51 protein-coding genes and 2 pseudogenes (2 of these 53 only partly in view) are annotated in these 56,328 nt (G+C 70.5%); 22 read left to right on the forward strand and 31 right to left on the reverse strand.

Annotated features, from left to right (window positions below):
- Positions 1 to 190: the 5' portion of a helix-turn-helix domain-containing protein gene (locus ABZ642_RS03165; RefSeq protein WP_360476232.1), read on the reverse strand. Its footprint begins 95 nt before the window's first position; the window shows 190 of its 285 coding nt (coding positions 1-190); it begins with the start codon at positions 188 to 190; the stop codon falls past the left edge of the window.
- A 57-nt stretch (positions 191 to 247) separates the two neighbouring features.
- On the opposite strand from ABZ642_RS03165, the pseudogene ABZ642_RS03170 reads away from it, so the two are divergent.
- Positions 248 to 358: pseudogene (locus ABZ642_RS03170) on the forward strand (NADP oxidoreductase); the annotation flags it as partial.
- 137 nt (positions 359 to 495) lie between these two features.
- Here ABZ642_RS03170 and ABZ642_RS03175 read toward each other — a convergent pair.
- Entirely contained in the window at positions 496 to 1,122 is a 627-nt protein-coding gene (locus ABZ642_RS03175; protein WP_360477642.1) for a hypothetical protein, read from the reverse strand.
- Positions 1,123 to 1,178: 56 nt separating this feature from the next.
- Positions 1,179 to 1,811, reverse strand: coding sequence for a hypothetical protein (locus ABZ642_RS03180; RefSeq protein ID WP_360476235.1), 633 nt, complete (start codon positions 1,809 to 1,811; stop codon positions 1,179 to 1,181).
- Positions 1,812 to 2,311: 500 nt separating this feature from the next.
- On the opposite strand from ABZ642_RS03180, the gene ABZ642_RS03185 reads away from it, so the two are divergent.
- On the forward strand, positions 2,312 to 2,791 hold the full coding sequence (locus ABZ642_RS03185; protein ID WP_360476238.1) for a hypothetical protein: 480 nt from the start codon (positions 2,312 to 2,314) through the stop codon (positions 2,789 to 2,791).
- Positions 2,792 to 2,957: 166 nt separating this feature from the next.
- Here the strand turns inward: ABZ642_RS03185 and ABZ642_RS03190 are convergent, their stop codons facing one another.
- From ABZ642_RS03190 to ABZ642_RS03210, 5 genes are all read right to left on the reverse strand, one after another.
- Entirely contained in the window at positions 2,958 to 3,548 is a 591-nt protein-coding gene (locus ABZ642_RS03190) for a hypothetical protein (RefSeq protein ID WP_360476240.1), read from the reverse strand.
- Positions 3,549 to 3,650: 102 nt separating this feature from the next.
- Positions 3,651 to 4,244 (reverse strand): DUF4291 domain-containing protein, encoded by a 594-nt coding sequence (locus tag ABZ642_RS03195; RefSeq protein ID WP_360476243.1) that lies wholly within the window; start codon positions 4,242 to 4,244, stop codon positions 3,651 to 3,653.
- A 183-nt stretch (positions 4,245 to 4,427) separates the two neighbouring features.
- Positions 4,428 to 5,705, reverse strand: coding sequence for a GNAT family N-acetyltransferase (locus ABZ642_RS03200; protein ID WP_360476246.1), 1,278 nt, complete (start codon positions 5,703 to 5,705; stop codon positions 4,428 to 4,430).
- A gap of 167 nt (positions 5,706 to 5,872) precedes the next feature.
- Positions 5,873 to 7,507, reverse strand: a complete 1,635-nt coding sequence (locus tag ABZ642_RS03205) for a M48 family metallopeptidase (RefSeq protein WP_360476249.1) — start codon at positions 7,505 to 7,507, stop codon at positions 5,873 to 5,875.
- A gap of 220 nt (positions 7,508 to 7,727) precedes the next feature.
- Positions 7,728 to 8,846 (reverse strand): hypothetical protein, encoded by a 1,119-nt coding sequence (locus tag ABZ642_RS03210; protein WP_360476252.1) that lies wholly within the window; start codon positions 8,844 to 8,846, stop codon positions 7,728 to 7,730.
- 190 nt (positions 8,847 to 9,036) lie between these two features.
- Here ABZ642_RS03210 and ABZ642_RS03215 point away from each other — a divergent pair, with 190 nt between their 5' ends.
- On the forward strand, positions 9,037 to 10,191 hold the full coding sequence (locus tag ABZ642_RS03215) for a cystathionine gamma-synthase (RefSeq protein ID WP_360476255.1): 1,155 nt from the start codon (positions 9,037 to 9,039) through the stop codon (positions 10,189 to 10,191).
- Between the two features lie 7 nt (positions 10,192 to 10,198).
- Here ABZ642_RS03215 and ABZ642_RS03220 read toward each other — a convergent pair whose 3' ends face one another.
- From ABZ642_RS03220 to ABZ642_RS03230, 3 genes are all read right to left on the reverse strand, one after another.
- The gene (locus tag ABZ642_RS03220; protein WP_360476257.1) at positions 10,199 to 10,447 is read right to left on the reverse strand and encodes a hypothetical protein; all 249 of its coding nucleotides are present in this window, start codon (positions 10,445 to 10,447) and stop codon (positions 10,199 to 10,201) included.
- Positions 10,444 to 10,950 carry a sigma factor-like helix-turn-helix DNA-binding protein gene (locus ABZ642_RS03225; protein ID WP_360476260.1) on the reverse strand — a complete coding sequence of 169 codons (507 nt, stop codon included), beginning with the start codon at positions 10,948 to 10,950 and terminating at the stop codon, positions 10,444 to 10,446. The genes ABZ642_RS03220 and ABZ642_RS03225 overlap by 4 nt, the downstream gene beginning before the upstream one ends.
- Positions 10,951 to 11,172: 222 nt before the next feature.
- Positions 11,173 to 11,667 (reverse strand): MarR family transcriptional regulator, encoded by a 495-nt coding sequence (locus tag ABZ642_RS03230; protein ID WP_360477566.1) that lies wholly within the window; start codon positions 11,665 to 11,667, stop codon positions 11,173 to 11,175.
- A gap of 167 nt (positions 11,668 to 11,834) precedes the next feature.
- On the opposite strand from ABZ642_RS03230, the gene ilvA reads away from it, so the two are divergent.
- The 3 genes from ilvA to ABZ642_RS03245 all read left to right on the forward strand — a co-directional run bounded on the left by ilvA (position 11,835) and on the right by ABZ642_RS03245 (position 15,138).
- The gene (gene ilvA / locus ABZ642_RS03235; protein WP_360476263.1) at positions 11,835 to 13,064 is read left to right on the forward strand and encodes a threonine ammonia-lyase; all 1,230 of its coding nucleotides are present in this window, start codon (positions 11,835 to 11,837) and stop codon (positions 13,062 to 13,064) included.
- Between the two features lie 212 nt (positions 13,065 to 13,276).
- A complete protein-coding gene (locus ABZ642_RS03240) occupies positions 13,277 to 14,290 on the forward strand; it encodes an ATP-binding cassette domain-containing protein (protein ID WP_360476266.1) in 1,014 nt (337 codons plus the stop codon).
- Entirely contained in the window at positions 14,287 to 15,138 is an 852-nt protein-coding gene (locus ABZ642_RS03245; protein WP_360476269.1) for an ABC transporter permease, read from the forward strand. Before ABZ642_RS03240 ends, ABZ642_RS03245 begins: the two co-directional genes overlap by 4 nt.
- Positions 15,139 to 15,225: 87 nt before the next feature.
- Here ABZ642_RS03245 and ABZ642_RS03250 read toward each other — a convergent pair whose 3' ends face one another.
- The 3 genes from ABZ642_RS03250 to ABZ642_RS03260 form a co-directional block, all read right to left on the reverse strand.
- Complete coding sequence (locus tag ABZ642_RS03250; protein ID WP_360476272.1) at positions 15,226 to 16,356, reverse strand: catalase family protein; 1,131 nt, start codon at positions 16,354 to 16,356, stop codon at positions 15,226 to 15,228.
- 69 nt (positions 16,357 to 16,425) lie between these two features.
- Entirely contained in the window at positions 16,426 to 17,745 is a 1,320-nt protein-coding gene (locus ABZ642_RS03255; protein WP_360476275.1) for a Dyp-type peroxidase, read from the reverse strand.
- 207 nt (positions 17,746 to 17,952) lie between these two features.
- Positions 17,953 to 18,546 (reverse strand): hypothetical protein, encoded by a 594-nt coding sequence (locus tag ABZ642_RS03260; RefSeq protein WP_360476278.1) that lies wholly within the window; start codon positions 18,544 to 18,546, stop codon positions 17,953 to 17,955.
- Between the two features lie 614 nt (positions 18,547 to 19,160).
- Between ABZ642_RS03260 and ABZ642_RS03265 the strand changes: the two genes are divergently transcribed.
- Entirely contained in the window at positions 19,161 to 19,838 is a 678-nt protein-coding gene (locus ABZ642_RS03265) for a GAP family protein (protein WP_360476281.1), read from the forward strand.
- A gap of 157 nt (positions 19,839 to 19,995) precedes the next feature.
- On the opposite strand, the gene ABZ642_RS03270 is transcribed toward ABZ642_RS03265, so the two are convergent.
- Positions 19,996 to 21,360: a glutamate decarboxylase gene (locus ABZ642_RS03270; protein WP_360476284.1), complete on the reverse strand. Its 1,365-nt coding sequence runs from the start codon at positions 21,358 to 21,360 to the stop codon at positions 19,996 to 19,998.
- A gap of 174 nt (positions 21,361 to 21,534) precedes the next feature.
- Here ABZ642_RS03270 and ABZ642_RS03275 point away from each other — a divergent pair.
- A pseudogene (locus ABZ642_RS03275) lies at positions 21,535 to 21,699 on the forward strand (ABC transporter permease); the annotation flags it as partial.
- Between the two features lie 78 nt (positions 21,700 to 21,777).
- Here ABZ642_RS03275 and greA read toward each other — a convergent pair.
- Both greA and ABZ642_RS03285 read right to left on the reverse strand, forming a co-directional pair.
- On the reverse strand, positions 21,778 to 22,278 hold the full coding sequence (greA, locus tag ABZ642_RS03280) for a transcription elongation factor GreA (RefSeq protein ID WP_360476287.1): 501 nt from the start codon (positions 22,276 to 22,278) through the stop codon (positions 21,778 to 21,780).
- 171 nt (positions 22,279 to 22,449) lie between these two features.
- A complete protein-coding gene (locus tag ABZ642_RS03285; protein WP_360476290.1) occupies positions 22,450 to 22,848 on the reverse strand; it encodes a DUF4307 domain-containing protein in 399 nt (132 codons plus the stop codon).
- Between the two features lie 137 nt (positions 22,849 to 22,985).
- On the opposite strand from ABZ642_RS03285, the gene mca reads away from it, so the two are divergent.
- A complete protein-coding gene (gene mca, locus ABZ642_RS03290; RefSeq protein ID WP_360476293.1) occupies positions 22,986 to 23,867 on the forward strand; it encodes a mycothiol conjugate amidase Mca in 882 nt (293 codons plus the stop codon).
- Positions 23,860 to 24,099: a hypothetical protein gene (locus ABZ642_RS03295; RefSeq protein ID WP_360476295.1), complete on the forward strand. Its 240-nt coding sequence runs from the start codon at positions 23,860 to 23,862 to the stop codon at positions 24,097 to 24,099. Before mca ends, ABZ642_RS03295 begins: the two co-directional genes overlap by 8 nt.
- Before the next feature lie 6 nt (positions 24,100 to 24,105).
- Here ABZ642_RS03295 and ABZ642_RS03300 read toward each other — a convergent pair whose 3' ends face one another.
- On the reverse strand, positions 24,106 to 27,306 hold the full coding sequence (locus tag ABZ642_RS03300) for a tetratricopeptide repeat protein (RefSeq protein ID WP_360476298.1): 3,201 nt from the start codon (positions 27,304 to 27,306) through the stop codon (positions 24,106 to 24,108).
- Between the two features lie 93 nt (positions 27,307 to 27,399).
- The gene (locus ABZ642_RS03305; RefSeq protein ID WP_360476300.1) at positions 27,400 to 27,798 is read right to left on the reverse strand and encodes a hypothetical protein; all 399 of its coding nucleotides are present in this window, start codon (positions 27,796 to 27,798) and stop codon (positions 27,400 to 27,402) included.
- A 199-nt stretch (positions 27,799 to 27,997) separates the two neighbouring features.
- Between ABZ642_RS03305 and ABZ642_RS03310 the strand changes: the two genes are divergently transcribed.
- From ABZ642_RS03310 to ABZ642_RS03335, 6 genes are all read left to right on the forward strand, one after another.
- Positions 27,998 to 28,624: a helix-turn-helix domain-containing protein gene (locus ABZ642_RS03310; protein WP_360476303.1), complete on the forward strand. Its 627-nt coding sequence runs from the start codon at positions 27,998 to 28,000 to the stop codon at positions 28,622 to 28,624.
- Positions 28,605 to 30,638 (forward strand): thioredoxin domain-containing protein, encoded by a 2,034-nt coding sequence (locus ABZ642_RS03315; RefSeq protein ID WP_360476306.1) that lies wholly within the window; start codon positions 28,605 to 28,607, stop codon positions 30,636 to 30,638. The genes ABZ642_RS03310 and ABZ642_RS03315 overlap by 20 nt, the downstream gene beginning before the upstream one ends.
- Positions 30,639 to 31,097: 459 nt before the next feature.
- Positions 31,098 to 32,384, forward strand: a complete 1,287-nt coding sequence (locus ABZ642_RS03320) for a glycosyltransferase family 2 protein (protein WP_360476309.1) — start codon at positions 31,098 to 31,100, stop codon at positions 32,382 to 32,384.
- A 4-nt stretch (positions 32,385 to 32,388) separates the two neighbouring features.
- Positions 32,389 to 34,326 (forward strand): right-handed parallel beta-helix repeat-containing protein, encoded by a 1,938-nt coding sequence (locus ABZ642_RS03325; RefSeq protein ID WP_360476312.1) that lies wholly within the window; start codon positions 32,389 to 32,391, stop codon positions 34,324 to 34,326.
- Positions 34,323 to 35,606, forward strand: coding sequence for a right-handed parallel beta-helix repeat-containing protein (locus ABZ642_RS03330; protein WP_360476316.1), 1,284 nt, complete (start codon positions 34,323 to 34,325; stop codon positions 35,604 to 35,606). Before ABZ642_RS03325 ends, ABZ642_RS03330 begins: the two co-directional genes overlap by 4 nt.
- 118 nt (positions 35,607 to 35,724) lie before the next feature.
- Positions 35,725 to 37,068, forward strand: a complete 1,344-nt coding sequence (locus ABZ642_RS03335; RefSeq protein WP_360476319.1) for a UDP-glucose/GDP-mannose dehydrogenase family protein — start codon at positions 35,725 to 35,727, stop codon at positions 37,066 to 37,068.
- 18 nt (positions 37,069 to 37,086) lie between these two features.
- On the opposite strand, the gene ABZ642_RS03340 is transcribed toward ABZ642_RS03335, so the two are convergent.
- The 4 genes from ABZ642_RS03340 to ABZ642_RS03355 form a co-directional block, all read right to left on the reverse strand.
- Positions 37,087 to 37,809 carry a Mut7-C RNAse domain-containing protein gene (locus tag ABZ642_RS03340; RefSeq protein WP_360476322.1) on the reverse strand — a complete coding sequence of 241 codons (723 nt, stop codon included), beginning with the start codon at positions 37,807 to 37,809 and terminating at the stop codon, positions 37,087 to 37,089.
- A 33-nt stretch (positions 37,810 to 37,842) separates the two neighbouring features.
- Positions 37,843 to 38,484 (reverse strand): TetR family transcriptional regulator, encoded by a 642-nt coding sequence (locus tag ABZ642_RS03345; protein ID WP_360476325.1) that lies wholly within the window; start codon positions 38,482 to 38,484, stop codon positions 37,843 to 37,845.
- Positions 38,481 to 40,055, reverse strand: coding sequence for a DHA2 family efflux MFS transporter permease subunit (locus tag ABZ642_RS03350; RefSeq protein ID WP_360476328.1), 1,575 nt, complete (start codon positions 40,053 to 40,055; stop codon positions 38,481 to 38,483). The genes ABZ642_RS03345 and ABZ642_RS03350 overlap by 4 nt, the downstream gene beginning before the upstream one ends.
- A gap of 113 nt (positions 40,056 to 40,168) precedes the next feature.
- A complete protein-coding gene (locus tag ABZ642_RS03355) occupies positions 40,169 to 40,885 on the reverse strand; it encodes a hemolysin III family protein (RefSeq protein ID WP_360476331.1) in 717 nt (238 codons plus the stop codon).
- 377 nt (positions 40,886 to 41,262) lie between these two features.
- Here ABZ642_RS03355 and ABZ642_RS03360 point away from each other — a divergent pair, with 377 nt between their 5' ends.
- Positions 41,263 to 43,086, forward strand: coding sequence for a phosphoenolpyruvate carboxykinase (GTP) (locus ABZ642_RS03360; RefSeq protein ID WP_360476334.1), 1,824 nt, complete (start codon positions 41,263 to 41,265; stop codon positions 43,084 to 43,086).
- A gap of 356 nt (positions 43,087 to 43,442) precedes the next feature.
- Positions 43,443 to 45,410: a calcium-binding protein gene (locus tag ABZ642_RS03365; protein WP_360476336.1), complete on the forward strand. Its 1,968-nt coding sequence runs from the start codon at positions 43,443 to 43,445 to the stop codon at positions 45,408 to 45,410.
- Between the two features lie 73 nt (positions 45,411 to 45,483).
- Here the strand turns inward: ABZ642_RS03365 and ABZ642_RS03370 are convergent, their stop codons facing one another.
- From ABZ642_RS03370 to ABZ642_RS03395, 6 genes are all read right to left on the reverse strand, one after another.
- The gene (locus ABZ642_RS03370; protein ID WP_360476339.1) at positions 45,484 to 46,086 is read right to left on the reverse strand and encodes a hypothetical protein; all 603 of its coding nucleotides are present in this window, start codon (positions 46,084 to 46,086) and stop codon (positions 45,484 to 45,486) included.
- Positions 46,073 to 47,611: a VWA domain-containing protein gene (locus ABZ642_RS03375; protein WP_360476342.1), complete on the reverse strand. Its 1,539-nt coding sequence runs from the start codon at positions 47,609 to 47,611 to the stop codon at positions 46,073 to 46,075. The genes ABZ642_RS03370 and ABZ642_RS03375 overlap by 14 nt, the downstream gene beginning before the upstream one ends.
- A complete protein-coding gene (locus tag ABZ642_RS03380) occupies positions 47,608 to 48,807 on the reverse strand; it encodes a toxic anion resistance protein (protein ID WP_360477569.1) in 1,200 nt (399 codons plus the stop codon). Before ABZ642_RS03380 ends, ABZ642_RS03375 begins: the two co-directional genes overlap by 4 nt.
- A 30-nt stretch (positions 48,808 to 48,837) precedes the next feature.
- A complete protein-coding gene (locus tag ABZ642_RS03385) occupies positions 48,838 to 49,914 on the reverse strand; it encodes a substrate-binding domain-containing protein (RefSeq protein ID WP_360476345.1) in 1,077 nt (358 codons plus the stop codon).
- Positions 49,915 to 50,156: 242 nt separating this feature from the next.
- Positions 50,157 to 50,561: a hypothetical protein gene (locus tag ABZ642_RS03390; RefSeq protein ID WP_360476348.1), complete on the reverse strand. Its 405-nt coding sequence runs from the start codon at positions 50,559 to 50,561 to the stop codon at positions 50,157 to 50,159.
- Between the two features lie 114 nt (positions 50,562 to 50,675).
- Positions 50,676 to 51,887 carry a pyridoxal phosphate-dependent aminotransferase gene (locus ABZ642_RS03395; protein WP_360476351.1) on the reverse strand — a complete coding sequence of 404 codons (1,212 nt, stop codon included), beginning with the start codon at positions 51,885 to 51,887 and terminating at the stop codon, positions 50,676 to 50,678.
- A 135-nt stretch (positions 51,888 to 52,022) separates the two neighbouring features.
- Here ABZ642_RS03395 and ABZ642_RS03400 point away from each other — a divergent pair, with 135 nt between their 5' ends.
- From ABZ642_RS03400 to ABZ642_RS03415, 4 genes are all read left to right on the forward strand, one after another.
- Positions 52,023 to 52,715 carry a hypothetical protein gene (locus ABZ642_RS03400; RefSeq protein WP_360476354.1) on the forward strand — a complete coding sequence of 231 codons (693 nt, stop codon included), beginning with the start codon at positions 52,023 to 52,025 and terminating at the stop codon, positions 52,713 to 52,715.
- 91 nt (positions 52,716 to 52,806) lie between these two features.
- Positions 52,807 to 53,133, forward strand: a complete 327-nt coding sequence (locus ABZ642_RS03405; protein ID WP_360476357.1) for a P-loop NTPase fold protein — start codon at positions 52,807 to 52,809, stop codon at positions 53,131 to 53,133.
- Positions 53,134 to 53,144: 11 nt separating this feature from the next.
- Positions 53,145 to 53,432, forward strand: coding sequence for a hypothetical protein (locus ABZ642_RS03410; protein ID WP_360476360.1), 288 nt, complete (start codon positions 53,145 to 53,147; stop codon positions 53,430 to 53,432).
- A 105-nt stretch (positions 53,433 to 53,537) separates the two neighbouring features.
- The gene (locus ABZ642_RS03415; protein ID WP_360476363.1) at positions 53,538 to 54,389 is read left to right on the forward strand and encodes a serine protease; all 852 of its coding nucleotides are present in this window, start codon (positions 53,538 to 53,540) and stop codon (positions 54,387 to 54,389) included.
- 16 nt (positions 54,390 to 54,405) lie between these two features.
- On the opposite strand, the gene ABZ642_RS03420 is transcribed toward ABZ642_RS03415, so the two are convergent.
- Together ABZ642_RS03420 and ABZ642_RS03425 are read right to left on the reverse strand one after the other, a co-directional pair.
- Positions 54,406 to 56,013: a D-aminoacylase gene (locus ABZ642_RS03420; protein WP_360476366.1), complete on the reverse strand. Its 1,608-nt coding sequence runs from the start codon at positions 56,011 to 56,013 to the stop codon at positions 54,406 to 54,408.
- Between the two features lie 8 nt (positions 56,014 to 56,021).
- Positions 56,022 to 56,328, reverse strand: the final stretch of a protein-coding gene (locus tag ABZ642_RS03425) for an amino acid deaminase (RefSeq protein ID WP_360476369.1). The gene runs 974 nt beyond the window's last position; 307 of the gene's 1,281 nt are visible here — the last part of the coding sequence; its start codon lies off the right edge, out of view — the gene reads right to left on this strand; its stop codon occupies positions 56,022 to 56,024.

Genomic DNA, 56,328 nt, shown 5'->3' on the forward strand with positions numbered 1-56,328 from the left:
TCAGGCTCTGCCCCGAACCGGTCAGGGCGTAGTCGACGCGCGGCGGTGCCCCGGCATGTGCGTGGCGCTCGATCAGTCCGCTCGCGAGCAGACGGTGCAGGCAGTCGGTCAGCACCTTGTCGCTGATGCCGCCGATTGCAGCGCGCAGCCGGCGGCGTCGGCGCGGTCCCACGCGAAGCGCCGCCAGCACAACGGGATCCTGGGAACAGGCACACTGGCGGCGGCCCTGGGCGACGGCTGGGCACGTGTGGGGCATGAGGTGGCGATCGGCGGACGGTCGCAGGTCAAGGCGGAGAGGCTCGCTGAGCGACTGGGCCACACAGTGCTCGCTGTCACGCCGCGTGAAGCGGTCACGGGGCGCGATGCGGCGCTCCTCGCCGTGCCCTGGGACGGCGTCGCGGACATGCTGAGATCGGTGGGTGCCTTTGACGGGGCGTGGTGTTCGGCCAAGTCCGGCGGGCACACGGCGGCCAGGTACACGGGTGTTCGGCCACGTCAGTACCAGCGGACTTGGCCGGCCGCCCCCTGTCCGGTCCGGGCGGCATGGCGGAGAACGCGCAGCGGGCCGTCGAATAGCTCGCCTGCGTCGTGGTCAGGATCGTCACCCAGGCCGGTCATCCACGCATGGATCCGCTCGACCGCGTCACGGCGTGGGTTTCCGGTGAGGACGAGGGTCTCCTCGACCGCGGGCAGCTGGGCGCGGACTTGCTCGGCATCGAGAAGGAAGTCCCCGAACCGGCCCGGCAGTCGTAGCGTCGCGTCGGGACCCAGTGCGTAGGCCAAGGCGGAGAACGGGCCGGCCTTGCGGGCCGTGGCCACGAACAAGCCCTCCTCGACATCGGGGGGAAACCGATCCATGACCGTGTCACGCAACTCCTCCGCGTGGTCGGAGTCGTCGTGGCAGGCGTCGAAGAACGCGCTCAGCCGGAAGGCGTCCTCGTCGGCGCTCCAATCGCCGGGAGAGCGCGTCGACGGAGTGAATATGGACGCTTGCGCCTTGCTCCGCCACCACGCCAGCTCCGCAGGCACGTCACAGTGCACCGGCGCCTGCGCCGAGTTCCGAACCGAAGCGCTCAGCAAATTCCGTACCTCCTGGTCAGGCACCGCGCCGACGATCCACACACCTGTGACGCTCAACTCCGCCTCCTTCTGGTCTTCCACCCCGACTCGGGCAAGTCTCAGCCGCCGGTATGACGGTCGTCCGTAACGCGGGTCCACAGGGAGAGGTCGCTGCTCGTCGCCACGGCGACCGTTCGGCCGGAGGGGGAGAAGCCGGCTGCACGGAACGTGGAGTAGTTCGAGTGGAAGATGTGCCACCACTCCTCTCCGTGCGGACCCGCGTGGGGGAGCCCGCCGTCGCGGGACAGCAGGACCCGTTCGTTCGGCCAGGCCGGGGTGACGACTTCCAGGGTCCAGCCGTCTTCGGTGGTGGTGTGCAGCCCGCCGCCGAAGAGCCCGGCGATGCGTACGCGGTTTCCGGTGATCGGTCCCAGCCCGGGGCAGGACAGGTCGGCAACGGCGTCGGGGGTGCTGTCCTCGGGAGCGGGATCGCGGTCCCTGGCGATCTTCTCGCCGGTCACGGCGTCGAAGAGACCGTGGCCGTCGTTGGAGACGACCATCACCAGATCGTGGCCGGTGGCAGGATCCGTCGCGAAGCCGATCCCGAGCAGTCCGCCGACGGGGACGCCGTACTCGTACGCGAAGACGGGCCGCCAGGGTTCGGGCGCGGGCATCACAGGGGCCGCTAGAAGCCGGTTCCGCATCACCCGCTGGTGGGCCGAGAGTTCGGGCTCGTGATCGGAATGCTTCATCGGGGGCGTCTCCTTCGTCCACTTCATTGCGGGACCATGATCCTCATCTCGAAGGGCCGGCCCAAAGGTGACCTGGTCCACAGTGCGGTCGCAGCCCGCATCCTCTTCAACTCCTCCGTCGAGCGCCACGGAGTGGTAGGAGCCGTCTTCGCGATGGTCTCCGCTCTCTTCACAGCCATGCTCGTCCTTGTCGCATCAGCGGCACTGGGACGAGAGGTACGCGACGAGCTCGGCCGGATCGGTCGGGGCCACCGCCCGTCGGATCACGAGCGCCGGTTGTCCCCTCAGCACCCCCCCCGGGCCGGACGGGCACATGACCACGTCTGCCCGCTCACCACGCGACCACGGTCAGTGGTGCACGATCGTGGTCTTGAGCCGCCGTCTGCCCTGCTCCGACGCCCTTCGGCAGCACTCGAGACGATCCGTTTCCGGGAGGCGGGCGCCCGCGTTCGCAGCGAGACCACTGGTGGCGGCGCGCCGTTTCGGAAAAGCTGCGGCACATGGACTGGATGCCCCTGCTCTCCACACTGGCCGGTGCCGCCATCGGTATCGCAGCCACTCTGATCGCCGATCGCAACCGGTGGCGACGGGAGGAAGCCAGACACGCGCTGGAAATACGGCGCGAGGTGTATACCGTGTTCGTCTCCGCTCTCAAAGCCGCAGGTGAAGATATACGGGCCGTCGCCTTGGGCGATCACATGTCCGCGTCGGCACGTGACGCGGCAGTGCGGGAGGCCGTCCGCGGCACTGGCATCCATACAGCCAGTGAACGCCTTTGGCTCGTGGGGCCGCCGCAGGTCGTGACGGCGGGGAACGAAGCGTTCCACGGGCTGCGCGCCCTGCGCGACGCCTACGCCCGAGGGGTGGCCGTCGGCTCCGCCGAGGAAGCGCCCCTGATAGCGCAGCGGCGCGCGGCCATGGCGCGGATGCGTCACACCATGCGTGAGGACCTGGGTATCGGACCGCTGGGTGTCGAGTGACCGCCACCGCGCCCTGCTTCAGCACGACACGACCCTCTTCGCGGCTCGGCACAGACACCAACGTCACCGAGCCGGCCAGGACAGCGACCCGGATGCCGGCGTTGAGTCAGGTATCCGTCGGAGCGGGCATGGGCCCCGTCGGACACCGGCCGCTCCCACTGTTGTCTCAAAGGCCCTCCGGGTTGCGAGGCAGCCAGTCATGGTGGCTGTCCCGCAGTTGGTTCCGTTCTTCGGAGCTCGCTGCGATGACGTCTGCGCCGCCGTCGTAGGGATGGTGGACGCGGGTGAGTCCGCTGTCCGTGATGATCACTCCGCTGAGCACGTCATCCGTGACCTCGCGGAGGATGTCGTCGACCGTGCCTGGTCGCCAGGGGCGGCGGTCGGCGTAAAGGTGCGTGTAAGTGTGGAGGTCGGGATCGTCCTCGTGGGCCAACGTCGTCCATAGGGTGCCTTCGGGGTGCGCCTCGTGCCGCTCCGGCGGGAGTTCTGGTCCGCCCGGTTCCCAGGACCAGGCCACGGTGACGACGTAGATGTCGGTGCCTGCGAAGAGTTCGTCCAGGATCGTGTTGTACCGGTGGAGGACGATGGCGTACTCGTCCTCGGTCTCCGGGTAGCGCTTCGAGCCAGGCAGGCTGTGGAAGCGAATCCAACGGTCGTTGTAGGCAGTGCGCAGTTCATGGGCGATGGGAGGCCCCTTCGGATACCGGCGCTGCCACAGTGTGGACAGCCGGTCCCGGTCGAGGTCGCTGCTCGTCATTCGGCCGGCGCCACACCGATCGGGCAGGACACTCCGGTCCCGGCGGGCCTGTGCTGCCATGTGACCCACGGGCCGGAGCCGGCTGTCGGGCGGAGCAGCGCGTTATCCGCGGAGGTGGGCAAGTCCCGCGTCTCCAAGGGGATAGGAGGATTCCTGCGGCAGCAGCCGGGCGGCGGAGTCCAGGTCCCCGCTGCTGACGAGGGCGTGGATCTCGTGGGCGAGCGGGGTCATGTCGCGGATGGTGACCGTCCACTCGTCCGCGTAACGTCGTGCGGCCTCACCGGACAGGCCGAGTTGCAGGGACCGGTACGGCAGGGGCTGCAGGCGCAGGTCCCGTTCCGGGTCCCACTGCACCCGGGTGGGCGCGCGCTTCACCTGCCGCTGCCACGTGGCGCGGTCGGGGTGGACCCCGGGGGCGTAGCTCGACAGACAGGCGTGACGCAGCGCCCAATCGAAGCCGTCCCGGGTGATCTCGACAGCGAGAACGGTCTCCTGGCCCGCCTTGGTACCCCAGCCGCAGCGGTACATCATCCACAGGAACGACGGTTTGATCCACGTCATCCGGTCCCGCTTCCACGCGCCGGGGAAACGGCCGTCGCGGACGGCGGGCAGGCCGATCTCCGGGGAGTATGCCTGGTAGACGGTGATCGTGGATTCCGAGTGGGCCGCACGGATCCTGCGTTGCGGTTCTTCCATGACGTACAGCGTGCGGTCGGCCGGTTCAGGCGGCCACTGAATTTCGAAGTGTCGTAGCCGCAGCGACACGTGACGTGGCCGCCGTACGAGCCGTCCGGTCGGCGTGCGGTCCGTCGGGCACATGGAGGACGGGCCGGAGTGGAAGGCCACCGCTGTTGACGCCGGCCGGGCGTGGGCTCCGGGTCAGAGTCGGCGGTACTTGTCGATGTCCTCCGCGAACTCCTGGATGGCCTGTGCGGTGAGTGTCGGTCGAGTGTCGGCGATGGCGGTCATGTAGTCCTCGGTCGTGGCCGGTCGGCCTTGACGATGGGTGACTTCGCGCTCGAATGCCGCCTGTGCGCCCTTGCGGGCGGCGAATTCGATGTCGGCCGGGGTGAACAGCTCGCTCGCGCGGACGAGTTGGGCGATGTCCACCGACTCGGCGGAGGCTCTGAGATAACGGCTCCAGATCGCCGCGCGGGCGGTCGCGTCCGGCGGGCCGATGGGGATGACGTAGTCGAACCGGCCCGGCCGCAGGAACGCCGCGTCGAGAGAGCGAACCGAGTTGGTGGCACAGGCCAGCAGTCGCGCGTCGTGCTCGCGGAAGATGGGGATGAGCTTGAGCAGCTCGTTGGTCACGCCGTGCCCGGGATCGACCGCCTTGCCGGAGCGCGCACCGGCGATCTCCTCGACCTCGTCGATGAAGAGGAGGACCGAGTCCAGTTCCGCCAGGTCGGCGAAGGCCTCCCGCAGTGCCACGGCCAGGCCCTCGCTCGTGTCGGCCGCGAGCCGTGAGGGGAAGAGTTCCACGAACGGCCAGCCGAGCCGTGAGGCGACCGCTTTGGCGAAACTGGTCTTTCCGGTACCTGGCGGGCCGAACAGGATGATCGCCTTGGGCGGGACGACGCCGTAACGGTCTGCCAGAGCCGGTTCGGTCAGCGGGAGCACGACACGGCGTTCGACGACCTGCTTCTCCTGCTCCATGCCGGCCATGGCGTCCCAGAGACCCCCGGGCAGCATGCGGCCGCCCAGCGCCGCGAGGACCTCCGAGTTGGCGGTCTCGGGAGGTTCGAGTTTCTCGTAGTAGGTGAGCCCGTCGCGGAACCGGTAGCCGGAGTTCTCCAGCGCCTTCGTCCCCGCCGCGCCGGCGGGCAACAGCGCGCTGATGTGGCGCACGCCCAGTGCCCGAAGGCGCCGTTCGAGTTCGGAGAGCAGGGCGCTGCCGATCCCGCGCTCGCGCCAGCGGGAGGCGAGCGCCACCAGGAGGATCCAACCCCGCTTTCCGTACGCCTGTGCCACGGCCATGCCGACCAGTTCATCGCCGACCACCGCGACGACCGAGGTCTGTCCGGCCTTGGCCGCCGTCATGACCTCGGAAACCGCGAACACCTGGTCCTCGTCGGCCCGGCGGCTCTGATCCCAGATGTCGATGGCCTGGTCAAGATCGTCTTCGTGATAGTCACGCAGGTGCCAAGCAGGCATCGCCACCACCTCACACGGCGTGGGGCTCCCATTCTTCCCCTCCGCGGCGCCGCGTGCCGAACCCAGGCGGTCGGGGACCTCGAACGCGCGCGCCGGCCGGCCCCCTGAGCGCCCGCCCGGCAGTGGGCAGCTGCGGCGTGCGGTCGAACAACATGGGATCTCCCTGGTCAGGCCGGCTGTGGGGCCGGGGGCAGGAGCGCGCGCAGTGGGGCGGTGTCGGGGTGGTCGGCCAGCGCGGCGTTCACCGCGGCGGCCAGCGCGGCCTCCGTGCCCGCCTCCCCGTCCAGGTCGGACGCCGAACCGGGCAGCCGCACCGACGCCGGACGCGACCAGGAGAACTCCCAGTGCAGCAGCGACCGCGCGCTGAACTCCGCCAGCACCATGCTCTGCAGCGAGTCCCGCAGCACCGGCCGTACGGACTCCCGGAACGCCCGGCCCTGCGCGGCCGCCGCCTGCTCGGACAGGGGCAGCCGCTGGGCAAGCTGCCACAGCTGACCGTCGTCGATCACCGTGAGCAGTGCGGGCAGCGTCGGCCGGTCCCTGGTGTGGGAGGCGAGCGCCCGATGCAGCGGGGTGTCGAGCGAGGCCAGCCCCGCGGCCATCGAGGAGCCCAGCAGCTGCTCCCACTCCCCGGCGCGCTCGAACTGCCGTACCTCGTCGGTCAGCACCGCGTCCTCCAGCGCGGCCAGGGTCCGGGCCGGGTCGGCGAGCAGCGCGAGCGCCGGGCCGCCGTCCTGGTCGCCGTGCCCGTCGGGGGGCAGCGCCTCGATCCGCAGCACCCGGTCGGCGATCGGCGGATGCGAGTCGTACGGCGATACCGGCTCCGTCGGCAGCTTCTCCCGCATCCTCGCCAGCTCCGCCCCGCGCGCTGTCAGCATCCGGCCGAAGCCGCCGAAGAACTGGCCGCGCGGCGGGAGCCGGCGGGCCGTGACACCGAGCGTGGCGTACGACTCCAGGTAGAAGTCGTGCGCCGTGGCCAGCACCGGGATCTCGCGCAGCGCCGAGGCGGTCGCGTCCCGGCCGGCGATCCGCGCGGCGGCCAGGTCGGCGGCGTACTCCTGCGCGCGGGCCGTCGACAGCGTGGCCCGCATGTAGAGCTTCGCGTAGGCCGTGTAGATCGCCGCCATCAGCCGGTAGGTGATCCCGGCGCCGGCGGTGTCGATCTCCTTGGCCTTCTTGCCCTTCGCGGTCCGTCTGGCGGCGGCCTGCTGCTGCCGGGCGCGCTCGGCGGCCTCCTTGCTGTCGGCCTTCGCGTGGAAGTGCCCGACGGTCCGCCCGATCTGCACCCGGCCGCGTACGGCAAGGGCCGACAGCCGGGTGTCGCCTCCGGTGAAGTGCCCGTACTCATGGGCGAGGACGGCCGTGAACTGGGCCTCGGTCAGCCCGGTCAGCAGCGGTACGCCCAGGTGGAGGCGGCGCGGTCCGGGGCGCAGGCCGAGCAGCCGGGGCTCCTCGTCGACCGCCGCGTTGACGTCACCGGTGAGCACGACGGTGTCCGGCGCCCGGGTGCCCGTCGCCGCCGCGAGCTCCCTCACCAGCGCCCACAGGCGGGGCTCGTCGGCCTCCGTGACGGAGAGGCCGACCGGGCCGTCGTCCTTGGGCGTGCGGAGCATGAACATGCCTCGGACCACCGGGATCGCCAGCACCACCGAGACCAGCACGATCTTCCCGGCGACGGCCCCGTGCCCCCAGGCGACCGCGGCCACGTCGAACGCGGCCAGCGCCGCCAGCAGAACGAGGCTCAGCAGATAGAAACCGCAGAGCAGGACAAGGGCGCGCAGCGCCCGCAGAGTTGCGCCCATCGGGCAGATCCCCCCACAGGACCCCGGAACGGGGAACCGACAACGACACGGAGAACGAACGGGAACGCACGGAAGCGGACGCCCACGCTCGGTACGGATGGGGCTGGTGTTACGCGTCCCGTAAGGGGCGCGGGGAACTGCGCGGCCGGCCCCCACCCGCCCGCGGCCGACACACGACCCTTCTCTTTCCCGGAACCCTCAGCGCGCCCTCAGCGCGCCCTCAGGTGTGCAGCGTCGCCGGGCTTCCGCCGTTCGCCTCGTAGCCCGCCACCGCCAGCGCGCGGTAGAGGGTGAACTCGGCGGCCGGGTTCGCGGACAGCGTCCACGGCAGGGCCCCCACGTGCCCGTCGACGTGTATCAGCTCGCCCATGGCCTCCGCCCAGCGCTCGGAGCGGACCAGGAAGAAGACCAGCAGATGCCGGACATGGGCGAGCATCGGGTCGTCCTGGCGGGCCGAGTGCACCGCGTGCAGGGCGCCGTGGACCGCCTTGGTGACGACCTCGCTCTGGTAGAAGCTCGCCACCAGGTTCACCTCGGGGAGGTGCTCGAAGACCGCGAACAGCGGCATCGCGGCCAGCAGCGAACCCCGCGGGGCGCGCGCGGCGGCGGCCTCGGCGAAGGAGTACGCCGCCGCACGCGAGCCGTGCCACTTCTCGCACCAGTAGTGCAGGGCCGCGAGGTGCGCCCCCATGTGCGTCGGCGCGCGGTCCAGGATCTTCAGCCACAGCTTCTCGAACTCGGCCTGCGAGTAGTTCAGCCCGCGTGCCACCGAGAGCTCGACGATGTACGGCACCGGGTCCCCGGGGGACAGCAGGGCCGCCTGTCCGCAGGCGTCCCTGGCCTCCTCCATGATGATCCGGAAGTCGTCCGTGCCCGGCGTCGACGTCCGCCACGCCTGCTGGACCAGGAACTCCGCGTGCACGGCGGCGCCGCCCGCGTCCTTGGGCTGCTCGGCGCGCCACACCCGAAGCCACTGCCCGCCCGGCGTCTCGCTGACCCCGCCCGGCCGCTGCTGGAGCTCCAGCGCCGCCGCGCCGGCGAAGGCCTGCACCCGCTGCCAGCGCAGCTCGCCGGTGATCTCCGTGCCCGCGAGCAGCTGCGCCGCCGCGTGGTAGTCGTGGGTGCGCTGCACCAGGTCCAGGACGTCGAGCAGGTCCTGGTCGGGTCCCGGCATCCGGATGTCCAGGTCCTCCTCGCGCACGAAGCCGTAGTCCGCCGGGTCGGCGGCGTCCGGGTGGCTCGGGTGGACCTGCTCGATCATGCCGCGCCGCCGCCGCAGGACGGGGAGCAGCACGAAGCTCAGCAGGAGCAGCGCCATCAGGGCCCAGAGAATCGCCATGCGTCAAGCGAACCAGACGGCGCGGACAATTGGCCAACCGGTGGTCACGACCTGTGGACAACGCGGGGCCGGGGGCGCGGCCGCGGGCCGTGGGAGCCTGGCGTACCCACGCGGCGGAGCCGCACATCGATACGGCCCCGCGCCCCTTCAGGGCGCGTGAGCAGGCAGGTGAGCACTAGGCTCATGACCCATGAGCGACAGGCACATCAGTCAGCACTTCGAGACGCTCGCCATCCACGCGGGCAACACGGCGGACCCCCTCACCGGCGCGGTCGTACCGCCGATCTACCAGGTCTCGACCTACAAGCAGGACGGCGTGGGCGGTCTGCGCGGCGGCTACGAGTACAGCCGTAGCGCCAATCCCACCAGGACCGCCCTGGAAGAGAACCTCGCCGCGCTGGAGGGCGGCCGCCGCGGGCTCGCGTTCGCGTCCGGGCTGGCGGCCGAGGACACCCTGCTGCGCACCCTGCTCAGCCCCGGCGACCACGTGGTCATCCCGAACGACGCCTACGGCGGCACGTTCCGGCTGTTCGCGAAGGTCGTCTCGCGGTGGGGCGTGGAGTGGTCCGTCGCCGACACCAGCGACCCGACGGCCGTGCGTGCCGCGATCACCCCGAAGACCAAGGCGGTCTGGGTGGAGACCCCGTCCAACCCGCTGCTCGGCATCACCGACATCGCCGCGGTCGCGCAGGTCGCCCACGACGCGGGCGCCCGGCTCGTCGTCGACAACACCTTCGCCACGCCGTACCTCCAGCAGCCGCTCTCGCTCGGCGCGGACGTCGTCGTGCACTCGCTGACGAAGTACATGGGCGGCCACTCGGACGTGGTCGGCGGCGCGCTGATCGTGTCGGACCAGGCGCTGGGCGAGGAGCTCGTGTACCACCAGAACGCGATGGGCGCGGTCGCCGGACCGTTCGACTCGTGGCTGGTGCTGCGCGGCACCAAGACGCTCGCGGTGCGCATGGACCGGCACAGCGAGAACGCCACCAGGATCGCCGACATGCTGAGCCGGCACGCGCGCGTGACGCGCGTCCTCTACCCGGGCCTGCCCGAGCACCCCGGTCACGAGACCGCCGCCAAGCAGATGAAGGCCTTCGGCGGCATGATCTCCTTCCAGGTCACGGGCGGCGAAGAAGCGGCCGTCGAGGTCTGCAACCGCGCCAAGGTGTTCACCCTCGGTGAGTCCCTGGGCGGTGTCGAGTCGCTGATCGAGCACCCGGGCCGGATGACCCACGCCTCGGCGGCCGGTTCCGCGCTGGAGGTGCCCGCCGACCTGGTGCGTCTGTCCGTGGGCATCGAGAACGTCGACGACCTGCTGGAGGACCTGCAGCAGGCGCTGGGCTAGGTCCGGCTCACCAGCCGACGATGGGCGGAGTCGTCGTGGACGGCGGCTGCGCCCACGGCCGGACCAGTGCCGCCCAGACGGTGAATGCCAGCGCCGCCGCGCACAGCAGCAGCCACAGCAGGCGGCGGGCCGAGCGTCTGCGGCGCAGCAGGCGGCCGCCTCGGCGCACCACCTCGCCGTAGAGGTCGGGCGGCACCCGTGGCGGTCTCTGGTCCATGATCCGCCGGGCGGCGGCCTCGCGTTCGGCGCGGTTCACGACGGTGCCACCTTCGCTCCCATCACCGTGGGTGCCGCCTTCCTGGGCGGGTGCAGCAGGGTGGCGGTGGCCCGGTCGCAGATGGCGTGCACGCGGTCGGTGGGCAGGCCGAGCAGCGCCGCCGTCTGCTCCTCGGCGACCCCCTCGTACAGCCGGAGCACCAGGATCAGGCGTTCCTGGGGCGTCAGGACGGCGAGGGCGCTGTGCGGGTGCGGGCGGGTGCGGCTCAGCGGGCCGCCGTGCTGGTGCCAGACGGAGTTCGCGAAGCGCAGGGCCAGGTGCTGGCGGGCCCGGTCGTACGGGTCCTCGCCGCGCAGCCGGTCCCAGCTCGCGTACGTGTGCGCGAGAGCGTGGGTCAGCAGGCGCCGCGCGCGCGGGTTGGCGTCCGGGGCCTCCGCGGTGAGCAGGGTCGCGGCATGCAGCAGCCGTCCTGCCGCGCCCGCGACGAACGCCTCGAACTCCCGGGCCCGGCGGGCGTCCTGGAACGCCTGCCGATCACGCACCACGCCTCCCCGTCTGTGGGGCCCCACCGGGTCCGGGACCCGGACACGGATTCGGATACGACGGAGGCCCGGTCTCATATGAGGCCAGGGGTGCCCCCACGGTCAAGAGCCGGGCGGCACGCACGCGCGCCGGATGTTCCGCGGGCCGGTGCCGGTCGGGGCTCAGGACGCGGGCCGGGTGCCGGCCGGGGCTCAGGACGCCGGTCGGGTGCCGGCCGGGGTTCAGGACGCCGGCGGTGTGTCCGTGCCGGGCTGGACGGTCATGCGCGCGGACAGGGCGCTGTTGAAGCGCGTGAGGAGCGCGCAGAACGTCTCGCGCTCCTCCGGCTCCCAGTCCTGGGTCAGCTCCGCCATCAACTGCCGCCGCGAGGAACGCACTTCGTCCAGTCGCGACAGCCCGCGCGGGGACAGCTGGAGCACCACGGCCCGCCCGTCCTCGGGGTGCGAGGTGCGCTTGACGAGGCCGGTGTCGACCAGCGGGGCCACCTGCCGGGTGACCGTGGAGGAGTCGATCCCCATGCTCGCGGCGAGCGCCTTGACCCCCATGGGGCCTTCCTTGTCGAGCCGGTTGAGCAGCAGATACGCGGCGCGGTCCATGGAGTTGCGCACCTGCCCCACGCCGCCGAGCCGGGTCTGTTCGGCACGGCGGGCGAACACCGCCACCTCGTGCTGCAGCGTGTCGAGGAGACCGGTGTCACCGACGGTCGTCATGTCCATCGACATTTCAGGTGTTGTGGGCATGGCCGGAGGCTCACTTCATGAAGAGTGCTGGTGTGGGGGACAGAGTACGCGGACAGGGGGCGAGCCGTACCGGCGCTGCGCAAACCGGTCTCGGAGCTTGGTCACACCCGAGGCTTTGGCCTGTGAACTGCGAGACTTGAGTCATGAGCTACAGCACGGCTGACTCCTTGCGCCCCGTCACCCTCGACGACGTACGCGGCGCGCAGAAGATGCTCGCGGGCGTGGCACGGGTGACCGCGATGGAGGGCAGCAGGCATCTGTCCCAGCTGGTCGGCTCGCCGGTGCACCTCAAGTGCGAGAACCTCCAGCGGACCGGTTCGTTCAAACTGCGCGGCGCCTATGTGCGGATCGCCGGGCTGCTGCCCGAGGAGCGCGCCGCCGGGGTCGTGGCGGCCAGCGCCGGGAACCACGCGCAGGGCGTGGCCCTGGCCTCCGCGCTGCTGGGCGTGCACGCCACGGTGTTCATGCCCGTCGGCGCCCCACTGCCCAAGATCAGCGCCACCCGCGAATACGGTGCGGAGGTACGGCTGCACGGTCAGGTGGTCGACGAGACGCTGGCCGCCGCCCAGGAGTACGCGGCCGAGACCGGCGCGGTGTTCATCCACCCCTTCGACCACCCCGACGTCATCGCCGGTCAGGGCACGGTCGGCCTGGAGATCCTGGACCAGTGCCCGGAGGTCCGCACGATCGTCGTCGGGATCGGCGGCGGCGGGCTCGCGGCCGGGATCGCGGTCGCGGTGAAGGCGGTCAGGCCGGACGTGCGGATCGTCGGCGTCCAGGCGGAGGGCGCGGCCGCGTATCCGCCCTCGCTGGCGGCCGGGCGCCCGGTCTCGGTGCAGAACCCGGTGACGATGGCCGACGGCATCAAGGTCGGACGGCCCGGCGATGTGCCGTTCGCGCTGATCGAGGAGCTGGTCGACGAGGTCCGCACGGTCGGCGAGGACCAGCTCTCCGCCGCCCTGCTGCTCTGCCTGGAGCGGGCCAAGCTGGTCGTGGAACCGGCCGGCGCCGCTCCGGTGGCCGCCCTGCTCGCCGATCCCGGCGCCTTCGCCGGACCGGTCGTCGCGGTGCTCTCCGGCGGCAACGTCGATCCGGTGCTGATGCAGCGGGTGCTGCGGCACGGCATGTCGGCGCAGGGCCGCTACCTGGCCGTACGGCTGCGGCTGACCGACCGGCCGGGCGCCCTCGCCACACTGCTCGGGGTACTGTCGGCGGCCGACGCCAACGTCCTGGACGTGAGTCACGTGCGGACCGACCCGCGGCTCGGGCTCTCGGAGGCGGAGGTCGAACTGCATCTGGAGACGAAGGGGCCGGTGCACTGCACCGAGCTCGAGCATGCGTTGCGCGAGGCCGGTTACACGGTCATCGACTGAGAGGGGCGGCCGTTCCCGCGGGAAACGGCCAGGTCGGGACCTGTTCATCCACTCGTTCGAGGAAATCTGTCGACGGACGCGATACATCGCGTTATGGTGTGTCGCGTGGCCACGGCCGCGCCCGGCTGCCGTCGCGCCGCGAAAACCATAGGCGGCCCGAAGCGCGCATACCTAGCCTTTCTCGAAGAATCCTCAACGACGTGGAGACCCATATGCCAGGCGCCATCTATGCCGAAGGCCTGGTGAAGACCTTCGGTGACGTAAGGGCTTTGGACGGCGTCGACCTCGATGTCCCCGAAGGCACCGTCCTCGGACTGCTCGGGCCGAACGGCGCCGGCAAGACGACGACCGTCCGCTGCCTGACGACCCTGCTCCGCCCCGACAGCGGCAAGGCGGTCGTCGCGGGCCTGGACGTGGTCAGGCAACCGGACGCGGTACGCCGCTCCATCGGCCTGTCCGGACAGTTCGCGGCGGTCGACGAATACCTGACCGGCCGCGAGAACCTGCAGATGGTCGGCCGTCTCTACCAGATGGGCGCGAAGCAGGCCAAGGCCCGCGCGGTCGAGCTGCTGGACCAGTTCCACCTCACGGACGCCGCCGACCGCCCCACCAAGACCTACTCCGGAGGCATGCGCCGCCGCCTCGACCTCGCGGCCGCCCTGGTCGTCTCGCCGCCCGTGATGTTCATGGACGAACCGACGACCGGCCTCGACCCCCGCAACCGCCAGCAGCTGTGGGAGGTCATCAAACAACTGGTCTCCGGCGGTACGACGCTGCTGCTCACCACCCAGTACCTCGAGGAGGCCGACCACCTCGCCCACGACATCGCGGTCGTCGACCACGGCCGGGTCATCGCGCAGGGCACCTCCGACCAGCTCAAGGCCCGCACCGGCGGCGAGCGCGTCGAGGTCGTGGTGCACGAGCGCGACCACATCCCGACCGCCGCCGAGGTGCTGCACGGCTTCGGCAAGGGCGAGACCACGGTCGAGGAGCACACCCGCAAGCTCACCGTCCCCGTCACCGGCGGCGCCAAGCTGCTCGCCGAGGTCATACGCGAGCTGGACTCCCGGGGCATCGAGATCGACGACATCGCACTGCGCCGCCCCACCCTCGACGACGTCTTCCTGTCCCTGACCGGACACACGGCCGAGGAGAAGACCGAGGACAACGGCGAACAGGGCCCGAAGGACACCCGCAAGGACACCCGCAAGGAGACCGTGAAGTGAGTGCCGTCAGCGACGCCGTGCGGGTAGCCGCCCCGGGCAACGCCCTCAGCCAGTCCTTCCGCGACTCGATGGTGGTCGCCAAACGCAACCTGATCCGGATGTCCCGGATCCCCGAGATGCTGATCTTCGGGCTCATCCAGCCGATCATGTTCGTGGTGCTGTTCACCTATGTGTTCGGCGGTTCGATCCAGGTCGGCTCGTCCACCTCCACCCAGGCCTACCGCGAGTTCCTGATGGCCGGCATCTTCGCGCAGACGGTGACCTTCGCCACCGCGGGCGCGGGCGCCGGCATCGCCGACGACATGCACAAGGGCCTCATCGACCGCTTCCGGTCGTTGCCCATGGCGCGCGGTGCGGTGCTGACCGGCCGGACCATCGCCGACCTGGTGCAGACCGCGCTCACCCTCGTCGTGCTGGCGGTCGTCGCCCTGATCGTCGGCTGGCGCACGCACGAGAACCTCGGCAAGGTGCTCGCCGGCTTCGGTCTGCTCCTGCTGCTCGGGTACGCGTTCTCGTGGATCGGCGCGCTGATCGGCCTGTCCGTACGTACCCCTGAGGCGGCGACGTCGGGCGGTCTGATCTGGCTGTTCCCGCTGACGTTCATCTCGAACGCGTTCGTGGACGCGAGCCACCTGCCGACGTTCCTGCGGCACATCGCGGAGTGGAACCCGTTCAGCGCCACCGTGCAGGCCAGCCGTGAGCTGTTCGGCAACCTGCCGCCGGGCTTCAACGCGTCCGACGCCTGGCCCATGCAGCACCCGGTCCTGGCCTCGCTGCTCTGGTCGGTCGCGATCATCCTGGCCTTCCGTACGCTCGCGGTCCGCAAGTACCGCCGGGCGGCCGGCTGAGCACGGCACTCTCAGGGCGTTGTCGAGCGCACCGAACTGCACTGCGGCCGGGATGCCGGACTTCTGGCTCTTCCAGTCGTGTTGGTGTCACTGGGCCGGGCCGAGTACCTCGTCGGCGCTGCGGGGTTCTGTGCGCGGCTGCTGGTTGAGGTTGTGGCGCTCGATGGAGGAGTTCCGGTAGACCTCCTTGCGGGCCCGCATGATGTTGCCCAGGGGCGCGTGCTCGGCGGTGACCCGCCAGGGCGTGAAGGACAGTGCGTCCATCTTCTCCAGGTTCTCCGGGCCGGAGATGTCCTGCTGGGGCAGCCGCAGCTTGGCCACGGTGAAGGAGGGCGAGAGCTGCTCCGGCCACTCGACGGTGGTGTCCTCCACCGGCATGCGCGCCAGGTCGGTGCAGAGCTGGACCTGGATGTCGAAGGCGTAGGGCCGCTCCTGCAACTCTGCTTGCAGGGCCGGCCTGAAGACCTCCGCCGCCGAGGCCGGGTCGAAGGTGCGCCGGACCACCGCGGCGGCGGCGGACGGGTCGGGGGTGATGCGCACCTTGGCGATGTAGTCCCCGTGCCGGACCGCGCCCATCGTCCAGTAGCTGGACAGCAGCACGTTTGCCGGAGGGGTCTTCGCCACGCGCAGGAAGGCCAGGAACTCGTCCCACGCCCAGTTGTCCTGGTCCAGCGTTCCCTTTCCGGTCACGAACTCGGTGTAGAAGCGATGGGCGCCGGGCCGGCCCTGGGAGAAGTAGGCCGGCGCGTTCAGGAACAGCTCCTGGATGAACAGGTAGTGCTCGACCGTGTTGCAGAAGAAGACCGGCCCGTTGATGTTGGCGTAGTCGAACGTGCCTGTGTCCGGTTCGTCGTCCAGCAGGGTCGGGCCGGGGATGCCGAACATCTTCAGTGCCAGTCCGGTGGCGGCGCCCAGTCGCGCGTCGGCTCCGGTGTGAGGCGAGCCGTTGGAGAAGCGGATCAGCGCGTCGTGGGTCCCCGGGGTCGCGTAGATGCCCTGGGCGTACTCGGGGGGCAGCCCGTCCAGGATCTCCACTTCGCCCCGAACCAGCCCGTAGCCCTTGGCGTGGGCGTCACGGAGGGCCCGGCCGGTACCACCGGCCTCGACCGACTCCGCGATGTATTTCCCGGTCCTCTCGATCACCGTCTGCACGTTCTGGTCGAAGTGCGGATCGTCGTCTTCGACATCCGGCGTGTAGCGGACGAACTGTGCTGCCATGACGTCGACCTCTCCTCGGAGGGCGTGATCGGACCTCTGGGGGGTGGGGCCTCAGGGGGTAGGTTGCCGTCAGTCCTCCAGCTCGGCGAGCCAGCGCAGGGCACGCAGACCCGGCACGAAGCAGTACTCGCCGCCGCGGGTGACCACGAAGCTGGGCAGGTTCTGCAGGCGGCGCCGGACCGGCTTCTCCGGGATGGTGACGCTGCCGGTCCCGCCGTGATGGCCGGCCACCGGGTCCTGCTCGCCGGGGTAGCCGATGAAGTTGCCGTCGTTCACCCACTGGGCCTTGATGAACTCGAACTGCCGTTCAAGATGGGCCCCGAGGAAAACCCCGACCAGGCCCCGGTCGGCGCCGTCGTCCTCCAGCACGCCCTCGGGCAGCGGCGGGCCGTAGGTGGTGCCGCGACGGATGAGCCGGTGCATCCGGGCGTCGCCGATGATGGTGGCGTCGCGGGGGTTGGTACGCCGGATGTGCGCACCGGCGGGGCACCGGTACCCCCGGTCGTCGTTCTCCCGGTACTGGAAGTTGTTGACGCGGTGCGGATCGGCCGCCAGCTCCGGATCATCGTGCTCCGGTGTCAGCGTCAGCGGCGCCCCGCTGGGCCAGCGCCCGATCATCTTCGCCGCCAGCAGCGCCTCCTCCTCGGCGCCGGAGCTGTTCGCGCGTAGGAACCTGCGCCAGGCCGCCACGTCGGTGTGGACCTTGCGCACGGCAGCGTAGGTTCCGTTGCGCCCGAGCACGTCGGGGCTGGGCATGGGTGGCAGATTGCCGGTCTCGTCGGGGTAGCCGAGGATGAATTCGCCGGCCTTGATGGGGGTTTCCTGCGGGTTGGAGCCGGGCAGTCCGACGCCTTCGATGTTCGGATGGCTGATGCCGTCCCGGAAGCCGAAGGTGGTTCGCCCGGTCGGGAGTTGGTGGACGTCCTGCTGCCAGACCACCTGGACACCGGGCGTGTCCTCGTAGGCGACACGGGCCCGCTCCAGCTCCTGGTCCAGCTGCGCGGTATCGGAGGAGAGGGCGCTCAGCGCGATGTGGACGTCTCCGGTTCCGAACGGTGCCTCCCAGTGGGCCGGGGCGCTCTCGCCCACGTCTCCGATCAGCTCCGCCCGAGCGGCCATGCCCTCACGGAACGCCTGCGGAAAGCTGTCCAGCGACTCCTGAGGCACCCCCAGCGCTTTCAGCCCCTGGTAGGTGAGCGCCACGGCGACCCAGGCATCCTGCTGTCGGTCCGCGCCCGGCAGACCACCCGAGACCACCGGGAGCAGCCGCCGCAGCAGGGCCCGCCCGGCACGGGGGTCATCGACGCGCAGGAGGATGTACTTCCCCTCGTAGGGGACGGGCCTCGGCCGCAGTGCCCCGCTCTGGACGTCGTCGATCTCGATGCTCACGCTGGCTCCGCTCGTGTCTACCGGCGCGTTCATGATCGCTTGTGCCTCCACATCGATCTTTACCTGGACAACTGCGGCGGTCGGCTCGCGCCCGCCGGCGTGATCCATGACGTGCCGATTCACCGCCGCGGCATCGTGCACGTCGGCAGGTGCCCGCCTCATCCCGATGCGGCGTCGGGTCGCCTGGGGGTTGGTCGTGTCCGGGTTCTAGGCAGAGGCTTCTTCCAGCAGCTTCTGGAAGGCCGGCGTCTCCCGCAACTCGGCGTTCGCCGGGTTGTCCAGCATCGCCCGGAACTCGGCGGTGTCCAGCACCTCCTGGAATGCTTCGTCCACGCGTTGGTCCTTGTAGATCTGCTGAACGGTCAGATCGGGATAGGCGCTGACGAAGATCCCCGCAGGCTCCTGGTGGGCGATGAACCAGTCCTTCACCCCCGGATCGGTGACGCCAGGAAAGCCTTCCGTATGCGAGAAGGCTTCATTGAAGAGCTTCCCGACCACCGTCTTGGCGAAGTCGTCGATGTAGTTGTCCCAGGTGCCGTCGAAAACGCTGGCGAACATGTACCGGGTGTCGTTGTCGAATATCACATGGCGTGCATCGTGCAGGATGCCGAGCTCGCGCACCGCCTCAACGTTTCCCGCCGTGTCAGCCGACCCGCTGGTGGTCTTGGCGAGAAGCTCACGCAGAGCATCCGCATGGCCCGGCTTGATCTTGGCGAAGACGGTGAACTCCGTGCATACCCCAGCCTTCATGCCCTTGCGCTCGAGGTGAGCCGACGGGGTCGCTCCTGAAGTTGCGGCCATGGTGATCCCTCCTGCGGACCGGTCCGAGGGTCACCAAGCGCTCGGAGATGAGGCGCCGTCGCCCTCACCTCTTCATCCTGACCGCGTGCCAACCGCCTCGCATCCCCGGCCCGGGGTGATGCGGCTACCCGGGTCCCCGACACCGGACGGCTACCGTCCGCACTCGACAGGTCGCGAGGTGTGCCCTGTTCGTCACAGTGCCGAGAAAGACAACATTCTCGGATACCGACTTGCCGCCGAGCGCGGTGCGGGCACCACCAGGGGCAACGAGCAGGCCAAGGCCCTCAGAGCTCCGAGAAGCTCCCTAGGACAGATTCGTGAGAACGCAGGATCATGGAATATGGGCTTGCCGGGTTCGTCGTCGTCACGTTCTCGGGGCAACCGCAGTTCGGAAACATCCGACCGCGCTGCCGGACGGCGCCGACCGCTGAGGATCGCCGTCCAGATGGGCCGCTTCCGGAGAGGCTGCGGACCCGTTTCCGGGGCCCTTTTCTCACACGTCCCGGACGCGTCCACGACAGTCCCACGACTCCGCGTTCAGGCGGTCGAGTCACGCACCCCCGTAAAGCGTCGCTCAACTCGATAGCCGCTCTGACCCCCACCTGGAGGCAGTCATGGGCAAAGTTCTCGGTGACATACTGGGCTTCGCGGCCGCCGTCGCGATCAGCCCGCTCCCGATCATCGCCATCATCCTCATCCTCGCCACGCCTCGGGGACGCCTCAACGGACCCCTCTTCACCATCGGCTGGATCCTGGGACTCTCGGCGCTGGGCGCGGTCATGCTGGCGATCGCTTCCCCCGCAGGTGCCTCCACACACAGTCACCCGGCCACCTGGGTAGGAGCCCTCAAGCTCGCCCTGGGCGTGCTCCTCGTCGTCTTCGGCACCCGGCAATGGCACCGGCGTCCAAAGGATCCCTCACAAGCCCAGCTGCCGAAGTGGATGGGCGCGATCGACCGTCTCACGCCGGTCAAGGTCTTCGGACTCGGACTGGCCCTGGCGGCGCTGAACGCCAAGAACGCCCCGCTGACCATCGCCGCTGCCGCCTCGATCGGCTCAGCCGGACTGCCGGTCGGGCAGCAGATCGCATCACTGGCAATCTTCGTCGTGATCGCCACCCTCGGCCTGCTGGCCCCACTGGGCGTCTACCTCCTAGGAGGAGAGCGGGCCAAAATCACGCTCGGCAACTGGAAGGACTGGGCGGCCCAGCACAATGTCGCCGTGATGGCGGTCCTGTTCTTCGTTCTCGGGTTGAAACTGCTCGGCGACGGCATCAGCATTCTCACCTCCTGACGGGCTTACCCACGCGTGGCGGTGTCGCCCGATCACAGACATGCACCGAGAAGGTCCGACACGTATCCGGCACGCGCAGAAGACCTACCGGAGGCGGGGCTCGCGGTGGAGACGCCGTCTGAGCGAGCGGGTGTCTGCGACAGGGGGCGGAGGCGCGTCAGTAGCCGGTGCCGCGCTTGACCTTGGCTCGCTCGTTCCCGTGGGTCGCACCCTTGTCGTCCAAAGTGCGACACGCGTCGGCGATGTCCTGGGTCAGGCGATCGATCTGCTCGCGGCTCAGGGTCTCCTTGACCAGGGCACGCAGGATCTTCACCCGCTCCGCGTTCGGCGGGAGCGTGTACGCCGGCACCATCCAGCCGCGCTCGGCCGAGAGCTGCCAGGCGACGTCGGACTCGTCGTAGGCGTGCTTGCCGGCGAGACGGAAAGCGACCAGCGGCAGCTGCTCGAGGTCGTTCCCGATCACTTCGAAGCGGCCGCTGCTGTTCAGGTTGTCCGCCAACGCGTGGGCGTTCTCCTGCAGCATCTTCATGACGTAGGTGTAGCCCTGGCGGCCGAGCCGGACGAAGTTGTAGTACTGGGCGAGCACCATCGCCGCTCCGGTCGAGAAGTTCAGTGTGAACGTCGCGTCGGTCTTGCCCAGGTAGTTCTCGTGGAACACGAGGTCCTGGGGCAGGTCGGACTCCTCGCGGAAGACCAGCCAGCCGATGCCGGGGTAGACCAGGCCGTACTTGTGTCCCGATACGTTGATGGAACGGACCTGCTCGAGCCGGAAGTCCCATTTCGAGTCCGGGTAGAGGAAGGGCCACACGAATGCGCCGCTGGCGCCGTCAACGTGGATCGGGATGTCGAGGTCCCGCTTCTTGCGGATGTCCCGCAGGAGCTTGTCGATCCCGACGACATCGTCCTTGTGGCCGGTGAACGTGGTGCCGAGGACGGCGACGACGCCGATCGTGTTCTCGTCGAGGTGGGGCTCCACGTCCTCCGGGCCGATCGTGTACTTGCCCTCGGCAAGCGGCACGATCCGCGGTTCGACGTCGAAGTAGCGGCAGAACTTCTCCCATACGACGTGGACGTCCCCGCCGAAGATCAAGTTGGGTCGGTCGACCGACAGATGGGCCGCCTGGCGGCGCTCCCGCCACTTCCACTTCAGGGACAGCGCCCCGAGCATGATCGCCTCGGACGAGCCCTGGGTCCGACATCCGGTGGTCCTGCCCGGCGCGTGGAAGAGGTCGGCGAGCATGCGCACGCAACGCTGCTCGATCTCGGCGGAAATCGGGTACTCCGCATGGTCGATGAAATTGCGGTGGAGATTCTCGGCGATGATCCGTTGCGCCTCCGGCTCCATCCACGTGGTGACAAACGTGGCGAGGTTACGCTGCGGGTCACCCTCCATGGCGAGGTCCACATCCAGCAGCCTCATTGCGTCCGTCGCAGCCATGCCTTCCTCGGGGAAGGTCTCCGAGGGAGCGGGTACGGTCAAGAACCGGTTACCGAACAGGGCCGCGCCGTCACGCTTAGTCATACGATGATTCAAGCAGCGCCGGAGCTAGCCCCTGGGAGGGACACGCCGAGGCGCTCCGGAGGGCGCCCTCCCGTAATCGCTCTTCCCCGAGATGCCGATCTTCGGGCTGATCCAGCCGATCATGTTCGTGGTGCTGTTCACCTATGTGTCCGGCGGTTCGAGCCAGGTCGGCTCGTCCAGGCCGGCCGTGAGCTGTTCGGCAACCTGCCGCCGGGCTTCAACGCGTCCGACGCCCGGCCCATGCAGCACCCGGTCCTGGCCTCGCTGCTCCGGTCGGTCGCGATCCTCCTGGTCTTCCGGACGCTCGCGGTCCGCAAGTGCCGCTCGGCCACCGCGTGAAGCGGACCATGCTCGCGCGACGCGTGGCATGACAAGGCCCCCGGCGTCCCACGGACGCCGGGGGCAGGTCTGTTCGCGTCAGCCGGAGTAGGGCTCGGCCTTGAGGATCCGCACCGAGGCCTTCTTGCCGTTCGGCAGCTCGTACTCCGCGTCCTCGCCCACCTTGTGTCCGATGACACCGGTGCCCAGCGGGGACTGCGGCGAGTAGGTCTCGACGTCGGCGCTGGCGTATTCGCGCGAGGCCAGGAGGAACGTCATGGTGTCGTCCTCGTCGCCGTCGAAGGCGATGGTCACCACCATGCCGGGCGCGACGGCGCCGTCCGCGGAGGTCGGAGCCTCGCCGACCTTGGCGTTCTCCAGAAGCTGGGTCAGCTGGCGCACTCGGAGCTCCTGCTTGCCCTGCTCCTCCTTGGCCGCGTGGTACCCGCCGTTCTCGCGCAGGTCGCCCTCCTCGCGCGCGGCCGCGATCTTGGCGGCGATGTCCGTGCGCGCAGGACCAGACAGGTACTCCAGCTCGGCCTTGAGCTGGTTGTACGCCTCCTGGGTCAGCCAGGTGACGTTCTCGCTGGTCTGGGTCACAGGTGCTCCTCGTCGGTACTGGGAATAACAAGCATCGCCCTACCCAGAAGCATGTTCCTCCATGGAAGGGCGAAACCACGAGCCTAACAATTCAACGGCGTAAGGGGGAGGACATAAGCCATCAGAATCACGTCAACGCAGGTGAGGCCCTATGTATTCATATGGCTGACGTCAGCCGGCGTGGCAGCCGAGCAGCTCCGCCGTGGTGCCCCGGGCCGTCGTACGGAGCGTGAGCACCCGGTCGATCTCGGTGGCGGAACCGGTGAAGCGGAAGTCCGCCCGGCCCACCTCGGAGCCGTCCGCGGCCTGGGAACGCAGGGTGCAGTACCCGGAGTCCCCGGCGCCCTTGTGGACTTCCAGATGCACCTTGACCGCGCTGTCCGAGGCGTCGAAGGCGACCACCTGGGCGCTGATCTCGTTCTTCACGACATAGTGGTAGGCGAAATAGCCGACCAGGGCGAGCAGCAGGGCACCCAGGACGGCGCCGGTGATCTTGAGCCTGCGGTCGGCGACCTCGTCCGAGGAGCGGCCGTAGCGGCCCTCGGGCAGCCGCGTACTCGCGGTACTCATGATCGTCCTCCCGGCAAGAACCCCTCCGGACCCGGCAAGACCCGGACCCCGGAATTATTCGCCCCCCGATTCGGTCACTATAGAAGCGCCGATCGCACCCGAAGACACCGGGGCGCTGACTTACTGAGGATTGAGTCTTGACTGACCAGCTGCGACTGATGGCCGTGCACGCCCACCCCGACGACGAGTCGAGCAAGGGCGCGGCCACCATGGCGAAGTACGTGTCCGAGGGGGTGGACGTGCTGGTGGTGACCTGCACGGGCGGGGAGCGCGGCTCCATCCTCAACCCCAAGCTGCAGGGTGACAAGTACATCGAGGAGCACATCCACGAGGTACGCAAGAAGGAGATGGACGAGGCCCGCGAGATCCTGGGCGTCAAGCAGGAGTGGCTCGGCTTCGTCGACTCCGGCCTGCCCGAGGGCGACCCGCTGCCGCCGCTCCCCGAGGGCTGCTTCGCCCTGGAGGACGTCGACAAGGCGGCCGGCGAACTCGTCCGCAGGATTCGCGCGTTCCGCCCACAGGTGATCACCACCTATGACGAGAACGGCGGCTACCCGCACCCCGACCACATCATGACCCACAAGATCTCGATGGTGGCCTTCGAGGGCGCGGCCGACCCCGAGAAGTACCCCGAGGGCGAGTTCGGCCCCGTCCACCAGGCGCAGAAGCTCTACTACAACCAGGGCTTCAACCGCCCCCGCACCGAGGCGCTGCACAACGCGCTGCTGTCGCGCGGCATGGAGTCGCCGTACGGGGACTGGCTGAAGCGGTGGAGCGAGGTCGAGCGCGCCGAGCGCACCCTGACCACGCACATCCCGTGCGCGGACTTCTTCGAGATCCGCGACAAGGCACTGATCGCCCACGCCACGCAGATCGACCCCGACGGCGGCTGGTTCAAGGTCCCGATGGACCTCCAGAAGGAGGTCTGGCCGACCGAGGAGTACGAGCTCGCGAAGTCGTTCGTGGATACTTCCCTCCCCGAGGACGACCTCTTTGCGGGCATCCGCGACAATGCCTGACATGAGCGCAAGCGCAAGTCTGGCACTGACGCATCTCGTCCCCCTCGCCAAGGAGGTCGACGAGAACAAGGTCACCCCCGGGGTCCTCGGTTTCATCGTCTTCGCGGTGATGGCCGTGGCGGTCTGGGGCCTGATGAAGTCCATGAGCAAGCACATGCGGAAGGTCGACTTCAAGGAGTCCCCGGACACCAAGGCGGACTCGGGGACTCCCGTGGCCGACCCCAAGGGCTGACCGGCGTCACGCCCCACCCGGCACCGGCACCCCCATCACCTCACGGGCGTGCCGGCTGGGGACCATGCCCAGGCGCCAGGCCTGCCAGCCGGACTCCAGGGTGATCCCGCGGTCCAGCAGCAGGCCGTACGTCGTGACGTGCTCGGGCAGCTTCTCGTCGCGCAGCGGATGGGCGCCGCGGGAGAGCTGGGCCAGCTCCTCCTGGGCGACCGCCGTGCCCACCTCCACACCGCCCGGCGCGGCGTAGGGGAGCAGGGTGCAGCGCAGGAAGCGGGCCCAGTCCTCGCCGCGGCGGTCGCCGTACGACGAGAACAGGGCGACCGCCTCGTCGCACAGGGCCAGGGCCTGCTGGGTGCGGTTGTTGCCGGCGTCCACGACGGCCAGCTCCAGACAGGTCCAGGCCTCGCCGTGGACGACACCGATGCGCTGGAAGTCGGCGCGGGCGTCGACCAGGAGCTGACGGGCGAAACCCGAGTTGCGCAGCGAGCCGGTCTGGGCCGCCCGCTGGTCGCGGGTCACCCGGGCCGAGTGGTGGCGGGCACAGGCCAGTCCGTAGACGTCCCGTATCCGGGAGAACATCGTGCGCGAGCGCTCCAGCTCACGGACCGCCAGGTCCAGCGTGCCGGTCTCCTCCAGTGCCTGGCCCAGGTAGTAGACCGTCCAGGCTTCGCCGCGCGCGTCCTCGTTCTCCCGGTGCCGGGCGGCCGCCTGGCGCAGTGCGTCGACCGCCGGGGACGCGTCACCGGCCACCAGCCGGGCCCGCGCCAGCTGGGTCAGCGCCCAGGCCTCGCCACGGGCGTCGCGGGTACGGCCGTAACGCTCCAGCGCCGCCCCCAACTCCCGCTCCGCCCGAGGTACGTCACCCATCCGCAGCGCCAGCTGACCGAGCTGGAAGTGCGCCCAGGCCTCGCCGTGCACCGAACCGCCCTCCCGGTGCAGCACGAGCGAGCGGGTGAGCAGGTCCAACGCCTCCGGCAGCCGGGCGCGGTCGCGCTGCACCGCCGCCAGCGCGTGCATCGTCCAGGCCCGGTCGGTCGCCAGCTGGGGGGCCGCCTGGAGATCCAGCGCCTCCTGGAGCTTGGCCGCCGCCTCGGTGAGGTGGCCCTGATGGTGCAGGGTGATCCCGAGGGAGCACAGGGCGCGGGCCGCGCCGGCGTCGTGATGCGCCTCCATGTAGAGGTCCACGACCGAGGTGAGGGTGGTGCGCGCCTTGTCCAGTTCACCCAGCTGACGGGCCGCGATGCCGGTACGCCACTGCACCGAACGCACCAGCAGGCCCTGGTCCACCGCCTGCGCCAACTCGCTGATCTCACCGAGCCGGTACAGGTCGCCGCGCAGCAGGCAGTAGTCGCACAGGGCGCCCAGCAGATTCTGCACGGCCGCCTGGTCGACGCCCTCCGCGTGCCGCAGCGCCGCCGTGATGAAGCTCGACTCGTCGTCCAGCCAGCGCAGCGCCTCGTCGAGCGAGGTGAAGCCGTGCGGGCTGAACCGGTCCGAGCGGGTCGACATGTTGCCGTCCACCAGCCGCAGCACGGAGTCGGCCAGCTCCCCGTAGTTCACGATCAGCCGCTCCTGCGCCGCCGTACGGTCGGCCGGTTCCTCCTCGTCGGCGAGGCGGGCCTGGGCGAAGGCACGGACCAGGTCGTGCAGCCGGTAGCGGCTGCCCCGGACGTGGTCGATCAGGCCGGCCTGTGCCAGCGTGACCAGATGACGGGTCGCCTCCGCCTCGTCCGTGGCCAGCAGCGCGGCCGCGGCCGCTGCGCCGAGCGAGGCCCGGCCCGCCAGCGCCAGCCTGCGCAGCAGACGGCGCCCGGTCTCCGACTGGTCGGTGTAGCGCAGCCACAGCACCCGCTCCACCGGCTCGACCGGGCCGTACGCGCCGAGATCCGCCGCCAGCTGGAGCGGTGACCGCGAACCCAGCGACGAACCCGCCACTCGCAGCGCCAGCGGCAGCCCGCCGCACAACTCCCGGATCCGCTCCGCGGACTGCGCGTCGTACGGCCCCGACGTGTCCTGCGCCGCCGCGTCCAGCAGTTCCTCCGCGCCCGCCGCGTCCAGCGCCGTCACCGGAAGCTGGTGCACCCAGGCCGGCAGGTCCGCGGGCAGGTCGAGCTGCTCCCGGGCGGTGACCAGGACCAGGCTGTCGGACCGCTCCGGGATCAGCGTGCGCACCTGCTCGGCGTCCGAGGCGTCGTCCAGCACGATCGTCACCGGCAGACCCGCCAGGTGCTGGTGGTACAGCTCGCTGAGCCGCTTGACCTGCTGGTCGGCCGAGGAACGCTCACGGAACAGCAGCTGTTCACGCGGCGCACCCAGCCGGTTGAGCAGATGCAGCAGCGCGTCCCGGGTGGGCAACGGTGGCTCGCCCCGGGTGTCGCCGCGCAGATCCACCACGACCGCACCCCGGAAGAAGTCCTTGAGGTCGTGGGTGGCCCGGACCGCGAGCGTCGTACGCCCGGAGCCGGGCTCGCCATGCAGGACGACCACCGTCGGACGGGTCTCCGTGGTCGCCCGCGCCGCCTGCGCCCACTGCCGGATCCGCGCCAGCTCCTGGTGCCGCCCGGCGAACGGGATGTCCGGGTCGGGGAGCTGACCGAACGACTGCTGCAGCACCGTACGCCTGCGGGCCGCCGCGCTCTTGTCCGCGCCGCGCAGCCCCGGGCCCTGCTTCTTCGGCCCCGTGGACGCGTTCAGCACCCGCTGCTGATCGAGGAACGGACGGATGCCCCGCACCTCCAGCGCGGTCAGCCACTGCAGACGCAGCTGCTCGGGACCGCCGGGCTGACCGGCCGCGCCGGCCTGGTGATGAGCGGCGGGCAGATGGGCACCCGCGACCTTGACGACCGTGGCGGCCGCGCCGATGACTCCGGCGGCCACGCCCGCGCCGAGTGCCGTACCGGCGCCGGTGCCCAGGGAGAGGTCGGCGACGGTGGCGGCGACCGCGGCGACGGCCGCTACCAGCAGCGGAGTTCCGGCACCTTCTCTGGCGTACCGCTGGCCGAAGCTCTGCCGGCCGGCCTCTGTCTCGTCGAGAGCGTGGGCGTAGGTGTCGTACTCCTCGGCGGCGGTCTGTGCCATCGCGTCCAGGCCGCCGCGGGCCCGGGACAGCAGCAGCTGTCCGTCCACGCGGCCGCCGGAGCGGCGGACCTCCTCCTCCACGGCCCGGACCAGCAGCCGGTCGGCCTCCGCCCGATGGGCGTCCCGCATGTCCCGTCCCCCTCCAGCGGTAACTCCTTTGGTTATGAGTGTCCTTGGGAGAGCGCGAAGTTGCGAGAGGGCCGGATCATCGAAGAGCGGGGGCTACCGCGACACGGGCTCGCTCTGCCGGCCCTTCGACAGCGCCAGGAAGACGCACGCCGCGGCCAGACCCGCCTCCGCCACCGCGCTGCCGAGCGCCTCCAGCAGCTCTGTGCCGACCGCCGACGTCGTTATGTCGAACCACGCGTCCAGGATCGCCACCGATGCCGTCGCCGAAGCCGTCAGACGGGCCCGGGCGTCACCTCGCAACCCCAGCACGGCGGTGGCCGCGCAGCCCACCGCCATCAGGATGTCCAGCCCGATCCAGGCCAGTGACCAGTTGTGCACCTCGGTCTTGGTGGGCAGCGTCAGCGCCAGCACCACCATCCACGGCACGAGCAGCACGGCGGACGACCCGAGCAGGATCAGTGCCCACCTCTTCAGCCGCCTCGTCCGCTGCATCCTCTGCACCTTCGTCGCCGTTAACGGCTCCAACACCTCGGCCCCCTCACCTTGTTCCTGCTCAGCGGAGCCTGTGGACCTCACGGGTCCTCCGCCATGCCCCCACGCTAGACCGCAGAGAAAATTCTGCAAAGAAAAATCGGCTAACATAGGGGAAGGGTCAGGGTTCCCTCAGGGGTCTCAGGGTTACGGTGATCGCATGACCGACGGCACGCCCGGGACGGCCGCAGCGCCCGACCCCGCCGCACACACCGAGCTGACCGGCCTCGAACGCACCGCCCTCTACAAGTCGCTGGGCAATCCCCTGCGCCGTCGGATCCTCGACTACCTGGGCCTGCACGGCGAGGCCAACTCCACCGTGCTCGCCCGCGAACTCGGCGAGAGCTCCGGTACCACCAGCTACCACCTGCGCAAACTCGCCGAGCAGAAGCTCATCGAGGAGATCCCGGAGAAGTCGGGAGGACGGGAGCGGTGGTGGCGGAGTCTGCCGTTCAGCCACACCACCCCCGACCCGGCCACGATGACGAGCGAGGAGTACACGGCGGCCGAGCACCTCGCCCTGCTCAGGATCGAGGTCGACACCAGGCTGTTCCGCCGCGCCCACGAGGAGTACCGGGGCCCGCGGGGCTGGGCCCAGGTGCAGCGCACCGGCACCTGGATGACCAAGGACGACCTGCACGCCTTCGTCCACGCCTACCAGGAACTGCTCGCCCGCCACAGCCACCCCGACGACGCCGTTCCCGAGGGGGCGCGCCGGGTCAACCTGCGCTTCTACGCGGCTCCGGACGCCGTGGGAGAGTGGGAGGGTGAACCGACTGGCCCATGAGACGTCCCCGTACCTCCTCCAGCACGCCGACAACCCCGTCGACTGGTGGCCCTGGTCGGCCGAGGCCTTCGCCCGGGCCCGCGAGACGAACAGACCCGTCCTGCTGAGTGTCGGATACAGCTCGTGCCACTGGTGCCATGTCATGGCCCACGAATCCTTCGAGGACCAGGGCACCGCCGACTACCTCAACGAGCACTTCGTCCCGATCAAGGTCGACCGTGAGGAGCGGCCCGACGTCGATGCCGTCTATATGGAGGCCGTGCAGGCCGCCACGGGGCAGGGCGGCTGGCCGATGACCGTGTTTCTCACGCCCGACGCCGAGCCCTTCTACTTCGGCACCTACTTCCCGCCCGCCCCGCGCCACGGCATGCCCTCCTTCCGGCAGGTGCTGGAAGGTGTCCGGGGCGCCTGGACGGACCGGCGGGACGAGGTCGCCGAGGTCGCCGGGAAGATCGTCCGTGATCTCGCGGAGCGGGAGATCAGCCACCAGGGCGCCCGGCCGCCCGGTGAGCAGGAGCTCGCCCAGGCCCTGCTCGGGCTCACCCGTGAATACGACGCGCAGCGCGGCGGGTTCGGCGGCGCCCCCAAGTTCCCGCCGTCCATGGTCATCGAGTTCCTGCTGCGCCACCACGCCCGGACCGGCTCCGAAGGTGCCCTGCAGATGGCCGCGGACACCTGCGAGCGGATGGCCCGCGGCGGCCTCTACGACCAGCTCGGCGGCGGCTTCGCCCGGTACTCCGTCGACCGCGACTGGATCGTGCCGCACTTCGAGAAGATGCTGTACGACAACGCCCTGCTCTGCCGGGCGTACGCGCACCTGTGGCGGGCCACAGGGTCCGAGCTGGCCCGCCGGGTCGCCCTGGAGACCGCCGACTTCATGGTCCGTGAACTGCGCACCCACGAGGGCGGGTTCGCCTCCGCCCTGGATGCCGACAGCGACGACGGGACCGGCACCGGCAAGCACGTCGAGGGTGCGTACTACGTGTGGACGCCCGCGCAGCTCGGCGAGGTCCTCGGCGCGGACGCGGATCTCGCCGCCCAGTACTTCGGGGTCACCGAGGCCGGCACCTTCGAGCACGGCCAGTCCGTCCTTCAACTCCCGCAGCAGGAGGGCGTGTTCGACGCAGAGAAGGTCGAGTCGATCAAGCGGCGGCTGCTCGCGCGGCGCGCGGAGCGCCCCGCGCCCGGCCGGGACGACAAGGTGGTCGCCGCCTGGAACGGGCTCGCCGTCGCCGCGCTCGCCGAGACCGGCGCGTACTTCGACCGGCCGGACCTGGTCGAGGCCGCCGTCGGTGCCGCCGATCTCCTCGTACGCCTGCATCTCGACGACCACGCGCGGATCGCCCGCACCAGCCGGGACGGCCGGGTCGGCGCCAACGCGGGCGTGCTGGAGGACTACGGCGATGTCGCCGAGGGCTTCATGGCGCTCGCGTCGGTGACCGGCGAGGGCGTCTGGCTGGAGTTCGCCGGGCTGCTGCTCGACCATGTCCTGGTCCGGTTCGCCGACCCGGAGACCGGTTCCCTCTACGACACCGCCTCCGACGCCGAGCGGCTCATCCGCCGGCCGCAGGACCCGACCGACAACGCCACGCCCTCCGGCTGGACCGCGGCCGCCGGTGCGCTGCTCAGTTATGCGGCCCACACCGGGTCGGAGCCTCATCGCACCGCGGCGGAGCGGGCGTTGGGTGTCGTCAGGCCGCTCGGACCGCGGGTGCCGCGTTTCATCGGGTGGGGGCTCGCCGTCGCCGAGGCGTTCCTCGACGGTCCGCGCGAGGTCGCGGTCGTGGGGCCTGACCAACAGGACCCCCGGACAACCGCCCTGCACCGCACCGCGCTTCTGGGTGTCGCCCCCGGCGCGGTCGTGGCCGTGGGTACTCCGGAGAGTGACGAGTTCCCGCTGCTCGCCGCTCGTCCGCTCGTCGGGGGCGAGGCGGCCGCGTACGTCTGCCGCAACTTCACCTGCGACGCCCCGACCACCGACCCGGAGCGGCTGAAATCGGCGCTGGGCGGCTGAAGGACCAGGTGGGCGACCCTCATCAGCGGTCGACCCCGAGGCGGGGTGCCGTCGGCGGCCAAGCGGGTGCGGGGTTGCCTGCGGGAGGGGGGATGCCGGCCGGTGGTCGTCTGTCGGTGCGTGGGGGCTGGTCGCGCTTTCTGCTCGTTGCGCCGAAACATGTCATTTATCGGAAGAGTTCGTGCTCTTCACATCACCCCCATATGATCCTGCTCGCGCCGTGACGCGTGTGACGCGCTGTCATGGCCGGGGAGGGATTGGGGAACTGGGGGTCCTGCACACCTGTCGTACGACGGTCCGTCGTGTCCGTGGCGAGCGGTGTGTGAAGATTTTGTGAGTGAAGTTTGTATTTCGTGTGACCCTTGTTCACCCAAGATCTCCTAGCATCGCTGAAAGCAGTGCCCGGTTCTGTCCCTTTCGGACCGAGGCAGCCGTGTTATGTGGGGGGAGAACGCAACATTGTCCGAGTTCTTCGACCAGGTCTGGTCGTGGATCGTCGAGGCTGTGGGGGAAACTTCGTGGCGAGAGCTGATGCCGCTGGGGCTTGCCGGACTCTTCGTCTGGGCGCTCTGGCTGTACCGAGCGGTGCTCTCCCGGTTCGCCAAGCCGGTCGTCAACAACTTCCGTACCAGTGTCTCCGTGGTGGTCCCGGCGTACCGGGAAGACCCTGACATCCTGCTGGAGTGCCTGGACACCTGGCTCGCCCAGGATCCGGCTGAGATCATCATCGTTCCCGACGTGGAGGACCACGAGGTACTGCGCCGGCTGTCACTGGTGGAGGACCCCCGGGTGCGGGTGCTCGCCTTCGAACACAGGGGGAAACGTTCCGCCTTGGGCGTCGGCATACGTGCCGCCACGGGGGAGCTGCTCGTCCTGGTGGACTCCGACACCCGCTGGGAGCCGGGGCTGCTGGACGCCGTACAGATGCCCTTCGTGGACCCCACGGTCGGCGGGGTGGGCACCCAGCAGAACGTCTACCAGCGCACCACCAGTGTCTGGCGCCGAATAGCCGACTGGCTGGTCAACCTCCGTTACTACGACTACGTCCCGGCCATGGGCCGGGCCGGTGCCGTGGCCTGTCTGTCGGGCCGTACGGCCGCCTACCGACGGGCGGCGGTCCTGCCGGTCCTGGAGAACCTGGAGAACGAGTTCTTCCTCGGCCGCCGCTGTGTGGCCGGCGACGACGGCAGGCTGACCTGGCTGGTGCTCGCCTCCGGCTACAAGACGGTGCACCAGTCCTCCGCACGGGCCATCTCCATGTTCCCCTCGTCCTTCCGGGCCTTCGTCAAGCAGCGCGTCCGGTGGAGCCGCAACTCCTACCGGTGCTACCTGACCTCGCTGTACAAGGGCTGGCTGTGGCGGGCCCCGCTGGTCACCAAGATCACCGTGCTGCAGATCCTGCTCACCCCGGTGACCATGGGCATGGCCCTCGGCTACCTGCTGCTGAGCCGGCTCGACTTCAGCGGGCGCGGCATCGTCCTCACCCTGGTCTGGCTGATGCTGGGCCGTGCGGTCCGTGGCTACTCGCATCTGCGCAGGCACCCGCAGGAGATCCTGCTGCTGCCGCTGACGGCTCTCGTGGTCATCATGATCTCGCTGCCGATCAAGCTGTACGCCTTCGTCACCATGAACAAGCAGGGCTGGCTCACCCGCAGCTCCACCAGCATCGGAGGCGAGGGCCAGAGCGCCTCGACCCTCTCCGGCGGCGGTCAGAACCACTCCGCTCTCCAGCCGGAGGTGATCTGACGTCATGTCGGCACGACTCATCACTGTCAGACCGGGCCCCGGCGCGGGACTGCGCCGGGCGGGTGCCAGAACGGCGGCGCTGCTGGGCTCCTTCGCGGTGGCGGCGACGCTGCTGCTGGGCACGTCCACCGCGGCGCACGCCGACGGGGACGGCGACAAGCAGAAGCTGGCGGCGGCGGACGCGGAGACCCAGGCCGCGCTGGTCGCCGACGAGGACCACCGGCTCAACCAGGTACGGGCGTTCACCTCGGTGGCGCCCCTGCAGAGCACCAAGTGGACCGTGCCGTACCGGCTGGACACCGACAACGGATACACCCTGGTGCTCACCCAGCGCAGCAACGCCTACACCATCGCCGACCTGCTGAAACTCGCCCCACAGACCTTTGTGCGGCGCAAGGACGGCTCGTACCTGCTGACCGAGAACATCTACCTCAACGTCGGCGCCAAGCTGAAGCTGTCCAACCCGGGCGGCCTCACCCTGCGGATGGCCAGCAACCGCACCGGCTTCGTCTCCATCGTCTCCTTCGGCGGCGAACTGGTGCTCCAGGGCACCGCCCAGGCGCCGTTGACCATCACCAGCTGGGACCCGCAGGCCAACAAGGCCGACACCGACGTCCGGGACGGCCGGGCCTATGTCCGCACCATCGGCGGCCAGTTCGAGATGACGCACACCAAACTCGCGAACCTGGGGTTCTGGAGCGGCCGTACCGGCGGGCTCAGCCTCACCGGCACCGACCGTCCGAACACCGGCTCGCTGGAGGACACCGGCCAGATCCACGGCAAGACCGCGCGCGAGCGGGCCGACGAGCAGGGGGACGCGCAGGACGACGACGGCTCCAGCAGCGGCGATGTCACCGCCATGCCGTCCGGCGAACTGACCACTCCCGACGCCCGGTTCACCACCGGCGGGCTCTCCTACGTCTCCGGTTCGATCACCCACTCGACCATCACCGGCAACGCCTTCGGGATCTTCATCTCCAGTGCCACGGGGATCGAGATCAGTGACACGACCGTGGAGAACAGCCTGGAGGACGGGGTGGTGCTGCACCGGTTCGTCTCCAGCTCGCTGGTGCAGCGCACGGTCGCCAAGAACAACGGCGGTGACGGCTTCATCCTCTCCCGCGCCACCCAGCAGGTGCGGATCAGCGGCTCCACCGCCCAGGGCAACGGCGGCAACGGCTACACCCTCAGCGGCAAGCCGCTCGCCGACGGCCCCTCCGCCTCCGGGCAGGCCGTCGACAGCTACGGCTCCAACTCGGTCGCCAACAGCGTGGCCGAGGACAACGGCCGCTACGGCGTCGAGGTGCTCGGCGGGCTCGACGTCGGCGTGCAGAACAACCGCATCGAGGGCGGTGACATGGGGATCGTGGCCCGCCTGGCGGCGGACAAGGTGTCCATCACCGGCAACCGCCTGACCGGCCAGAACCGGCAGGGCATCTCGGTACGGGACGGCGTCCGCGACGCCACGGTCACCGGCAACATCATCGACGGCCCGGAGACCGGCGTGTACGTCCGCGACTCGGCCGCCGAGATACGCGGCAACACCGTCCAGGACGCCACCAACCACGGAGTCAGCCTGGTCGGCGGCGTGGACGGTACGACGGTCTCGTTCAACGTGATCGGCGGGGTCGGCCCCAGCGCGCTGGACTCCAGCCGCTCCCACGGCGGAGCCGACATCAAGGAGAACCAGACCTTCGCCTGGTACGACACCAGTTCCTTCTGGGTCAAGGTGAAGCACTACGCGAGCCCGATGACCCTGCTGTGGACCGGCATCCTGCTGCTGATCCTGTTCTCGGCCGTCATGGGCCGGCGCAGGCGGCGCGGTCACGGGCGGGTCGACCGGATCGTCCATCCGTACTCCGACAAGGCACCGCTGCCCGCGCCGCCCCCGGACGAGCTCGAGGTGGCGGGCCGCCGCAGGACGCCGGTGATGAGCGAATGAGCGACGACACACCGGACGGGACAGGTGCCGCGACAGATTCCGGGACCGGGGCCGACGCCCCGGGAACACCGCCCACGGCGGCGGAACGGCTGCGCCGGATCTGGCTCTCCGGCGGCCTGCCGCTCTGGGTGGCCTCGGCCGCCCTGCTGGTCTCGGTGGTGGCGCTGATCGTGGCGGCCTCCGCCGGAGACGGCCCGCCCGTGGTGTACGGGGCGGGCCCCGACGCGGGCCCCACCATTCCGGTGGCCACCCCCACGGACGACACCGAGACCACCGACGGTCCCGGTGCCACGGCCGCGGACCCGGAACCGAGCGGTACGGCGACCGACGAGGGGACGGCCGCGCCCACCGCGACCGGCTCCGCCCCGGCCGCCGCGTCCGGACCGGTGAAGTGCCCGGCCGCCACGGTCACCGTCGGGGACGCCAAGTCCCTTGCGGAGGCCCTGGACCAGGCACAGCCCGGCACTGTCATCAGGATGCGGGACGGGGTGTACGACGACCGGTTCACCGCCGCCAACCCCGGTACCGCGGACCGGCCGATCTTCCTGTGCGGCGGCCCCGGCGCGGTGATCGACGCCGGTGACGTCGACGGCGGCTACGCCTTCCACCTCGACGGCGCCAGCCACTGGCGGCTGCTCGGCTTCACGGTCCGCGACGGCCAGAAGGGGGTCATGGCCGACAAGGTCCAGGGCACCGTCATCCAGGGCCTGACCGTCGAGAACATCGGCGACGAGGGCATCCATCTGCGCGACTTCAGCTCCGGCAACGTGGTCGAGGGCAACACCGTCCGCGACACCGGCAAGCGCAAGGAGACCTTCGGCGAGGGCATCTACGTCGGCTCGGCCGAGTCCAACTGGTGCACGGTCACCGACTGCAAGCCCGACAAGAGCGACGACAACGTCATCCGCGGCAACCACGTCAGTGCCACCACCGCCGAGTCCGTCGACATCAAGGAGGGCACCACCGGCGGCTCCCTGATCGGCAACACCTTCGACGGCGCCCAGCTCACCGGGGGTCACAACGACTCCTGGGTCGACGTCAAGGGAAACGACTGGCTGATCAAGGGCAACGTCGGCCGCCACTCCCGTGAGGACGGCTTCCAGACCCACCGGATCCTCGACGGCTGGGGCACCGGAAACCTGTTCCAGGGCAACACCGCGCAGGTGGACGGCCCGGGCTACGGCTTCCATCTCGCGCCCGTCGAGAACAACAAGGTCGCCTGCGACAACAAGGTCAGCGAAGCGGCGAAGGGCCTCGCCAACACGGCCTGTTCCTCCTGACGGCGCGGGGCCCGGTTCGCACCCGGGTCCCGCACCCGGCCGCAGGTCACCCTCTCCTTCACCCACGCGCGTCTTCGGCATGCGCACTTTCTGCCAGGGAACCCCTCTCGGAGGCATCATGGACACTCTTCTCGACGGCACCGACGCCCCCCGTCTGACGGTCATCGGCACCGGCTACCTGGGCGCCACGCACGCGGTCTGCATGGCGGCACTCGGCTACGAAGTACTGGGCGTCGACGTGGACCCCGGCAAGATCGAGCTGCTGAGAGCCGGGGAGGTGCCGTTCTTCGAGCCAGGGCTGCCCGAACTCCTGGTCAAGGCCCAGGAGTCCGGCCGGCTGCACTTCACCACCAGCCTGGCGGAGGCCGCGGAGTTCGGCGACATCCACTTCGTCTGCGTGGGCACCCCGCAGCAGCCCGGCTCCTACGCGGCGGACCTGCGCCATGTGGAGGGCGCGGTCACCGAGCTGGCCCGGCATCTGAACCGGCGGGCCCTGGTGGTCGGCAAGTCCACGGTGCCGGTGGGCACCGCGGCCCGGCTGGCGGAGCTGATCCGTGAGACCGCGCCGGCCGGGGACGAGGTCGAACTCGCCTGGAACCCGGAGTTCCTGCGGGAGGGCTTCGCCGTGGAGGACACCCTGCACCCCGACCGGCTGGTGTTCGGCACCGAGTCCGCGTGGGCGGAGGAGCGGTTGCGCGCCGCGTTCGCCCCGGTCATCGCCCAGGGCACCCCGGTGGTGGTCGCCGACCTGCCGACCGCCGAACTGGTCAAGGTCGCCGCCAACTCCTTCCTGGCCACGAAGATCTCGTACATCAACGCCATGGCGGAGGTCTGCGAGGCCACCGGCGCCGACGTGCACCGGCTGGCCGAGGCACTGGCCTACGACGACCGGATCGGCGGCCGGTTCCTCAAGCCGGGCCTGGGCTTCGGCGGCGGCTGCCTGCCCAAGGACATCCGGGCGTTCATCCACCGCGCCGAGGAACTGGACGTCGCCCAGGCGGTGGCGTTCCTGCGTGAGGTGGACGGGATCAACCAGCGCCGCCGGGCCCGTACCGTGGACCTGGTCCGTGAGCTGGTCGGCGGGGAACTGGCGGGGACGAAGGTGGTCGCGCTGGGTGCGGCCTTCAAGCCCAACTCGGACGACATCCGGGACGCCCCGGCGCTGGACGTCGCCGCCACACTGCACCGGGCCGGCGCCCGGGTGACCGTCTACGACCCGGTGGCGATGGACAACGCCCGCCGGGTCCACCCGGAGCTGGAGTACGGCACCGACGTGCTGCAGGCCGCCGCGGACGCCGACGTGGTGGTGCTGCTGACCGAGTGGGCGCAGTTCCGGGAGATCGACCCGGAGGTCATGGGTTCCGTGGTGAACCGGCGCCGGGTCGTGGACGGCCGGCACGCCCTGGACCCCGCGCAGTGGCGGGCGGCCGGCTGGGAGTACCGGGCGCTGGGCCGTAACTGACCGCGGCCCGGGACCGCCTCAGGCGAACTCGGCGAGGGCGCGCTCCACGATGGCCTCCAGCTGCTGGTGGTGCGCGCCCTTCCAGTAGGCGCGGCCGCACTCCGTGCACTGGGCGAAGACGTCGTACGACTTCTGGGTGCCGCCCTTCAGCTGGTCCGCCACCTCCTCCTTGGTCGCCTTCCTCAGCAGGCCGTTGCAGGCCGTGCAGCGGGTCCAGGGGCGCAGTTCGGGGGCGAAGCGGTCGAGGATGTCGTGGAGTTGGTCGTCGGGGCTGGTGCTGTAGACGTAGGCGCCGGCCCACAGTTCGCGGCGGCGCAGCAGGCCCCGGTCGCGGCTGAGCAGCACGCGCTGCTCGGCCGCCGAGCGGGCCGAGAGGGCCGGGTCGCCGATGTCCGTCGACTCGTACGCGGTGTCCACGCCCAGCAGGCGCAGCCGGCGGGCCAGGGTGCCGAGGTGGACGTCGAGGAGGAAGCGGAGCGGAGCGCCCGGGACCTCCTGCGGGCGCCGGACCGCGCGCACGGCGACCGACTCGCCGTCCGCCGGGATGTGCGCGGCCGGCACCTCCCGGCCGTCCACCTCCAGCGCGCCGACCTCGGTGAGCGGGACGCCCAGGGACTCGATCACATGGCCGAGCGTGGAGACGCCGTCGACGGCGAGCGGGTGCGTGCCGGTGCGGCGGGCGTGCGGGACGAACAGGGCCAGCTCGGGGGCGACTTCGACACGGATCTCGGCAGCGTTCACCTGATCAGGATGGCACGGGAGGCGCCTGGGACCTCAGGGCTTTTCCGGCGGCAGTCCGTGTTCGATGACGTTCAGGGCGCGGTCGACGAGGTCCTTGAACTCGGGCTCGTGGTCCTGCTCCGCCCAGTACATCGACGTCTCCATCAGCCCGCCGACGATGGACATCGCGTAGACCCGCACCTCCAGGCTGTGCGGGTCGCGCCCGGTGCGCTCGCCGATGGCCTGGCACAGCAGTCGGCCGGTCTCCGACATGCTCTCCATCATCCGGGAGCGCACCGCCGGCACCTCGACCATCAGCCGGGTGCGCAGCCGGGAGACCGAGTGGGCGTCCTTCATGCCCAGGGCCACCGCACGGTGCATCACATGGCGGAGGGACTCCGGCCACGGCTCGTCGGCGGGCCGGGCGCGGAGCTCCTCCAGGATCAGCGGGTCGTACTCGTCGGTGAGGACGATGTCCTCCTTGGTCGGGAAGTACCGGAAGACGGTGGACGGCGACACCTCGGCCCGCTCGGCGATCTGCTCGATCGTCGTGGCCTCGTACCCCTGCTCCTCGACCAGCGCGTACATCGCCTCGCGGATCGCCTCGCGGGTCTTGATCTTCTTCCGTTCGCGCAGGCCGAGCCGGGGGTTGTCGGCCGGGGAGAAGGAGGTGTGCGGTGCCGTCATGCTGGTCATTGTCCGGCATCGGCGGTGGCGGGGGCCACGGCCGGGTCCTCGTTGTCTTCCGCTTCGGCGGGCCGGGCGGTCGGTGTGTTGGGCAGGAACGCGGCGGCCAGCAGCGCGGTGACCAGCGCGGCGACACCGCAGACCAGCAGGACCAGACCCATGCCGTGCACGTACGCGGCGTCCGCGGAGGCGACCAGCGGGGCCGAGCCCGCCTTCTGGGCGACCAGGTGGGCGGCGACCACCGACTCGCCGGCGGTGTGGCCGAGCGAGGCGGGCAGGCCGGTCACGTCCAGGCGGTCGCGGAAGGTGCTGGCGAGCAGGCTGCCGAGCAGGGCGATGCCGACGGCGCCGCCGACCTGCCGGGTGGTCATCAGCAGCCCGGAGCCGCTGCCGGCCCGGTCGGTGGGCAGGGCGGCGAGGGCGCCGTCCATGGCGGGGACCACCGAGAAGCCGAAGCCCAGGCCCGCGATCGACAGCCACAGCGCGGTGTAGCCGTAGCCGGAGTCCACGGTCGTACGGCTGCCGAGGATCGCGGCGAAGGCGAGGACGACCAGGCCGGTGGCGATCACGGCGCGGGATCCGAAGCGGGCGACCGTCGCCTCGGCGCCCCGGGCGGCCACCAGCAGGCCGCCCATCATGGGCAGCAGCCTCAGGCCGGTGCCGAAGGCGTCGTTGCCGAGGACCGCCTGGAGGTAGGGCGGCAGCACGAACAGCAGGCCGGACAGCACGAACATCACCAGCGTCGCGGCGAGGGTGTTGAGCAGGAAGCCGCGGTGGGCGAGGAGGGTCATGTCGAGCATGGGGCGTTCGACCCGGCGTTCGCGCAGCACCAGGCCCGCGATGAGGACGACGGAGCCCGCCAGCAGGGCGAGGACCAGCGGATCGCCCCAGCCGCGGTCGGGGGCCTCGATGATCGCGTAGATCAGGGCGCCGAGGCCGGTCACGGTGAGCGCGGTGGAGAGGACGTCGACCCTGGGGGAGGCGGGGTCGCTGGTCTCGGGGAGCAGGAAGACGCAGGCGGCGATCCCGATGGCGGCCATCGGGACGTTGATCAGGAAGACCGAGCCCCACCAGAAGTGGTTGAGCAGGAAGCCGCCGATGATCGGGCCCAGTGGCAGGCCGAGCGCCGAGGCGGCCGAGACGATGCCGACGGCCCGCGTGCGCTCCTTCGGCCCGAACAGCGAGGGCAGCACGGACATGGCGAGCGGCATCACCAGTGCCGCGCCGACGCCCATCACCGTGCGGGCGGCGATCACCCAGTTCACGTCGTCGGCGAGGGAGCCGACCAGGGAGCCGGCCAGGAAGATCACCAGGCCGGTGACGAGCATCCGGCGGCGGCCGAAGCGGTCGCCGAGGAGTCCGGCCGGGAGCATCAGCGAGGCGAAGACGACGACGTACGCGTCGGCCATCCACTGCTGCTGGCTGGTGGTGGCGCCGAGTTCCCCGGCCATGGTCGGGAGCGCCACGTTGAGGATCGTCGTGTCGAAGCCGAGCACCAGCATGCTCGCGACCAGGGCGCCCAGGGCCCACCAGCGGCGGGGATTCTGATGCGTTTCTTCAAGCTGAGTGACAGTAGCCATGAAATGAGAGTAGCTCTCAAAATCTAGTGTCTGTCAATGGGGAGTCGATGTCAGGGCATGAAAAAAGCGGCCACGGCTCGGGAGCCGTGGCCACTCGGGGAGGGGCGGGAGGACTACGCGTGCTGGTAGGCCACCAGCGAGATCCCCACGTAGTGGACGACGAACGCGGCCAGCGTGAGGGAGTGGAAGACCTCGTGGAAGCCGAAGTAGCGCGGTGACGGGTTCGGGCGCTTGATGCCGTAGATCACGCCTCCCGCGCTGTAGAGGAGGCCGCCGACGATCACCAGGACCAGCACGGCGATACCGCCGGTGCGCATGAAGTCGGGCAGGTAGAAGACCGCCGCCCAGCCCATCGCTATGTAGCAGGGCGTGTACAGCCAGCGAGGGGCGCCGACCCAGAAGACCCGGAAGATGATGCCGGCGGCCGCCGCGGCCCAGACGCCCCAGAGCAGCCACTGCCCCTTCGAAGCGGGCAGGAGTAGCAGGGTCAGCGGTGTGTAGGTGCCCGCGATGATCAGGAAGATGTTGGCGTGGTCGAGTCTGCGCAGGATGCCGTCCATGCGCGGGCTCCAGTTGCCCCGGTGGTACAACGCGCTCACGCCGAACAGCAGACACGCCGTCAGGACGTAGATCCCGCAGGCGACACGGCCGCGCGGTGAGTCGGCGAGGGCGGTGAGGACGAGGCCCGAGATGAGTACGGCCGGAAACATGCCCAGATGCAGCCAGCCACGCAACTTGGGCTTGACCTGGTGCGACAGGGAGGAGAGCGCGCTGGAGCCGCGGCCGGCGGCCGGCGAATCCGTGGGCGCGTCGGGGACGGGCGCAGTCATGCACCGCATCGTACCTACGGAACCGTAAGTTACGGATCAGTCTCGGCCGATGACGGCCCGGGAGTGGCCATCGTCTCACGGGTCACCCGTCGGTCACCCGGCGGCCTTCGCCACCGGGCAAAAAGACCTTGAGGCGAACTCAATGTGGATGCAAAGAAACGCAGGTCGGCACCGCGACCGTGGCCTTCCTCACGTCGCTCATCTGTGACTCCCTCTGGACAGATGGGTGATCGAGTCGGAGGATCAAATGAGTGCGGTCGGCACCGGATGAGCGCCAGACGGTCGATGACCGTGAAGCATCCGGGTCGCAGCCCCCACGGGGCAACAAGGTCCTCAGCGGACCAAAAGATCAAAAAATCCCTCATTTAGGAGCAATCGTGGCGCGCGACATCGCGGCTCCCACCGTCATCCCCACCAAGCACCAGGAACTGATCTCGTGGGTCAACGAGATCGCCGAACTGACGCAGCCGGACAGCGTGCTCTGGTGTGACGGATCCGAGGCCGAGTACGAGCGACTGTGCGAAGAGCTCGTGGCGAAGGGCACCTTCAAGAAGCTCGACCCGATCAAGCGCCCCCACTCCTACTACGCGGCCTCCGACCCGACCGATGTCGCCCGGGTCGAGGACCGCACCTTCATCTGCTCCGAGCAGGAGCAGGACGCCGGCCCGACCAACCACTGGAAGGCCCCCGCCGAGATGCGTGACATCTTCTCGGGCGAGAAGGGCCTGTTCCGTGGCGCGATGAAGGGCCGGACGATGTACGTCGTCCCGTTCTGCATGGGCCCCCTCGGCTCCCCGCTCTCCGCGCTCGGCGTGGAGATCACGGACTCCGCGTACGTCGCCGCCTCCATGCGCACCATGACGCGCATGGGCCAGGCCGTCCTCGACGAACTCGGTGACGAGGGCTTCTTCGTGAAGGCCGTGCACACCCTCGGCGCCCCGCTGGAGCCCGGCCAGGCGGACGTCCCCTGGCCCTGCAACCGGACCAAGTACATCTCGCACTTCCCCGAGTCCCGCGAGATCTGGTCCTACGGCTCCGGCTACGGCGGCAACGCCCTGCTCGGCAAGAAGTGCTACGCCCTGCGCATCGCCTCCGTGATGGCGCGGGACGAGGGCTGGCTCGCCGAGCACATGCTGATCCTCAAGCTCACTCCTCCGCAGGGCGAGTCCAAGTACGTTGCCGCCGCCTTCCCGAGCGCCTGCGGCAAGACCAACCTCGCCATGCTGGAGCCCACCGTCTCCGGCTGGACCGTCGAGACCATCGGCGACGACATCGCCTGGATGCGGTTCGGCGAGGACGGCCGCCTCTACGCGATCAACCCCGAGGCCGGCTTCTTCGGCGTCGCGCCCGGCACCGGTGAGCACACCAACGCCAACGCGATGAAGACGCTGTGGGGCAACGCGGTCTTCACCAACGTGGCGCTCACCGACGACAACGACATCTGGTGGGAGGGCATGACGGAGGAGCTTCCGGCCCACCTGACGGACTGGAAGGGCAACGACTGGACGCCGGCCTCCGAGACCCCGGCCGCCCACCCCAACGCCCGCTTCACCGTGCCCGCCGCGCAGTGCCCGATCATCGCGCCGGAGTGGGAGGACCCGCGGGGTGTGCCGATCTCGGCGATCCTCTTCGGCGGCCGGCGCGCCACCGCGGTCCCGCTGGTGACCGAGTCCTTCGACTGGAACCACGGCGTGTTCCTGGGCGCCAACGTGGCCTCCGAGAAGACCGCCGCGGCCGAGGGCAAGGTCGGTGAGCTGCGCCGCGACCCGTTCGCGATGCTCCCCTTCTGCGGTTACAACATGGGCGATTACATGGCGCACTGGGTCGACGTCGCCAAGGGCAAGGACCAGGCGAAGCTCCCGAAGATCTACTACGTCAACTGGTTCCGCAAGAACGACGCGGGCAAGTTCGTCTGGCCCGGCTTCGGCGAGAACTCCCGGGTCCTGAAGTGGATCGTGGAGCGGCTGGACGGCAAGGCGGCGGGCGTGGAGACGCCGATCGGCGTGCTGCCGACGCGGGAGGCCCTCGACACCAAGGGGCTCGACCTGGCCGACGGCGACCTCGACTTCCTGCTGACCGTCGACAAGGAGGCCTGGCGCGAGGAGGCCGCGCTGGTCCCCGACCACCTCAACACCTTCGGCGACCACACGCCGAAGGAACTGTGGGACGAGTACCGGGCGCTGGTGGAGCGGCTGGGCTGAGCCCCGAGTGAAGACTCCGCGGCCGGTACGGGTGTGCCCTGACCAGCGATCGTCACGACCGGCCGCGGTGTGAACCGGCGAGGCCGCGCACAACGGCGTGTGCGGCCCCTGGGCCTGCCGTCACCGACCCGTCCGCCCCGACGGGACCGGAGACGGCAGGCCTTCGCCTGTCGACAGGCCGGGGTCTCGGCGGTGGCCGCTCACCCGCCGGGGTGATTTCCTGCGGCCGGTGAGGGCAAGGCGGCTCGTGGCGAGCCGACCCGGGGACCGGTGCCGGAACGCTGTGGCCCATGTTCACACCTCACGTTCGATCGTTCACACCTTGTGTTCGATCGCTCACGGTCCGGGCCGCAACCGTGACAGCCACCCTCCTGGCGCTCGTACTGGCCCTGCCCGGCACCGCGTTCGCCGCCCCCGGCGACCTGGACACCGCCTTCGGCGGTACCGGCGCGATCCTCACCGACCTCGGCGGGGAAGACCACGCCAACGACGTGGCCGTGCAACCGGACGGCAAGATCGTCTCCGTCGGCGCCTTCGTCGACGAATCGGCCCTGGAGAGCGACTTCGCGCTGACCCGCCACAACCCCGACGGCACCCCGGACACCGGCTTCGGCGGCGACGGCCGGGTCACCACCCCCATCAACAACCTCCCTTCGAACGACGGCTTCCAGTGGAGCGAGGCCCACGCCGTGGCGCTCCAGCCCGACGGCAAGATCGTCGTGGCGGGCGGCAGTTGGCGCGGGTACGAGAACTGCTGCTGGTTCACGGTGGCCCGCTACAACACGGACGGCACTCTGGACACGGGCTTCGGCGGCGGTGACGGCCGGGTGTTCACCGACTTCGGCACCCCCGAAGAGGCCAAGGACGTGGCGGTGCAGCCCGACGGCAAGATCGTCGCCGCGGGCTATGTCGGCGGCCGGGCCGCGGTGGCCCGCTACAACCCCGACGGCAGCCCGGACACCAGCTTCAGCGACGACGGCATGGTGAGCGCCGATCCGGACCCGTCCCCCGAATCGGGCGGCGACGCGCGCGCCCTGGTCCTCCAGTCCGACGGCAAGATCGTGGTCGCGGGTGAGGTCGGCACGACCCGCTTCGACTTCTCGCTCATCCGCTTCGACGCCGACGGCAGCCTCGACTCCGGGTTCGGCAGCGGCGGCTTCCAGCGCACCGACTTCGGTGACTACGACACCGCGGAGGCGCTCGCGGTCCAGCCCGACGGCAGGATCGTCGCGGCCGGCAGCAGCGGCGGCCGGTTCGCACTGGCCCGCTACAACACCAACGGCACCCTGGACCCGAGCTTCGACGGCAACGGGCTGGCCGTCACCCCCGGCGGGGGAGCCCAGGACATGAAGCTGCAGAGCGACGGGCGGATCGTCGCCGTCGGCAGCGGGCCCAGCGGTGCCTTCGAGGTCCGGCGCTACAACACCGACGGCAGCCTGGACGGTGGCTTCGGCACCGGCGGTGCGGTGACCACGGACTTCGGTGGCGGCGACGCGGCCCGCGGGGTGGCGCTCCAGTCCGACGGCAGGATCGTCGCCGCCGGCCTGGGCGGCCCCGACCGGGACTTCGCGCTGGCCCGCTACCTGGGCGGAGGCGGCAGTACACCCCCGCCGCCCAGCGCCGATCTCTCGGTCACCAAGACCGGCCCGTCCTCCGTCACCCTCGGCGACCGGGCCACGTACACCGTCCGCGTGACCAACGCGGCCGCCTCGACCGCCTCCGCCACCGGTGTCGCACTGAGCGACACGCTCTCCGGAGCCGGCGCGACCCTGGTCTCGGCGACGACCACCCAGGGCAGCTGCACCGCCTCCGCCACCGGCGCCACCTGTTCCCTGAACACCCTGGCCCCGGGCGCGAGCGCCACCGTCACCGTCGTCGCCGAACCCCGCACCACCGGCACGCTCCGGAACTCGGCCACCGTCAGGGCCGACCAGTCCGACCCGGCGACGGGCAACAACACCGCCACGGCGACCGGTTCCGTCACCAACTCGCGGGGCTGCACGATCATCGGCACCAGCGGGGCCGACACCCTCAACGGCACGTCCGGCAACAACGTGATCTGCGGCCTGGGCGGCAACGACACCCTCCACGGCAACGGCGGCGCCGACACCGTCTACGGAGACTACGGCGACGACAGCATCGACGGCGGGGACGGCAACGACACCCTGTACGGCGGCCCGGGCAACGACTCGGTGAACGGGGCTTCCGGCAACGACCGGGTGGTCACCACCGACGGCGTCTCCGCCAACGACACGGCCAACGGCGGCCTCGGCTTCGACACCTGCACCACCGACCCGGGGGACCGGCGCATCAGCTGTCCCTGAGTCTCCGGGAGAGTGTCCGCTCCACCGGACCGGGCCGGCCTTCCGCACCGGGGAGGCCGGCCCTTCCCGTGGTCTAGTTGTTCCGGTCCTCCAGGTACCGGGTGTGGGTCTCCTGCCGCCTGGCCTCCGCGTCCCGGAGGCCCGCCGCCAACTGCTCGGCCTCCTCCTTGAGAAGGCCCAACTGGCGTTCCAGATGCCGCTCCGGCGGCTCCTGCCCGGGCGTCAGACGCGTCCACCACCGGGTGCGGACGAAGCTGTCGACCGCCTCCGGGATGTCCTGCCGTACCGTCCGCGACAGCACATGGACGCCCTCCGGGTCCTGGGCCAGCAACTCGGCCGCCCAGCCCGGGTCCAGCAACGCGGTGAGCAGGCCGGTCAGTTCACCGAGCCGGGCCTGTGCCGAAGCGGGCAGACCGACCTCCGCCAGATAGGTCTCCAGTTTCCCGAAGTCGGCCCGCACCTCCTCCAGCTGCGCGGACGGTGTCGGGAAGTCCGGCAGCGGCGGCCGCTCCGGCGGTGCGATCAGCGCGCCCGCGCCGTACAGGCCCGCCACCACCACCGGCCAGTACGGGCCGGCCACTCCGGTGAAGGTGAGGGCCAGGCCGAGCAGGCCGCCCGCGCAGCCCGTGAGGTTCTTGCGGGACTCCAGGTGGCCGAGCAGCCTATTGGTAGCCACGGATCTCCTCGAAGGCGCCGTCCAGGGAGCCCTGCTGGGCGTCGAAGAGACGGCCACCGGTCAGGGCGGCGATGTGCTGCAGTTCGGTGCGGGAGGAGTCCCCGAACAGGATCGGGAAGACGGGGATGTTCCGCTGGGTGGTGGACAGGCCGCGGTAGAAGTCGTCGAACTCGCCGGCCTTGGCGCCCGTGGTGTTCTCGCCGTCCGTCATCAGCACGATCGAGGTGAAGGCGTCCCGGTCGGTGCGCAGTTGGTCGTACGCTTTCTCCAGCGAGGTGTAGATGGCGGTGTTGCCGTCGGCCCGCAGGGCGTCGGTGTCCTTGCGGATCGCGTTCAGACCGGTGTCCGGGTCGGCCGGGTCGACGACGTGCGTGCTGACGTTCTTCACGTCCGAGCCGAACGGCATCAGGGTGACCTCCTCGCGGTCGCGGAAGTCGCCCGTGAGGTCGGTGAGGGCTTTCTTCAGGCGGGCGAGACGGTCGCCCTCCATCGAGCCCGAGGTGTCCAGGACGTAGACCGTGCGGGACGGCCGGCGCAGCTCGTTCTCGTACGCCGAGATCAGCCCGTCTGCGACCGACTTGCTGCCAGGGAAGGGGAGTTCACGGCGGCGGGAGGTGTCGAGACCGGCGGCCGGCGGCACCGAGGCGACCACCGGGCGGCGGTGGGTGGTGTCCGTGACGAGCTTCTGCACGGCCGTGGTCCGCAGGTCCTCGGCCACCCTGCGGACGTCCTCGCGGGTGTCGGCGGAGGAGGCGGCCAGCGAGGAGAGCGGGTAGTCCGCGGTGACCACGCCGTCGGCGGGGCGGATCACGGTGAGGTCCGGGATGCCCTTGAGGACGGACTCGTAGTTGAGCAGGGCGTCGACGTCGCCGCGCCGCCGGTAGGCGGAGGCCAGCCAGCCGGAGGAGCCCGAGGTCAGGGTCTGGCCCTTGAAGAACTTCTTCAGCCGCGGGGTCGCCCTGGTCACGTCGGCGTCGGTGAGCGCCGACTGGGCGCCGGAGAGCGCGGAGGCCACCGAGACCAGGGTGGAGAAACCGGAGTTGGAGCGGGCCGGGTCGGTCATGCCGTACGTCAGCCGGCCGGCCTCCACGGCCTGCTCGATCTGCGACCAGGTGACGTCGGCCGGCTTCCAGCCGAGCGATTTGACGGTGGCCGTCCTGACACCGATCGCGACCGGACTGGACATGATCGAGGTCTCCGAGACCACCTTCTTCGCCGCCTCGGGGCGCAGCCGCAGATAGTCGTCGGAGGACAGCCACAGGGCGTCGTACCTCCCGTCCGCCTTGCCCTGGGCGACCAGGTCCACGGCGTCCAGGGTGCCCATGTAGGTGGGCCGGATCGTCACGCCGGTGTCCTTGCGGACCCGGTCGAAGACGGCCGTCATGTCGCTGAGCTCGGAGGAGGCGAGGACCCGCAGGGTGCCGGGCTTCGGGGCCGTGGCGTCGTCGTCCCGGTGGCTTTCGGAGGTGCACCCGGTCAGCAGGGCGGCGCCGGCGAGCAGGGTCAGCAGCGGGCGTCTGTTCATGCCGGGCCGCCCTCCAGCGCGCCCTTGGAGCGGCTGCGCTCCAGGTAGGCACCGGCCGACTGGAGTTCGTCCGTGAGGGACTGCACGGTGTTCGCCATCACCTCGGTCGCCTGCACCTTGTAGGTGTCGATGGCGTCGAGGGTGCGGTAGATCTGCTGGAAGGCGGCGCGCAGCGTCTCGGCGCCGACGGCCGGGTCGGCGGCGATGCGCTGGATCTCCCCGCTCTGGCTCGCGAGCATCTCGGCATTGCCCCGGATGAGGTCCTCGGTCGTCCCGCGCAACGCGTTGACCTGCTCGATGACCTTCTTCTGGTTGTCCAGCGCGGAGGCCAGCATCACCGAGATGCGCAGCGCCGACACGGTGGTGGTGGCGGCGCGTTCGACGCCCTTGATCAGCTCGTCGTTGTTGCGTCGTACGACGTCCATCGCGAGGTAGCCCTGCGCGGACACCGCGAGCTGGGTGAGCAGGTCCTGGTGCTTCTGCCGGACCGGGAAGAGCACGTCGGCGCGGAGCGCGTCGGCCTCCTGGGGGTCCGGGTGCCGGCCGATGTGCTGCTCGACGGCGGTGTCCAGGGCCTGGGTGAGCACGACGTACTCCTGGAGCTTGCCCATCGTCTCCCAGAGCCGGACCCGCTCGGTCTGCAACGCGGCGTTGTCCCGGCGGAGTTCGTCCTGGCCGCCACGCAGCGACCCCACGATCTTGTTCAACGTCCCCTGCGCGGACGCGTACTTGGCGACATGGTCGCGGAGCCTGTTGCCGCCAGGCAGCCGGGAGAGGAACTTGCGGCCCTTGCCCGCGGGCAGGTCGCGCGGGTCCAGGTCCTCGACGACCCGGCGCAGTTCGACCAGCGAGCCGGCGACCTTGGCCTGGGCGTCGCCGCCCTTGTCGGGCAGGCTGCGGACGGCGCGCTCCAGCATGCGGTTGGACTGCGAGGCGGCGCTGCGCATCTCGCCGGCGCCGAGCCCGGTGATCTCGCCGACCTTGCTCGCGAACTCCGGTGACCGCGCGTCCAGCGCGGCGAGGTCCCGGACGTACACGGAGGCCTTGTGCGCCATGTCGCTGCGGACACCGTCGTCGACGGGCACGAGCCCGCCGGCCTTCTCCCGCGGCACCGGCGCGACCGCCTCGGGCGGGGTCAGCGTGAAGACGTCCTCACCGCTCAGCGTGGGCGGGTGGTCGCCGCCGCTCGGCCTCATCTTGTCGAAGTTGCTCACAGGATCCCCCCGTCAGCCGCGCGCCCGGCGGGCCATCTCGTGCAGCACCGCGGAGGTGGGCACGGGCGCCTGCCGGACGCCGGTCAGTGTCTGGTTGAGGTACGTGGCCCGGTCGGCGGTGGCCGTGACGAACTCGGCGGAGTCGCCCTGGGGCCGGAAGCCGTGCTTCACAGCGAGCTTGCGCAGGGTCGGATCGGTGCTGAGGAGTTCGCCGAGCTCCCGGCCGGCGTCGTCCATCGGCACGATCGTGTGGTCGCTGTTGACCGTGGTGTCCGGGTAGAGGACCACCAGGTCGTCGGCGCCGTGCTGTTCGGCGAGCAGCGAGACGACCTGCGACTCGTAGAGGCACACCAGCGGGTTGCCGGCACCGCTGATGAAGTCCCGGAAGACCGAGTCGCTGCTGGGCTGCTGGGCGCCCTGGACGCTGACCAGCTTGTGCAGCAGGGGCGCGGTCCTCGCGACGGCGGCGTCGCTCGCCACGACCTGGCCGCCGTTGGCTACGTAGGAGGCGGCGGCGAGGTAGAGGGCGCCGGAGTTGGAGGTCTCCGGGTCGGTGCTGGTGATGTACAGCGTCCCGGTCAGCTCGCCGTGCGCCTTGGCCCCCTTGAGCTGCTGCCAGGTCCGGTCGTGCCGGGCGGCGTCCAGGTAGGCGGCCATCTTCAGGGTGCCCTTGCCCTTGCCGTCGAGCACGGCGAGGCCGTTCGCGGCCAGTACGTCGGCGGCGCTGCGGTGGGCCACCACCACGAGGGGCGAGTAGAAGGGCCGGGGGAGGGGCTGGCGGGCGTGGTACTTCGCGGCCAGCTGGTCGGCGGGTGCCGAGCTGGACGGGAACGCGAAGTCATAGCCCTTCAGGTCCAGGCCGTCCATGGCCCAGGACCCCGACGCCTCCGTCTTCACGGTGTAGCCCTTGGCGGCGAGGGCCTTCACCACATCGGGATCGGCGAAGAAGTCCGACTTCTCCGAACCGATCACACCACGCACGGTCTTCGTTGCCGTGCCCTTGTCGTCCCCTTGCCGGCCTGCGACGACGGCAGCCACCACGCCACCGATCAGCAGCACCGCCAGGACGATTCCCGCGATACGTCTCACGCCGGGGAGCGTGCTCGCGGAACTCCACATTCCAGGGCGCTCAGGGTGAACGGGGCGTGAAGTGGACGTCCCGGATTACAACGGGGGGACGAGGGCCGATCAGGGGTGCGGTGGGGCAGCCGGTGGCGGGGGTGGCGGCACGAGGCCGGGGGCAGCCGGTGGCGGGGGTGGTGGCAACCCGGTCCGCGCGGGTTCGGGTGCGCGCGGACCGGGGCCGTTCGGGGGAGTGGCGGATCGGCCGGTCAGGCCGTCGCGGTGAGGTTCGCCGCCGCGTGGGCGTCCATGCGTTCCGCCGCGAGGATCGCCGCCGCGGTGTCCGCCCGGGACGCCGCGACCACCAGCGCGCGGCCGGCCAGCGCGTGGGCGCGCTCGTGCAGGGGTGCCGGCTGCCCCACCGCGGCCGGCGACGCGCGGACCGGCGTACGTCCGCCCCGCAGCCGGGTCACCTGCTCCGCCAGCCGGGTCGCGGCGGCGTCGAGGTCGGTGGACGGCGTGAGGCCGCGCAGCTCGTCGGTGACGGCGAGCAGCGCCGCGAGATGTCCCGCGAGCTGGATGTCCAGCTCCTCCTCGCGCGTCCGGTGGGGGAAGTCGGAAGGCGCGCCGGCCATCGTGCTGTGGACCGACTTGGTGCGGATCGCTTCGTACATGGGAGATGGCCTCCTGTGCTGTCAGGAAGCCATCCTACCTTGGATCTCGTCTAAAGTTGACCCGGTTCACGGTGCGTGGTCCGGCGGCCACGACGGGCCCCCGGCCGCCCCCGGCTACGGCTGCCCGTAGCCGTCCAGGAACCGGCCGATCCGGCCGATCGCGTCCCGCAGGTCGCCCACCGACGGCAGGGTCACCACCCGGAAGTGATCCGGCTCCGGCCAGTTGAAGCCGGTGCCCTGGACGACCATGATCTTCTCCTGCCGCAGCAGGTCAAGGACCATCTGCCGGTCGTCCTTGATCTTGAAGACCTGGGGGTCGAGGCGCGGGAAGAGATACAGGGCGCCCTTGGGCCGCACGCAGGTCACGCCCGGGATCTGGGTGAGCAGCTCGTACGCCGTGTCCACCTGCTCCTTCAGGCGCCCGCCCGGCAGTACCAGCTCGTTGATCGACTGGCGTCCGCTGAGCGCGGCCACGACCCCGTGCTGGCCGGGCATGTTCGCGCACAGCCGCATGTTCGCCAGGATCGTCAGGCCCTCGATGTAGGAGTCGGCGTGTGCGCGGGGGCCGGAGATGGCCATCCAGCCCACCCGGTAACCGGCCACCCGATAGGCCTTGGACATGCCGTTGAAGGTGAGCGTGAGCAGGTCCGGGGCGACGGCGGCGGTCGGGGTGTGCGTGGCGTCGTCGTAGAGGATCTTGTCGTAGATCTCGTCCGAGCAGACCAGGAGGTTGTGGCGGCGGGCGATGTCGGTCAGCCCGCGCAGCATCGCCTCGTCGTACACCGCGCCCGTCGGGTTGTTCGGGTTGATGATGACGATCGCCTTGGTGCGGTCGGTGACCCTGCGCTCGACGTCGGCGAGGTCGGGCATCCAGTCCGACTGCTCGTCGCAGCGGTAGTGGACCGCGGTGCCGCCGGAGAGGGAGACGGCCGCCGTCCACAGGGGGTAGTCCGGCGCCGGGACGAGGACCTCGTCGCCGTCGTCCAGCAGGCCCTGCATCGCCATCACGATCAGCTCGGAGACGCCGTTGCCGATGAAGACGTGCTCGACGTCGGTCTCGATGCCGATGGTCTGGTTGTGCATGACGACCGCGCGCCGGGCGGCCAGCAGGCCCTTCGCGTCGCCGTAGCCGTGCGCCGAGGAGACGTTGCGGAGGATGTCCTCCAGGATCTCCGGCGGGCAGTCGAAGCCGAAGGCGGCCGGGTTTCCGGTGTTGAGCTTGAGGATGCGGTGTCCCGCCGCCTCTAGCCGCATCGCCTCTTCGAGAACCGGGCCCCGGATCTCGTAACAGACGTTGGCGAGCTTGGTCGACTGGATCACCTGCATGCCGGTGAGCTTACGGTGCGGTAACGCTCGTCGCGCCGTGTTTCCCACCACGTGAGACACGGAAAGTTCCGGCGGTTTGGCCTGTTATCGCCGGTAGCTGTCTCATCGGCCCCTTCCCTCCTAGAATCCGCGTCCATGCCGAGACCTGTCGAGGACGAGACCGGGGCGCCCAGCGTCTACCAACCGCAGGGGGGCGGACCGGCCCCTGTGTACGAGGAGTACCGGGACCCGGCGTCCGCACACGGCTGGCTCAACGCGTACGACGAGACACGCGAGTTGCCCCGGATCACGTCCGCCGCGCCCGCCGTACCGGCACCCGCGTCGGCACCGGTACCGGCGGAGGGCCGGGCGCAGCGGCGGCGGTCGGCCCGCGACGCGGAGGGCCGGCGTTCGAGACGCAGGGCGGTCGCCGCGGGCGCGGCGGGCGCCGCGTCCGTGGCCGCGCTGGTCGCCGGGTTCGCCCTCTCCTCCTCGTCGGACGGCACTCAGGACGGCCGGAGCCGTACGGAGCGGACGGCCGGTGAGTCCTCGTCGCGCCCGCCGCAGGCCGCCCCGAGCAGCGCGTCCGTCACCGCCACGCCGGCCGTACCAGCGGCAGGGGGTGTGCCCCCCACCCGGGCGGCCTCGTCCGAGAGTGTCCGGCCGTCCACCCTCGCGTCCACCACCGCGTCCGCGCCGCCCGCCGGCGCCTCGCCGAGCACAGGCCCGACCGCCGGCGCGAGCGCGACACCCTCACCGACCGCCACCACCGAGGCACCGACCGAGACCCCCACGTACGGGGGACACGGCTGGGGGCACGGGCGGGGCGGCGGCGGCCGGTCGCACTAGGGGGGCGAGCCTCGCGAGCCGTGGGGCCGTCTGCGGCTCAAGTAGTCCCGCGGCTGGGTAGGTTGGCCCTTCACCGGACCGGAGAGGGCGCATGGAATTCTCGCTGCTCAACGACGAGCCCGTGGCCGGGCCGGAGGCCGATCCGCTCGACACCGGGCGGGCCGCCCGGCAGCTGGCCAAGCTCCTCCACGACTCCCGGTCCGCGACCCCGCTGACGCTCGCCGTGGACGCCGGCTGGGGCATGGGCAAGAGCAGCCTGATGCGGCTGGTCGAGACGGAACTGCGGCTGAGCATGAGTCCTGGCAACAGGACTCACTCCCGCTCAGTCTCCAGGAACGGTCCGTTCTCGTCCGGCTGGAGGAGGAGCTGCCCACCGCGTTCCCGGAACTGGCGCGCGACCACGGCTTCGTCCACCTGATCGAGGAGTGGATGCGGCTGCCGCAGGCGGGCGAACTGGCCGGGCGGTTGCAGCAGCGCGGAGTGGTGCCGGTGGCCGTCCGGGCCGACGAGGACCTGCCCGACGTCGCGGGCGGGGAGCGGGACGAGTACCGGGGCATCGGCATCCTGTGGGTCGACGACCGCCCGGAGAACAACACGCACCAGGTGAACCACCTGCGGGCGCACGGGGCGGAGGTGCTGCTCGCCCCGAGCGGTCCCACGGCCGAGCGGATTCTCGTCGACGCCGCCTGTGCGGAAATCCGCCAACGCCGGTCCTGAAATCACTCCTTGCCCCACCACCCCCCTCCCCTCACAATGCACATGACAAAACAAGTGGCGGCCGGAAGATCTCCGGTCGCCTTGTCGTCAAGAGGGGACCCCCACATGAACAAGCCTCTCGTCGCCGCGCTCGCCTCCCTGGCCATCACCGGGATCGGCGTGGCACCGGCGGTCGCCGCGCCCGCGGCCAAGGCCGACGCGCGGCCCAAGGCGGCCGCCGCGGTGACCGTCAACTTCGCCGGCACCGTCTCGCTCAGCAACTGTTCCGGCTCCGTCATCCGCTTCCCGAACTCCGCGGACACCGACCCGGCGCTGGTGCTCACCAACGGCCACTGCCTGGAGACCGGCTTCCCCGAGCCCGGCGAGGTCATCACCGGGCAGTCCTCCAGCCGTACCTTCGGCCTGCTGAACTCCGCCGGCACCAAGGTCGCCACGCTCCGCGCCAACCAGGTCGTCTACTCGACGATGACCGACACGGACGTCACGATCTACCGCACCACCACGACGTACGCGGCGATCAAGAGCTCCTACGGCATCAGCCCGCTCACCGTCAGCAGCACGCACCCCGTCGCCGGCACCGCCATCAAGGTCGTCTCCGGCTACTGGAAGACGATCTACAGCTGCAACATCGACGGGTTCGTGTACCGGCTGAAGGAGGGCGACTGGACCTGGAAGGACTCGGTCCGTTACACCTCCGCGTGCAACACGATCGGCGGGACCTCGGGCTCGCCGGTGATCGACACCAGCACGGGGCAGGTCGTCGCCGTCAACAACACCGGCAACGAGGACGGGGAGCGGTGCACCGTGGACAACCCGTGCGAGGTGGACGCGAGCGGGAACGTCACGGTGCGGCAGGGGATCAACTACGCGGAGGAGACGTACATCATTCCGGCGTGCTTCACGACGGGGAACGTCCTGAACCTGAGTGCGAGTGGCTGCACCCTGCCCAAGCCGTAGGGGGTGGCGGGATGCGTTACGGCTCGCGTCGGATCGCGCGTCCCGCCAGTTCGTCCGTCCTGTGGCCGTCCTCCATCACGAAGCGGCCGTTGATCAGGACGTACGGGATGCCCGTCGGGAGTCTGCGCGGGTTCTCGAACGTCGAGCCCGCCGCCACCGTTTCCGGGTCGAAGAGGACGGCGTCGGCCCGGTACCCCTCGCGGATCAGGCCGCGGTCCGGCAGGCGCAGCCGGGCCGCGGGGCGGCCGGTGAGGTGGGCGACGCACTCCTCCAGGGAGAGGACGCCCAACTCCCGTACGTAGTGGCCGAGGTAGTGCGGGAACGTGCCGTACGCCCGGGGGTGCGGCTTGGTGCCCTGGAGGATGCCGTCCGAGCCGCCGGTGTGGACGCGGTGGCGCATGATCGCGCGGACGTTCTCCTCGTGGCCGACGTGCTGGAGGATGGACGGGGCCAACCGGTCCGCCAGCAGCAGATGGCGGGCCGTCGTCCACGGGGCCTCGCCGCGCAGCCGCGCCGACTCCGCCATCGTACGGCCGACGAAGTCCGCCAGCGCCGGGTCGGCCACGCCGGAGATCTCGATCGCGTCCCACTCGATGGGGACGCCGTGGCAGCCGTCGGAGCCGAGGGACTCGAGGTGGTGGCGGATGCGCTCGGCCGTGTCCCCGTCCGCCAGCCTGGCCAGGACCGCGTCCGGGCCGCCCTCGTTCGCCCAGCTCGGCAGCATCGCCGCGAGGGTCGTGCTGCCGGGCGTGTAGGGGTAGGTGTCGAGCGTGATGTCGGCGCCGGCCGCGAGGGCCTGGTCCAGCAACGACAGCAACTCGGGTGCCCGGCCCTTGTTCACGCCGAAGTTCATGGTGGCGTGGGCCAGGTGGAGGGAGCAGGCCGCCTCCCGGGACAGGGCCACCATCTCCGCGTACGCCTCCAGGGCGCCCGCCCCGTACGAGCGGTGGTGCGGGCAGTAGTAGCCGCCGTACGACGCCACCACCCGGCACAGCTCGGTCAGTTCGGCGTCCTCGGCGTACATGCCGGGGGTGTAGGTGAGGCCGGAGGACATGCCGACCGCGCCCTGTGCCATGCCCTCCGCCACCAGCCGGCGCATCCGGTCCAGCTCCGCCGGGGTGGCCTCGCGGTCCTCCCAGCCGACGGCCAGCGCGCGGACCGTGCCCTGGGGGATCAGATAGGCCGCGTTAACGGCGATGCCCCGGTCCAGGCGGTCCAGGTACTCGCCCACCGAGCGCCAGTCGAAGTCGATGTCGTCGCCGTGGCCGTTCCAGCCGGCGATGGCCCGGCGCACCTCGGCGAGGGTGCGGTCGTCGACCGGGGCGTACGACAGCCCGTCCTGGCCGAGGACCTCCAGGGTGACCCCCTGTGCGGCCTTGACGCTGTGGTCCGGGTCGCGCAGCAGGGCCAGGTCGCTGTGGGCGTGCATGTCGATGAAGCCGGGGGCGAGGACCAGACCCTCGGCGTCCAGCTCGCGCCTCGCGCGCGGGCGCTGGCAGCCCGCCGCCGCGGCCTCCTTGACGATGGTGACGATCCGGCCCCCGTCGATGACCACGTCCGCGCGGTAGCCGGGCGCCCCGCTGCCGTCGACCACGTCAGCGTCCCGGATGACGAGCTGATCCACGGCCCCTCCTAGAAGAACGTGCGGACGTAGTCCACGACCGTGCCGTCCGCCTCGGCCACCGGGATCAGCTGCCACTTGTCGAACGACGTGCACGGGTGCGAGAGGCCCAGACCCACCCAGTCCCCGACCTGGACGTCCGCCTCGGGGGTGGTGGCGAGCCAGGCGTGCTGGTCGGACAGGCCGGTGACCGACACCCCGGTCGCCGGGCGCTCGGTGCCGTCCCGGCGGATCACCTGCGCGAACGGGAGGTCCAGGTCGTAGGCCGCGTCCCGCTTGCCCGCGTTGGCGAAGGCCTGCTCGGCGGAGGGACGGGAG

Origin of the sequence: Streptomyces sp. NPDC007157, from assembly GCF_040634235.1 — a bacterium.
In the GTDB taxonomy this organism is placed as follows: domain Bacteria; phylum Actinomycetota; class Actinomycetes; order Streptomycetales; family Streptomycetaceae; genus Streptomyces.

Excerpts from the sequence above, each read along its gene's own strand:
- ABZ642_RS03240 (WP_360476266.1), top strand. The coding sequence starts at position 13,277 with ATGCCAGGCGCCATCTATGCCGAAGGCCTGGTGAAGACCTTCGGTGAC.
- ABZ642_RS03265 (WP_360476281.1), top strand. The coding sequence starts at position 19,161 with ATGGGCAAAGTTCTCGGTGACATACTGGGCTTCGCGGCCGCCGTCGCG.
- ABZ642_RS03375 (WP_360476342.1), bottom strand. The coding sequence starts at position 47,611 with ATGAACAGACGCCCGCTGCTGACCCTGCTCGCCGGCGCCGCCCTGCTG.
- ABZ642_RS03415 (WP_360476363.1), top strand. The coding sequence starts at position 53,538 with ATGAACAAGCCTCTCGTCGCCGCGCTCGCCTCCCTGGCCATCACCGGG.
- ABZ642_RS03310 (WP_360476303.1), top strand. The coding sequence starts at position 27,998 with ATGACCGACGGCACGCCCGGGACGGCCGCAGCGCCCGACCCCGCCGCA.
- ABZ642_RS03210 (WP_360476252.1), bottom strand. The coding sequence starts at position 8,846 with ATGGCGATTCTCTGGGCCCTGATGGCGCTGCTCCTGCTGAGCTTCGTG.
- ABZ642_RS03285 (WP_360476290.1), bottom strand. The coding sequence starts at position 22,848 with ATGAGTACCGCGAGTACGCGGCTGCCCGAGGGCCGCTACGGCCGCTCC.
- ABZ642_RS03405 (WP_360476357.1), top strand. The coding sequence starts at position 52,807 with ATGGAATTCTCGCTGCTCAACGACGAGCCCGTGGCCGGGCCGGAGGCC.
- ilvA (WP_360476263.1), top strand. The coding sequence starts at position 11,835 with ATGAGCTACAGCACGGCTGACTCCTTGCGCCCCGTCACCCTCGACGAC.
- ABZ642_RS03230 (WP_360477566.1), bottom strand. The coding sequence starts at position 11,667 with ATGGACATGACGACCGTCGGTGACACCGGTCTCCTCGACACGCTGCAG.
- ABZ642_RS03200 (WP_360476246.1), bottom strand. The coding sequence starts at position 5,705 with ATGCCTGCTTGGCACCTGCGTGACTATCACGAAGACGATCTTGACCAG.
- ABZ642_RS03400 (WP_360476354.1), top strand. The coding sequence starts at position 52,023 with ATGCCGAGACCTGTCGAGGACGAGACCGGGGCGCCCAGCGTCTACCAA.
- ABZ642_RS03260 (WP_360476278.1), bottom strand. The coding sequence starts at position 18,546 with ATGGCCGCAACTTCAGGAGCGACCCCGTCGGCTCACCTCGAGCGCAAG.
- ABZ642_RS03185 (WP_360476238.1), top strand. The coding sequence starts at position 2,312 with ATGGACTGGATGCCCCTGCTCTCCACACTGGCCGGTGCCGCCATCGGT.
- ABZ642_RS03325 (WP_360476312.1), top strand. The coding sequence starts at position 32,389 with ATGTCGGCACGACTCATCACTGTCAGACCGGGCCCCGGCGCGGGACTG.
- ABZ642_RS03350 (WP_360476328.1), bottom strand. The coding sequence starts at position 40,055 with ATGGCTACTGTCACTCAGCTTGAAGAAACGCATCAGAATCCCCGCCGC.
- ABZ642_RS03250 (WP_360476272.1), bottom strand. The coding sequence starts at position 16,356 with ATGGCAGCACAGTTCGTCCGCTACACGCCGGATGTCGAAGACGACGAT.
- ABZ642_RS03355 (WP_360476331.1), bottom strand. The coding sequence starts at position 40,885 with ATGACTGCGCCCGTCCCCGACGCGCCCACGGATTCGCCGGCCGCCGGC.
- ABZ642_RS03300 (WP_360476298.1), bottom strand. The coding sequence starts at position 27,306 with ATGCGGGACGCCCATCGGGCGGAGGCCGACCGGCTGCTGGTCCGGGCC.
- ABZ642_RS03330 (WP_360476316.1), top strand. The coding sequence starts at position 34,323 with ATGAGCGACGACACACCGGACGGGACAGGTGCCGCGACAGATTCCGGG.
- ABZ642_RS03190 (WP_360476240.1), bottom strand. The coding sequence starts at position 3,548 with ATGACGAGCAGCGACCTCGACCGGGACCGGCTGTCCACACTGTGGCAG.
- ABZ642_RS03410 (WP_360476360.1), top strand. The coding sequence starts at position 53,145 with ATGCGGCTGCCGCAGGCGGGCGAACTGGCCGGGCGGTTGCAGCAGCGC.
- ABZ642_RS03390 (WP_360476348.1), bottom strand. The coding sequence starts at position 50,561 with ATGTACGAAGCGATCCGCACCAAGTCGGTCCACAGCACGATGGCCGGC.
- ABZ642_RS03305 (WP_360476300.1), bottom strand. The coding sequence starts at position 27,798 with ATGCAGCGGACGAGGCGGCTGAAGAGGTGGGCACTGATCCTGCTCGGG.
- ABZ642_RS03270 (WP_360476284.1), bottom strand. The coding sequence starts at position 21,360 with ATGACTAAGCGTGACGGCGCGGCCCTGTTCGGTAACCGGTTCTTGACC.
- ABZ642_RS03395 (WP_360476351.1), bottom strand. The coding sequence starts at position 51,887 with ATGCAGGTGATCCAGTCGACCAAGCTCGCCAACGTCTGTTACGAGATC.
- ABZ642_RS03215 (WP_360476255.1), top strand. The coding sequence starts at position 9,037 with ATGAGCGACAGGCACATCAGTCAGCACTTCGAGACGCTCGCCATCCAC.
- ABZ642_RS03335 (WP_360476319.1), top strand. The coding sequence starts at position 35,725 with ATGGACACTCTTCTCGACGGCACCGACGCCCCCCGTCTGACGGTCATC.
- ABZ642_RS03180 (WP_360476235.1), bottom strand. The coding sequence starts at position 1,811 with ATGAAGCATTCCGATCACGAGCCCGAACTCTCGGCCCACCAGCGGGTG.
- ABZ642_RS03205 (WP_360476249.1), bottom strand. The coding sequence starts at position 7,507 with ATGGGCGCAACTCTGCGGGCGCTGCGCGCCCTTGTCCTGCTCTGCGGT.
- ABZ642_RS03345 (WP_360476325.1), bottom strand. The coding sequence starts at position 38,484 with ATGACCAGCATGACGGCACCGCACACCTCCTTCTCCCCGGCCGACAAC.
- ABZ642_RS03380 (WP_360477569.1), bottom strand. The coding sequence starts at position 48,807 with ATGAGGCCGAGCGGCGGCGACCACCCGCCCACGCTGAGCGGTGAGGAC.
- ABZ642_RS03195 (WP_360476243.1), bottom strand. The coding sequence starts at position 4,244 with ATGGAAGAACCGCAACGCAGGATCCGTGCGGCCCACTCGGAATCCACG.
- ABZ642_RS03295 (WP_360476295.1), top strand. The coding sequence starts at position 23,860 with ATGCCTGACATGAGCGCAAGCGCAAGTCTGGCACTGACGCATCTCGTC.